The organism is Cobetia sp. MMG027, assembly GCF_027947415.1.
GTDB lineage: Bacteria > Pseudomonadota > Gammaproteobacteria > Pseudomonadales > Halomonadaceae > Cobetia > Cobetia marina.
Map to the genome: position 1 here is coordinate 1 of NZ_JAQJIO010000010.1, position 57,148 is coordinate 57,148.

The window sequence follows — 57,148 nt, forward strand, 5'->3', positions numbered from 1 at the left end:
ATACTGAACCGCCCCTGCAGCCCAGCTGCAGGGGCGGTCTGCGTTGGGGTATCGAGGTGGGCAGAGTACGGTAAAGCGGGAGGCGCTTCGTCGAGGTAGTGACGCACTGATATGCAGAACCGCCGGGAGAGCGGGTGTGGACAGATGGACGCCAACCAGGAAGACAAGTTGTCCACACCCTCTGGCGGCGCGAGAGGGTCCCGACTTACGGGGCAACTGTCGCTGTTACATGGCGCTGTCCCGGAAGAGCGGCAGGGTCTTGGCGGACATCGGACCCGCTAGAGGCTGACGCGAAGACGCCCTGCCACAAAGTGCGTGGCAGGGCGTCTTGAGCTGCCTTCACTGATCAAATGAAGGCGCTACGGATCAGTGGTAGAGCCGTGATTTATGACCTGGCCAGCCAGAACCACCAGACGATGGCAGCGATCAGGCCAAGCCCTATCAGATTGACGAGTATGCAGATCATGCTGACTCTCCTTGTGGCATGGTGGAAGAATTTCCTGTGCTGTCCGTACGTGACCGAGCTGCCCCCGGGGGAGTGAATCCCCGCAGGCGGTTGGCGTTCGTCACGACCGTCACGGAAGACAGTGACATGGCCAGCCCGGCGATCACCGGCGACAACAGCATGCCGGTGAAGGGATAGAGAATGCCTGCCGCAATCGGAATGCCGATCAGGTTGTAGCCGAAGGCACCCACCAGGTTCTGCTTGATGTTGCGCAGCGTGGCCTGGCTGATCGCGATCGCGTCCGCGACCCCTGCCAGGGAGGGCTGCATCAGCGTGATGCCGGCCGTCTCGATGGCGACATCAGTACCTTCACCCATCGCGAAGCCGACATCGGCCAGCGCCAGCGCCGGCGCATCATTGATGCCGTCGCCGACCATTCCCACCACATGGCCTTCCTGTTGGAGGCGGGCGATCTCATCGTGCTTGTCATCCGGTGAGACGCCGGCACGATAGTCATCGATCCCGGTCTCACGGGCCACGGCAGCGGCCGTGTGCTGATTGTCACCGGTCAGCATGATCACCTTGAGGCCAACGGCATGCAGGCGAGCGATGGCGTCGCGGCTATCGTCACGCAGCGGGTCGGCCAGCCCGAAGACGGCGATCAATGCATTGTCACGTGCCATCAGGATCACGGTGCGGGCATTGTCTTCCAGCGACGTGATCTGCTCACTCAGCGGTGCAAGGCTGATACCTGCATCCTCCAGCATGGCAGCGTTGCCCATGCGCCAGGTGCGGCCTGCATCGTCCTGAGCCTGAATGCCGCGCCCGCTGATGGTCTGGTAGTCATTGAAGGCCTTGCTGCGCGAGGCCTCGGGACGCTGTGCTTCGATATGTGCCAGCAGCGCGGTGGCCAGGGGGTGCTCGGAGCCCCGCTCCAGGGCATGGGCGGCACCCAGCACCTCCTGCTCGCTTTCCCCCGAGACCAGATGCGTTTCAGTGACTTCCGGCTTGCCGCGCGTCAGGGTACCGGTCTTGTCGACCACGAGTGCGGTCAAGCGACTGGCGGTCTGCAGTGCCTCACCGCTGCGGACCAGCACGCCATGTTCCGCTGCCTTGCCGACCCCGATCATGGTCGAGATGGGCGTCGCCAGACCCAGTGCACAGGGGCAGGCGATGACGAGAACCGCCGTCGCGACCACCAGCATATGCACGCCAGTCGGGGCGGGCCCGACGTTGAACCAGAGAAGCGCCGCGACAATGGCGATGATCATCACGTTGGGCACGAATACGCCGGAGATGGTATCGGCCAGCCGTCCGATCGGGGGGCGCGAGTTCTGCGCCTGACGCACCTGACTGATGATGCGGCCCAGGCGTGTCTCGCTGCCGATGCGCTCGACCTCGAAGACCAGACTGCCACGCGTGTTGAGCGTGCCGGCAGCCACGTCATCGCCGACACCACGTGAGACAGCCAGCGGCTCACCGCTCAACATCGATTCATCGATGTGGCTCTGTCCTTCGATCACCTTGCCATCCACCGGGATGCGCTCACCGGGGCGAATGCGCACGTGGTCACCGCTGCGTACGTCGTTGACATCGATCTCGCGCTCTTCGCCCTCGCGAATGACCCGAGCGGTACGGGTCTGCAGATCCAGCAGCGCGCGCAGTGCTTTCTGTGTACGCCCGCGGGCTCTGACCTCCAGTGCCTGACCAAGACTGATCAGGCCGATGATCATGGTCGAGGCTTCGAAGTAGAGGCCTCGCGCCGCCTGGGGCACCGTCTCGGGGAAGATCAGCACGCCCATGGAATAGAGCCATGCCGCCCCGGTACCGAGTGCCACCAGCGTGTCCATGTTGGCCTGATGATGGGTGAAGGCCTTCCAGGCGCTGGTGAAGAAGCTGCGTCCTGCGGTGGCGAGCACACCCAGCACCGCGACCCCGATGGCCAGCCACACTCCACGTTCGAGACCTTCGAAGCCGGGATGATGGAAGAACATGCTGATCATCAGCGGGATACCGATGCCCAGTGACAGCACGCTGTCACGGATGCGAGAGCGATATTCCTGGTCAGCCTCTTCCTGCTGTTGCGCGTCATTGGCGCCCGGGTCTTTCACCACGCTTGCCCCATATCCCACGTCTTCGATGGCCGCGATGATCTCGGTGGTCGCAAGCTGGCTTTTGACCTGTGCCGTGCGCGAAGCGAAGTTGACCTCGGCATGTTCCACGCCATCCAGCCCATCCAGTGTCTTCTGGATAGTGGCGACACAGCTGGCGCAGGTAATGCCGGACAGCGAGAGCTCAAGACTTTCGCTATCCGTCGGGCTGGCCGGAGAGGGTTCTGCTGCCGTTGGAGCCGCCGTTGCGTGATCCTCCGTGGTGTCGTCGGACTCAGTGAGATCCGCTGATGTGTCGCCCTCGGCAGGAGGTTCCAATGCATAGCCCGCCTCGACGACAAGACGTTCAAGCAAGGCTTCCGGCAGCCAGCTGGAGACCTGCAGGACGTTGTCTGCCGGCGTACCGCTGACGGTCGCGGACGAATCCCAGTGCTGAATGGCATTGCGCAGCTTGGCGACGCATTTCTGGCAGTGCATGCCGTAGACGTTGATCTCGAGGTTCGCAGGGGTGGCCGGTGCTGCCGGGGTGAGCGGATAGCCGCTGTCCTGCGCCACCTTCGCCACTCCTTCCTCACCCAGCCTCGTGTGTACCAGCAGCAGCTGGGCCTGAGGAGCGCCGACCAGTTCGGCCTGATCATCCTGTGCCAGCAAGGCCTTGCGAATCCTGGTGACACACCCCTGGCAGCTGATGCCGTCAGTGTTCATCACGCTGATCGTGGCAATGGGGTCGTGGCTCATGAGGTCCTCCCGGTGTCAGGGGTGTACGTTCCGCTCTCTTCTGAGGGGGGCGGGAATGATTGCCCCTCGATCAGGCAGCACACGCTGTTGCCATCCGGCACGCCGTCCGGCATGTCCTGCCAGCTCTCCATGGCATGCTCCATGCGCTCTGCCAGGGCTTCCAGCTCGCGGATGCGCTCACGCACTCGGGGCAGATGTTCCTTGAGCAGGTCTCTCACCATGGGGCAGGGGGAGTCATGCTGGTCAGCCTGCTGCAGAATCTGCTTGATATCGGCAAGGCTGAAGCCCAACTGGCGTGCCTGACTGATGAACTTGAGACGTACCAGCGCCTGCTCATCGAAGCGCTGGTAGTTGTTGACGGGATCGCGCCGGGCCGTGATCAGCCCCTGGCGCGTGTAATGGCGAACGGTTTCGGCGGTGACGTTTCCTTCGCGGGCCAGTTCAGCGACTTTCATTGCATCATCTCCTCGTGATCAAGAGTGGCGGAGAGAGCATTCGGCTGCCCTGAAGGTCTGTCGGCAGCCAATGTTCCGTGAATGATCCTCAGTGTAAGACCTATGTGCAGGACATAGGTCAAGCGACCCACTACATACGAAAAACCTGATGTTCGACCAATAGGCTAGAGAGGAAGGCGAGAGCCCCGCCATGTTTTAAACGCTGGCGAACAGACGCTAAATGATCGCCAGGACATGGGGTTAGCAACACGATGACAGTGCAGACATGAATGAAAGTTCCCCAAATACTAGAAATCTCCCTATTCAAACAAACGTTCGCCCTTGACTTGAACGGGCGACTCGCCCAAAACGTAGGTGTCAGGGCTATGCATCAACGAACGATAACAACAACATGCAGCTCTCCAAGCCACCTGCAATGGGACGCCATCCATAATGAAAAACAAGATGAACAAACTCACCCTCGGGGTCGCGCTGGCAGCGGCTGCCACGGCTTATGCCGGTGGCGTTCACGCGGGGGCCTTCCAGCTCAACGAGCAGAGCGTCAGCACTCAGGGGACGTCCTTCGCCGGGCGCGCCTCGAATGCCAACGATGCTTCCACCGTCTTCGGCAACCCGGCTGGCATGTCCTTCCTGGATCGCGCCCAGATCACCGGTGGGGTGACCTATCTGGACGTCAATACCGATATCGATGTCGCCAGCGCGAATGATGCACTCGGTCGGCCAGTCTCTGGCGGAGATGACGGCGACATGGTGCCGGGGGCGGCAGTGCCTTCCTTCTATTATGTGCAACCGATGAACGATCAGGTCGCGCTGGGCTTCGGGGTCTATGCGCCCTTTGGTGTGATCACCGATTATGGCTCTGATTTCCGTGGCCGTTATTTCGCCAATTACAGTGAAGTCGAGGTGGTCACCGCCCAGCCGACCATCTCCTACCGCATCAATGACAAGTGGGCCATCGGTGCCGGTGTGACCTACAACAGCATCAAGGGTGAGTTGACGTCGAATACTGTCGATGTCGGCGCAGGGGATGGCAAGGTCAAGATCAAGGGCGACGATGCCGCCTGGGGCTACAACGTCGGGGTCATCTTCCAGCCGGTGGAAAGTACCCGTCTCGGTCTGTCCTATCGCTCCAAGGTCGACTACAGCCTGGAAGGCGAGGCCAAGTACAACAATGTCTTCACTGGCACGGGCTTCGCGAATACCGAGCAGGATGCGTCGCTGGACGTGACCCTGCCGGAAAGCATCGACTTCTCCGTGACGCACAAGCTGGATGATCGCTGGACGCTGATGGCGGGCGTGACCTGGGTGCACTGGAGCCGCTTCGACGAGATCGCGGTGGAAGTCGACAACATGAACGACATCGTCGAGGAGCAGGGCTACGAGGACAGCTGGCAGTATGCGGTCGGTCTGAGCTATCAGCTCAATCCGCAGTGGGTGCTGCGTACCGGCATGGCCTTCGATGACAGCCCGACCGTGGATGAGCATCGCAGCGCGCGTATCCCGTCCGGGGATCGCACCATCTTCTCGCTGGGGGCCGGCTGGACGCCGATGCCGGAGCTGACCATCGACATGGCCTACACCTACCTGTGGGAAGAGACGGCCACCGTCAGCCTGAGCGAGCCCAACCGTGGGACCTATGAAGCTGATTACGAGAATGAAGCGCATGGCTTCGGTCTCGGCGCGACCTATCGCTTCTGAGTACGTAAGCGGCTGAAACGCTGAGCGGATCTCAGGACAACCAATACAGAAACGCCCGGTCACATGACCGGGCGTTTTTTGTTGCCCCTGCCGGAGGCCATCCGGCAGGGGCGGGACCATCGCCTCAGCGCGAGCATCGGCGGTCCGTCACCAGCGTCTGACATGACGATCAGAAGTCGTAGCGTGCCAGGAACATCAGCTGGTCGCGGTCAGCGCTGTACTCGCTGCCGTCTGACTGGCGGCTGTTGTCGAAGCGGTACTCGGTGGCCAGCGTCAGGTCCTTGACTCGCCAGGCCGCGCCCAGGATCTGATAGGCGTAGCGGGCTTCGCTGTCGGTGTCTTCCAGGTGGTTCAGGCCGCCATAGAGCTCGACGCTGTCATCGCCCCAGATGACCTCCTTGAACTTGTAATTGACCACGAATTCCGCGCCGCGCGCCTTGTCGACGAAGGCTTCCGAGGAGTCCAGGGTGCTGCCGGCGATGTGGTTGCGATATTCCCCGCCGACGAGCGCGATGTACCAGTTGCCCGGCGACCAGTGGCCGCCGAGCAACCAGGCATCGACATCGCCGTTCTCGCTGTTGCCGCTCTCGTAGTCGCTCAGCTCCGTATGGTGGAAGACCCCGCCCACCGTGACGTCCTCGTTCGGATGCCAGTTGAGCGCGGCTTCATAGCTGTAGTCGCGCTCATAGCCTGAGTACTCGGTCTCGGTGGTGAAGACGCCGTCCTCGAAGAGCGAGGTCTCGTTGCTGTGCTGGCCATCATGACTGAGCTGGTAGAGCAGGCCGATGGTGAACTCTCCGAAACCCTTCTTCCAGTACAGCGAGTTGTCCGGGCGTCCCGTGCCATGCAGGCCGCCGTCACCGCTGCGGCCTTCGAAGGTACCGGACGCCTCGCCACCATTGATCCAGAACCAGTCGGTGTTGACGGCCACCATGTCGTACCAGGGACCATACTGCTTGCCGACCGTGAAGCTGCCCCATTTCTCGTGTGCCGCCCCAGCGTAGAGCATGCGCTTGTAGTGAGCATCGGTACCATCCTTGAACCAGGGGTCGAAGCCCCATTCGGCCCGGATGATCGAGCTCCAGCCTTGCTGGAACTGATGCTCGTGGATCAGGCGAATCCGCGAGCCACCGTTGTAGATCTCATCGTGTGCGCCATCCTGGATCACGGCAAACGCCGCCAGGCGGCCACTGAACTCGACGCGGTCGGTATCCGTCTTGTAGACCTCGATGGCCTGAGCCATGGGGCTCATGCTCAGCAGTCCCGTGCCGAGCAGGGCTGCGCCAATCGCGTGACGCAGACGAGGGTGAGTGAGAAGGGGGATGCTGGCTGTTGTTGTAGGTTGCATCGTCATCCTGTGCATGTCTTTCCATCGGTGTGGGGAATGCCGGAGCATCCTGCTCCGGCCTCGGTCGGGTGCACGCACCCGGTTGGCAGCCAATGTCGATTCGCGTGACCGACTCGGCTGCCCTCGCCTGAGCCTTTTCTCAGGCAAAGCGGGGTCTTGATGGGCGCCGAAGCGCCCATCAGGCATGTCGTCGTGTTCAGGGTGTCAGTGGTGCGCCTGGCCCAGGTCCGGTGCGAAGGCAGCCTGCATCAATTCACGGGTGTAACGCTCACGGGGCGCCTCGAAGATGGCGTGGGTACTGCCGCTTTCCACCACCTCGCCTTCCTTCATCACGATGAGGTGGTCTGACAGTGCACGCACGACCGCCAGGTCATGGCTGATGAACAGGTACGTCAGGCCATGACGCGCCTGCAGGTCGCGCAGCAGGTCGATCACCGTGACCTGTACCGAGCGATCCAGCGCCGAGGTCGGCTCATCCAGCAGCAGGAATTCCGGCTTGAGCACCAGGGCGCGAGCGATGGCGATACGCTGGCGCTGGCCGCCGGAGAATTCATGCGGATAGCGATTGCGCATGCCGGGGTCGAGGCTGACCTCACAGAGTGCCTCACAGACCTGTGCGTCGCGTTGGGCGCGATTGAGCTCTGGATGATGCACGCGCAGGCCTTCGCTGATGATCTCGCCCACGGTCAGGCGCGGCGACAGGGAGCCGAAGGGGTCCTGGAAGACGACCTGCATGCGCGAGCGCAGCGGTCGCATGCCGGACTTGTCCAGCGCGGCGATGTCCACGCCATCGAAGTCGATGTTGCCCTGGCTCTTGAGCAGGCGCAGCAGGGCACGACCCAGCGTGGACTTGCCGGAACCGGACTCGCCGACGATGCCGATGGTCTGGCCACGACGGACCTCGAGATCGATGCCGCGCACCGCCTCGAAGGCGACCTTGGGGCCGAACAGCGGGCGCTTGATGGTGAAGCTGACGCGCACATCGCGTGCCGAGAGCAGCACCGGCGCATCCGCCGCCACCGCGGCCTTCTCGCCGGCCGGTTCGGCATCGATCAGCATGCGGGTGTAGGCGTGCTGCGGGTTGTCGAAGACCTCGTGGGTGGTGCCGGTCTCCAGCAGCTCGCCGTGGCGCATCACGCAGACGCGGTCCGCGAAGTGGCGCACGATGCTCAGGTCGTGGGTGATGAACAGGATCGCCATGCCGTAGCGTTGCTGCAGCGACTTGAGCAGCCGCAGGATCTGCGCCTGCACCGTGACGTCCAGCGCGGTGGTCGGCTCATCGGCGATCAGCAGGTCCGGCTCGCAGGCCAGCGCGATGGCGATCATCACGCGCTGACGCTGGCCACCGGACAGCTCATGGGGATAGCTGTCGATACGCCGCGCCGGCTCCGGGATGCCGACCTGCTCCAGCAGCTCCAGCGCCTTGTGACGGGCCGCGCGGCCCTTGAGATCACGATGCAGTGCCAGTACCTCGATGATCTGCCGTCCGATGCGATGCAGCGGGTTGAGCGAGGTCATCGGCTCCTGGAAGACGGTGGCGATGCGGTTGCCGCGCAGCTCGCGCATGCGGCGCGTCGAGGCACTCAGCAGGTCTTCGCCGCGCAGGCGGATGGCGCCCTTGATCTCGGCGAGTTCCGGCAGCAGGCGCAGGATGGCGGTGGACGTGACCGACTTGCCGGAACCGGACTCGCCGACCAGCGCCAGCGTCTCGCCCTTGTTGAGGGTGAAGCTGACGCCCTTGACGGCGGGTACCGCGCCGTCCGGCAGCTGGAAGTCGACCTTGAGATCATCGATCTCCATCAGCGGCGGCGTGCCCGGCGCCTCGGCCGCCAACCCCAGGCGAGTCAGGGTGTCGGCGCGGGCCTGGTCGGCGGCGTTGCGTGCTGGCGGCAGGCTGGAGGCGGTGCCGGAGGGTGAAGGTGAAGAGGTCATGATCAGCGCTCCGGTTCAGCGAGTCTTGGGGTCGAGGGCGTCACGCAGGCCATCGCCGAGGAAGTTGAGGCAGAACAGGGTCGCGGCGAGGAAGGCCGAGGGCACCAGCAGCATCCAGGGCGCGGTCTCCATCATGTCCTTGCCTTCGGAGATCAACACGCCCCAGGAGGTCAGCGGTTCCTGCACGCCAAGCCCGAGGAATGACAGGAAGCTCTCCAGCAGGATGACCTTGGGCACCGTCAGCGTGACGTAGACGATCACCGGGCCCAGCGCGTTCGGAATCAGGTGACGCGTCACGACCTGCAGATCACGCACGCCGAGTGCATGCGCCGCCTCGACGAATTCGCGCTTCTTGAGTGCCAGCACCTGGCCGCGCACGATGCGCGACATGTCCAGCCACTCCACCGCACCGATGGCGGCGTAGATCAGGAAGATGTTGCGACCGAACACCACCATCAGCAGGATCACCAGGAACATGAACGGCAGCGAATACATGATGTCGACGAAGCGCATCATCAGGTTGTCGGTGCGTCCGCCGAAGTAGCCGGAGACGGCGCCGTAGAGCACGCCGATCACCAGACTGACGAAGGTGGCGACCAGCGCCACCGACAGCGAGATCTGACCGCCATGCAGGGTACGGGTCAGCAGGTCACGGCCGTTGACGTCGGTGCCGAAGATGTGGCCGGAGGCCAGGTCCGGGCCGGTGCCGATGGCGTTCCAGTCGACCTCGTCGAGTTCGAAGGGCGTCAGCCATGGGCCGATCAGGCAGGCCAGCACGACGAGGGTCATCACCACCAGACTGCACATGGCGGCGCGGTTCTGCTTGAGACGACGCCAGGCATCGCGGGTCAGGCTGTCGCCTGCCGGTGCCGCAGGGGGCTGGCCGTCGAAGGCACTGGCAGCGCCGGTGCCGTGGGGGGCGGGAGTTGTCTGTGACATGTCAGGGCCTCGGGTCAGTCGTCGTAGCGGATCTGCGGGTCGAGCATGCTGTAGAGCAGATCGACGATCAGGTTGAGCAGCAGGATCAAGGCGCCATAGAAGACCACCGTGCCCATCACCAGGGTGTAGTCACGATTGAGCGCACCCTGCACGAAATAGCGCCCGATGCCGGGAATGCCGAAGATCTGCTCGATTACCACGGAGCCGGTGATGATCCCGGCGATGGCCGGGCCGAGGTAGGAGACCACCGGCAGCATCGCCGGTCGCAAGGCATGGCGCAGAATCACCTTCCACTCGCTCAGCCCCTTGGCGCGGGCGGTGCGGATGTAGTGACTGCCCAGTACCTCGATCATGCTGGCGCGCATCATGCGGGCGATGTAGGCGATCTGCTGGATGGAGAGTGCCACCACCGGCAGCAGCAGGTTCTGCCAGGCGCCGCCGTTCCAGCCGCCGGCCGGCAGCCAGCCGAGCAGCACGCCGAACACCAGCGCCAGCAGCGGAGCGATCACGAAGTTGGGCACCGCGATCCCCGCCAGTGCGGTACTCATCACCACGTAATCCGCCGTCGAGTTGCGCCGGATGGCCGCGATCACCCCCAGCGGCACGCCGATCAGCAACGCGGCCAGAATCGCCCACATGCCCAGTTCCAGACTGGCCGGGAAGCCCTGGCTGATCAGCTCGCTGACGTCGAAGTCCTTGTACTTGAAGGACGGGCCGAGATCGCCCTGTACCAGATCACCCAGATAGCGGATGTACTGCATCGGCAGCGGTTCATCCAGGTGATAGGCCGCGCGCAGGTTCTGCTCGATTTCCGGCGGCAGGCGGCGTTCGCCATCGAAGGGGCCGCCCGGGGCGACCCGCATCAGGAAGAACGACAGGGTGATCACGATCAGCAGGGTGGGAATCGCCTGCAGCAACCGTTTGAGGGTGTAGCTCAGCATCCAGTGCTCCGTTCGGGCCGCTGCCCGGGTGTGTCGTTGTTATGGGTGGCTGTCATCGGTCAGTGCGAGGTGTCGATATGCAGATAGCGACTCGGGTGAACGTCCAGCGCGTTGGGGGCCCAGCCGCTGATGGCGGGGGTCACGAGGCTGGAGGTGACGTAGTCGTAGAGCGGCAGCACCACATCGTGGTCGAGCAGATACTGCTCGGCATCGTGCAGTTGTTGCCGGCGAGCATCGTCATCGCCCTCGCGCGCCGCCGCCTCGATCAGCGCATCGTAGGCCGGTGAGCTGAGCCCGGGTGCGTTGGAGGTGTTGTCGCTGCTGAAGGCGTTCAGGAAGTCGTAGGCATCGGCGATGGTCGCGATCATGCCGTAACGGCCGACCTCGAAATCACCCAGCGCCAGATCCCGGTAATGCACCGCGGCCTCGGTATTGGTCAGCGTCACTTGCACGCCCAGCGGCTTCCACATCGCTCCGAGCGCCACGGCGATCTTCTTGTGGTCTTCCAGGGTGTTGTAGCGCAGGGTCAGCTCAAGCGGGTGGTCTGGCCCGTAGCCCGCGTCTGCCATCAGCTCGCGGGCCTTTGCCATGCGCCGGTCCATCGACCAGTCAGCGAAGTCGAAGCGCGCGCCCTGATGTTCACTCAACGCCTCGGGCACGAAATGCCAGGAGGGGATCTGGCCCATGCCGAGAATGCGCTCGGTGATCACCTCACGACGCGTGGCCAGATTCAGCGCACGACGAATGCGCCGGTCCGCCACGGGCGAGCCCTCGCGCAGATTGAAGACATAGAAGTACTCGCCGAGGATCGGGTAGGTGTGCAGGGCCTCGGTCAGATTGTCCTGAATCCAGGCGTAGTGGCTGGCGGGTACGCCGTAGGCGATCTCGACTTCACCCGCACGGAAGCGATTGAGCGCGGCATGGCTCTCCTCGATGGGCAGGTAGACCACCTCGTCGAGAGTGACGTTCTGTGCGCCGTGATAGCGCGCGTTGGGTGTCAGCGTGATATGCGACTGCGGCGCCCATTCCTTGAGCACGAAGGCGCCCGAGGTGACCATGTTGGCCGGCCGCGTCCAGTCAGCGCCATTGGCCACGATCACATGGCGTGGCAGCGGGGCGGCTTCGCTCATCGCCAGCGTCTGCGCCAGTGTTGCCGACGGATGACTGAGCGTGATGGTAAGTGTCTGCGCATCGGGCGCGGCCACGCCGAGCTGATCCGGGGGCAGCGCGCCGGTATTCACCGCGCGGGCATTGACGATCGGGTAGTAGAGGGTGGCGTTGTGGGCCGCGGTAGCCGGTGTCAGCAGGCGGCGCAGCGCAAAGACTGCATCCTCGGCGGTCAACGGCGTGCCGTCTGACCACTCAAGCCCCGCGCGCAGATGGAAGGTCCAGATCCGTCCATCGGCGGACGACTCCCAGCGCTCTGCCAGCCCGGGAATCAGCTCGCCGTCGGCGGAGTAGGCGATCAGCGGCTCGAACAGATCACGCACGATGCGTGTCTCCCAGGTGCCGCTGGTCTGTTGCGGGTCCAGCGAGCCGGGTTCGGCGCCATTGGCGATGCGCAGGATCTGTTCGTCCTGGCTTGCGGGGCTTATGGGGCTTGTGGGGCTTGTAGATTGTGCGGCCATGGCGCTGCTGGAAGCGCTCATGGACACGGAGAGAACGGACAGCAGCAGGCCTGCGCCGAGGCTTGCCGCGCATTGCATCGAGGAAGTGGGGGACATGCGTCGACTCCTTGTCACGCCGGTGGGGCGCGACGGCATCTTCTGGTGCCATCCTTGGCAGATGCCACGCGGCTGCCCTGGTGGACAGCCGCGTGAACCCATGACATTCGAGAGAGCGGCGAGCCTGGTCAGAGGCTCAGCTGGCTCGCCTCACTCGGAGAACGAGACCCAGCGCGAGCGGTGGATATCCTCGATGTTGCCCTGCCAGCCGCTGAGCTTGGGATTCACTAGGTTGCGTGACACGTAGTAGTAGATCGGCAACACGGCGTAGTCATCCAGCGCCTTGCGCTCGGCGTCCTGCATCAGGGCCTCTCGGTCATCCATGTCGAGGGTATCGGCGGCCTTTTGCATGTCGTCATCCAGCGCCTTGTTGGAATAGGCGCCGTAATTGTTGGGCACGCCGGTTTCCAGCAGGTTGAGGAAGTTCTGGGCGTCGTTGTAATCGCCGATCCAGCCGGCGCGACCGACATCGAACTTGCCCTGGCGCATGTCCTCGTAGTGCACCGCGACCTCGGCATTCAGCAGATTGACCTTCACGCCCAGCGGCTTCCACATCGCGGCGGCGGCAATGGCCACCTTCTTGTGGTCTTCGCTGGTGTTGTAGCGCAGGGTCAGCTCCAGCGGGTTGTCCGGGCCGTAGCCGGCGTCTTCCATCAGAGACCTGGCCTTCTGCATGCGTTCATCCATCGACATGTCCTTGAAGGGCATCTCCTGGATGTCGTAGTGGTTCACGCCGGTGGGCACGAAGCTGTAGGCCGGCACTTCGCCGGTGCCGAGAATCTTGTCGGTGATGATGCTGCGGCGGATTGAGAGGTTGAGCGCCTCGCGCACCCGCGGGTCTGCCGTGGCATGGCCGTCGCGTGAATTGAGCACGTAGTAGTAGATGCCCAGGTAGGGCGCGACGTGGGTGGCGTCCGGCAGGTTATCCTTCAGCCAGCCGTATTGCTGGGTCGGGAATTCGCGTGCGATGTCGATCTCGCCGGCACGGAAGCGCTTCAGGGCGCTGTTGCGCTCCTCGATGGGGTAGTAGATCACCTCATCCAGCGCGACCTCCTTGGCATCGTGGAATTCAGGATTCTTGACCGCGACGATGCGGGTCTGCGGCTGCCACTCGCTCAGCTCGAAGGCGCCGTTGGAGACCATCTTGCCGGGGTCGGTCCAGTCCTTGCCGTACTTCTCCACCACATGTTTCGGCAGCGGGTAGGCGGTGTAATGCGAGAGCTGGTCCAGGAAGTAGGGCGTCGGGCGCTCGAGGGTGATCTCGAGAGTGTGGGCATCCACGGCTCGCACGCCGAGGGTATCCGGCTCGGCCTCGCCGCTGTTGATGGCCTTGGCATTCTTGATCGGATACAGGATGTAGGCGTAATCCGAGGCATTCTCGGGTGTCATGATGCGCTTGAGCGCGTACACGAAGTCCTCGGCGGTCACCGGCTCACCGTCGGACCACTTGCCGTCCTGGCGCAGCGTGAAGGTATAGGTCTTGCCGTCATCGGAAATCTGCCATGACTCGGCCGCGCCGGGGATGCGCTCGCCATCGGCGGCCTCGGTGACCAGCCCCTCGAAGAGATCGCCCACCACGTCATTTTCCCAGGTGCCGGAGATCTGCTGCGGGTCCAGCGAGGCCGGTTCCCCCATGATCGCCAGCTTGAGCGTATCGGCCATGAGGCCCGGGGAAGCGGCGATGCTCCCGGCCAGCAGCAGGGAGCTTGCCAGTCGCTTGAGCGCGAAGCGCTTGGGGAGGGCCGGCGCATGAGACGAGGAGTGCAGTAGTGCCATGGTAGGGAGGCTCGCTATTGTTGTTAGGGGGAATACGAGTGATGCCTTCTACCATCGAGTCTTTTCCTGCCTGCTGTCCATGTTAAAAAATGGATAGCTCATGCATGCATTCGATGATCGCCATGCAAGGCACGGAAAATCGGGCGTTCCGGGGCTGACAGCCGTTTGAATGACTTTGGTCGCAGTCGCATGGAAGGCAGGCAGCTGCCGGCTGGCGGGCAGCGTGACGGATACCCGAGAGCGTCCTTCGGCTACCTGGCCACGGATGATGGGGCGGGCATGGTCGCCACGCCGGGAAATGGCTACAATATCGGGCTTCGCGCGCTGTCGATCTGCGCAGGTGTCCAGTGGACAACGTCTCGCAGGCTGTCCCCTTCGACAGGGCTGTCGCGCCCCATTCACGCATCATCGCCTCAAGACAGGACGACCATGCAAGAGATCAATCCGATCACCAACCTCATCAAGGACCTGTCCGAAAGGGCAGAAGTCCTGAGGGGGTATCTTTGACTATGCCGAAAAGCAGGATCGGCTAGAGGAAGTCACTCGCGAACTCGAGAATCCGGATGTCTGGAATGACCCGGAATACGCGCAGAAACTCGGCAAGGAGCGTGCGTCGCTGGAGCTGGTCGTCAAGACCCTCGACGACATGAGCAACGGCCTGTCCGACTGCGCTGACCTGCTGGAGATGGCGGTCGAGGAAGAGGATGAAGGCACCGTGGACGAAGTCGTCCGCGAGCTGGATCAGCTCAAGACCAGCCTCGAGAAGCTCGAGTTCCGCCGGATGTTCTCCGGTGACATGGATGCCAACAACGCCTACCTCGATATCCAGGCCGGCTCCGGTGGTACCGAAGCTCAGGACTGGGGCAACATGCTGCTGCGCATGTACCTGCGCTGGGCCGAGCATCACGGCTTCAAGACCGAGATCGTCGAGGCGAGTGCCGGTGAAGTCGCGGGCATCAAGTCCGCCACCATTCACATCGAGGGCGACTATGCCTTCGGTTGGCTGCGCACCGAGCTGGGTGTGCACCGTCTGGTGCGCAAGAGTCCCTTCGACTCCGGCGGCCGTCGTCACACCTCGTTCGCGTCCGTGTTCGTGTCGCCGGAAATCGATGACAACATCGAGATCGACATCAATCCGGCCGATCTGCGCACCGATACCTATCGCTCCTCCGGTGCCGGTGGTCAGCACGTCAACACCACCGACTCCGCGGTACGTATCACCCACATCCCGACAGGGATCGTGGCGGCCTGCCAGACCGAGCGCAGCCAGCACTCCAACCGTGACCGCGCCATGAAGATGCTGAAGGCGCGTATCTACGAAGCCGAGATGCAGAAGCGCAACGCCGCCAAGCAGGAACTCGAGGACTCCAAGTCCGACATCGGTTGGGGCAGCCAGATCCGCTCCTACGTCCTCGATGACCAGCGCATCAAGGACCTGCGGACCGGTGTCCAGTCGAGCAACTGTGACAAGGTGCTCGACGGCGATCTCGATGACTTCATCGTCGCCAGCCTCAAGATGGGGCTCTGATCGCGAGGAGACTCGCGAACCAGCGCCCATTCGCCTCCGCCGGTATCGCCGGCGGAGGCCACGAATTCCCGAATCGCGATCAGTCCTGATGCGCTATCCCCAGGCTGATCTTGATCTGTCGTGGCTTTGGCCATGACCCTTTGATACGAGACAGGCCCCTCCATGTCGACAGAGCAGACCCCCGCCATTGATGAGCAGCAGGCCGCCGAACAGGCTCAGGAAGAGAATCGCCTGATCGCCGAACGTCGCGCCAAGCTGAGTGCCCGCCGTGAGCAGGCCGCCGCCGAAGGCAAGAGCGCCTTCCCGAATGACTTCCGTCGTGACAGCCTCGCCGCTGACCTGCAGGCGGAGCTGGGCGAGAAGGACAAGGCCGAGCTGGAGACGCTGGACCGCAAGGCCGCCGTCGCCGGGCGCATCATGCGCAAGCGTGGCCCCTTCATCGTGCTGCAGGAAGTCTCCGGCCAGATTCAGCTCTATGTCGACAAGAAGGGCCTGCCGGAAGCGCTGCTCGAGGACATCAAGGGCTGGGACATCGGCGACATCGTCGGTGCCAGTGGCCCGGTGCACAAGTCCGGCAAGGGCGATCTGTACGTCATGATCGAAAGCGCCCAGCTGATGACCAAGAACCTGCGTCCGCTGCCGGACAAGTTCCACGGTCTGTCCGACCAGGAAATGCGCTATCGCCAGCGTTACGTCGACCTGATCATGAACGAGCAGTCACGCCGCACCTTCGCGCTGCGTGCCGGCATCGTCGCCTCCATCCGTCGCTTCCTCAGTGACCGCGGCTTCATGGAAGTCGAGACCCCGATGCTGCAGCAGATTCCGGGCGGCGCGACTGCGCGTCCGTTCATCACCCATCACAACGCGCTGGACATGGAAATGTACCTGCGCATCGCCCCGGAGCTGTACCTGAAGCGTCTGGTGGTGGGTGGCTTCGAGCGCGTGTTCGAGATCAACCGCAACTTCCGCAACGAAGGGCTGTCGACGCGTCACAATCCCGAGTTCACCATGCTCGAGTTCTACTGGGCCTATGCGGACTACCGTGACCTGATCGCGCTGACCGAAGACATGATCCGCACCGCAGCCCAGGAAGTGCTCGGCACTACGCAGATCACCTGTCAGGGCAGCGAGTACGACCTGAGCCAGCCGTTCATCCAGATGACCATGCGCGAGTCGATCATCAAGTATGGCGATGGCATCACCGCAGCCGACCTGGCCGATTACGACGCCGCACGCGCCACGGCGGAGCGTCTCGGTATCCAGGTCAAGCCGATCTGGGGGCTGGGCAAGCTCGAGACCGAGATCTTCGAAGCCGTCGCCGAGCACCGTCTCGACCAGCCGACCTTCATCACCGAGTACCCGGCCGAAGTCAGCCCGCTGGCGCGTCGCAACGATGCCAACCCGCACGTGACCGATCGCTTCGAGTTCTTCGTCGGTGGCCGCGAGATCGCCAATGGCTTCTCGGAGCTCAACGACGCCGAAGATCAGGCCGAGCGCTTCCAGGCTCAGGTGGCCGAGAAGGATGCCGGGGATGACGAAGCCATGTTCTACGACGCCGACTACGTGCGCGCGCTGGAATACGGCATGCCGCCGACGGCGGGTGAAGGCATCGGCATCGACCGTTTGGTGATGCTGCTGACCGACAGCGCCTCCATCCGCGATGTGCTGCTGTTCCCGGCGATGCGTCCGCAGCAGGGCTGATCGCGCTGCTCGCCTCCCGTGGTGAGTCATCGTGACGAACCGCGCTGATGGCACTTGCGACGCCTCCGATCCTCGATCGGGGGCGTCGTGGTCTCTGCAGGGCGACATTGGCTGACGACGAGCGGTGGTCGAGGCGCAATCGTCACGGATGAGGCGAGGCGGTGCTTGGCTTTGTTGCCTGCGAGCGGCCATAATGGTCGGCGTCCTGTCAGTCAGCCGTTTCATGGTGCCGAAGCTGATGACAGTATCGTCGAGGTCTACCGTGCGAGAGCGTGTGCCGGCTGTGTCGAGCCACCCACGATGGCGGTGTCCTGCCTTGGGAATTGTCCCCTGAATGTCCTGGAGAGTGCAGAATGAAGCTGCTTAACCGTTCCGCCCTGAGCGTCAAGCCGACCCAGGCGTTTGTCGACTGGATCAACTCGCTGGAATCCGAAGGTGAGGGAGGTGAGGATCTGGCGCTGGAGGATGTCAATCAGGAGAGTACCGTCTACCTGATTCCCGAGATGGACACTCGCGAAGCGCTGGATGGCTTCGTGTCCGAGCGCTGGCTGGACGTGCTGGAAAGCGAGCTGCGCGCCTGGGAGGAAGACACCCGCCATTGGCCGGAGCCGATGGACAAGGCGCTGTTCGAGCGCTTCCTGACCGTCGAGCACAGCTACCTGGCCGTTGACCTGGATGACGAGGCGCCGTTGGAAGTCTGCGAAGTGGACGACGAGCTGCTGGCGGATCTCGATTGAGTCCGTCGCGCGCCGTCTGTTGACGTGACGGCGCTGTCAGTCAGCGCGACAGGCGTTACAATGGCCTCGGGCAATGTGCTCGGGGCCATTTGCGTTCTGTGGCGGCTTTCCCCGTGGCGGCTTTCCCCTTGGTGTCTGTCACCCGGTATCTGCCACGCGGTACCTGTCACGTGGAGCGCCCTTTTCCCGACATGTCGTTTCATTTCACCTGCCGTCCATCCGCTCGGCGGCTGCCCCATTCAAGGAGATCGCGCATGAGCGTCCAGGCCCGGATAGAAAGCAAGCTAGCGACGCTCGACCCGCTGATGGTCGAGGTCGTCAACGAGAGCCACATGCATAGCGTGCCGGCCAATTCCGAGACGCACTTCAAGGTCACGCTGGTCAGCGAGCGCTTTGACGGCCTGATGCCGGTCAAGCGTCACCAGCTGTTGTACGCCCTGCTGGATGAAGAGCTCGCCGGCCCCGTCCACGCGCTGGCATTGCATCTGTATACCCCGCAGCAATGGACGGCGCGCGGCGGTGAGATTCCCGAATCCCCCAACTGCCTGGGCGGTGGCAAGCACTGACCATGACCTCTGAACCGCAACGCCTGCAATACCTGGACGCCATGGGCCTGACCGCCTGGGTCGGTCGCTATCAGCTGCCCAATGCGCTGCCCACCGAGGCCTGTGAATGGCCAGAGCCGGTGGTGGCTGAGCCGGTGGCACCTCAGGCACGTCTGCATGCGCTGATTGAAGAGGCGCCGCAACCGACGGTGAGCTCGCCGCAGGCGGAGCCGGCTCCTGCGCGAGCACCGGGACCGTCGCCCGCCGCCAGTGCGCGCGCCCTCCTGGGCATGGCGCCGGCCGAGGTCTCCGTGGCCACGGCCGTGCAGACCCGCGAGGCGACGGGGGACGAGTCAAGCAGCACGGCCTCCTGGGGAACGCCACCTGCTCAGGCGACGACGGAGACAGTGGTCGAGGCGCAGGCCACGCCTCCGGCCGACCAGCCGCCGCTGCGATTCAGCGTACAGCTGGCAGCACTCGACGGACGCTGGTTGGTCATGTTGCCCGGTGATGAGGCACCGCATCTGGAAGGCGAGGCGTTGCTGAAGGCATTGTGGCGGGCGGCAGGCATCACGCCGACGACAGACCTGACGTTCAGTCACTTCCGCTGGCCATTGCTCGCGAACCTCAAGGCCAGTGCACCGCTGGATGAGGCACGGGAGGGATTGCGGGCCTTCCTGAATGGCCCCGCACGCCGTGATTGGCAGCCCGAGCGGGTCCTGATCTTCGGCAATCGCGAAGACTGCGCGACCCTGCGTGAGGTGCTGGGCATCACCTCCTCCTCGGGAGACGCCGAAACCTCAAGTCTGCTGGACATTCCCGTCTGGCAGGGGCCCGAGCTTGCCACGCTGGCGCGCTCCAGTGATGCCAAGCGCCAGCTGTGGCCGCTGCTGATTCGCTGGGGAAAGGCGTGGTCTCGCGGGATGACGGAAGGCACGTCGTCATGAGCGGGGCTGACGGCGAGACGGGCGCGGTGCGCAAGCTGGTGCTGGACGATGCGACGCTGGCGGCATTGCAGGCCATCGAGAGCACCCAGGCGCATGGGCTCTCCAGATGCCAGCTGGCGGATGTGCTCAGCGATGCCTCACGCTGCATTCTTGGCTGGCATGCGCCAGCCACGCCTGAGCGGTTGGCGGGATTCGTGGTACTGGCGCGCGGCCCTTTCGAGGCCGAGATCGAGGCGATCACCGTGCATGCTGACCTGCGCGGTCAGGGTATCGGGCGGGCCTTGTTGCAGGCGGCGATCGAGTGCGCCAGACAATGGCATCATGCCACGGGGCTGGAGCGCCTGTTGCTGGAGGTGCGCGCAGGCAATGACGCGGCGCGTGCGCTCTATGCGCATGCCGGGTTCCATGTGGATGGCGTGCGGCGCGGCTACTACCCGGCCTTGCCTCCTGCGCCCTCGGGAACTCGCGAAGATGCGCTGCTGATGTCGCTGTCACTGGAGTGAGGTGCCGGCAGGACAGCTCTTCAGAGGCTGGCCTTTTGGGGCACATCGCAAGCGACTGCTGACAGAGACGACAACGCCGCCGACAGGAGACTGTCGGCGGCGTTGTCGTGCAAGGCCAGAGTGATCAGGCGCTCTGGGTCTCGCTCTCGTTCTCGCTGAAGCGGGCGATCAGGCCTTCCAGACGGCTTGCCCACTGGTCGCGCTCTTCCTGCAGGCGCGCATTGGCCTGACGCAGCTGCTCCAGTTCCTCGCCCTGGCCTTGCTTGGCGTCGCTCAGACGCTGGTTTTCTTCCTTCAGCTCATCGACTTCCATCTTCAGCATCTCGATGGAGTCGATCGCCTGGCCGACTTTCTGCTCAAGCTGGGTAAAGAGTTCAGTGCTCATGCTATCTCCTTGTCGGGCCCCAAGGGCTCGAGGGTGTTCGTTGAGGGCGGTAAAAGTATGCGGTGAATGCTGGTGCGATGAAGATCGGCCACCCCGGCAGTCCCTGCCGGAACGGCGCAGCGATACCCGCCTGCAGGCAGACTACGATGCTGCCTTTATTGACACAAGCGCGAAAGGTGCTCAGGCCGGTTGCTGGCGTCGATAGAGGCGTCCGTGACTGTCGCCGGCGCGACTCTCGCGATGCAGCTGCCAGTTGGCGGGGACCTGAGGCGTCAGCTCCGCCTCGACTTCCAGATAGATCATGGCGCCATCCTTCAACCAGCCCCGCGACTCGAGCAGCTCGCAGCTCTCGGCGGCGAGTCCGAGCCGGAAGGGCGGGTCGAGCAGGACCAGATCCACGCCTTCCTCGGGCGGGGTGCCGCTCTGTAGCCAGTGGATCACGTCGGCGGTGATGACCGTCGCCGGCAGCGGGCCTTCATTGCTCAGGATCGTGATGTTGTCGGCCAGCGCCCGAGCGACACGGCTCTCGCGTTCCACGAAGGTGACATGGGCTGCCTCCCGTGACAGCGCCTCGAGTCCCAGTGCGCCGCTGCCGGCGAACAGATCCAGTACTCTGGCGCCACCGACATGAAAGCCGAGCCAGTTGTAGAGTGTCTCGCGAACGCGGTCTGGCGTCGGCCGCAGGCCGGGCGCCTCGATCACGGTCAGCAGGCGGCGCTTGAAACGTCCGCCGATGATTCGCAGACGCCCCGCTGGCCCTGCCTTGCCAGAGCGCGAGGGGGCTGAGGATTTGCCCCGTGCGGGGCCTTTGTGAGGTGCGCGTTTTTTCATGCCGCGAGTCTAGCATGTGCGACGCCGGATGCCGCGTGGTGCGTACCTTAAGGCCTGAAGGGATGGTAGGATGACGCCACTTTCACGAGTTCAGGACTGTCTCGCCATGTTCGGTTTTTTCAAGCGCAAGAAACACAAGGCTCAGGAGCAGCAAGCCTCCGAGCAGCAGGCCCTCGAGCAACAGGCTCTTGAACAGACACAAGATGCCACGCCCCACGAGCAGGACTCCGGCAAGCAGGACACTGCCGAGCAGGCAGCCCAGCTAGAGGCCGAAAAGGCGGAAGCCGAGCGCCTGGCCGCCGAGGAAGCTGCCCGTGTCGAGGCTGAAAAGGTTGCAGCTGAAAAGGCGGCAGCCGAAAAGGCCGAAGCCGAGCGCCTGGCCGCCGAGGAAGCCGCCCGTGTCGAGGCTGAAAAGGCGGCAGCTGAGAAAGCCGAAGCCGAGCGTCTCGCCGCCAAGGAAGCCGCCCGTGTCGAGGCTGAGAAGGCGGCAGCTGAGAAGGCCGAAGCCGAGCGTCTCGCCGCCGAGGAAGCTGCCCGAGTTGAAGCTGAGAAGGCTGAAGCTGAGCGCCTCGCCGCCCGCGAAGAAGAAGAGCGCCTGGCTGCCGCGCAGCTGGCCGCCATCGAGGCCGAAGAACAGGCCGCGCTGGAGCAGGCTCGCCTGGAAGAAGAGGCCCGTGCTTCCGAAGTCGCCGTGGCGGAGGCTGATGCCACGGTGGACGATGAGGATGCCCGCGATACGGCGCGCGATGGACGTGAGAAGCCGCGTCGTGGCTTCTTCGCGCGCATCAAGGCAGGTCTAGGCAAGACGCGCGCTAACCTGACCGAGGGTGTCGCCAGTCTGTTCCTCGGCAAGAAGCAGATCGACGATGAGCTGATGGAAGACCTCGAGACCCAGCTGCTGATGGCAGATGTGGGCATCGAGGCCACCACCGAGATCATCGACAACCTGACCGCGCGTATCTCGCGCAAGGAATTGAAGGAACCGCAGGCGCTCTACGAAGCGCTGCAGGAAGAGCTGCGCGTGATGCTGGCGCCGGTCGCGAAGGATCTCGAGCTGCCGGCCAAGGGCGATGGCCCCTTCGTGATCCTGATGATCGGGGTCAACGGGGTCGGCAAGACCACCACCATCGGCAAGCTGGCCAAGCGCTACCAGAGCCAGGGCCGCAGCGTGATGCTGGCGGCGGGCGATACCTTCCGTGCCGCAGCGGTGGAACAGCTCAAGGTCTGGGGCGAGCGCAACAAGGTGCCGGTCATCGCGCAGCACACCGGTGCTGACAGCGCCTCGGTCATCTATGACGCCCTGGAAGCCGCCAAGGCGCGTAACGTCGACATCCTGATCGCCGATACCGCGGGCCGTCTGCACAACAAGAGCCACCTGATGGAAGAGCTCAAGAAGGTGCAGCGCGTGATGGCCAAGCTGGACGTCGCCGCGCCCCATGAAGTGATGCTGGTGCTGGATGCCGGTACCGGTCAGAACGCGCTGTCACAGGCCTCCACCTTCCATGAAGCGGTCAACATCACCGGCCTGACGCTGACCAAGCTGGATGGTACCGCCAAGGGTGGCATCATCTTCGCGCTGGCCAAGCAGCTCAATCTGCCGATTCGCTACATCGGTGTCGGGGAGGGAGTGGATGATCTGCGGCCCTTCGCGGCGGACGATTTCGTCAACGCCCTGTTCGCGCGTGCCGGAGAGGAAGAGGATGCACGTCCGGCGGATGGCGCGGAGACACGCGAGGCATGATTGCCTTCGAGCATGTGGGCAAGCGCTATGGAGGGCGCTTCGATGCACTCGCCGGGCTCGATTTTCGCATCGAGCGTGGCGAGATGGCGTTCCTGACCGGGCATTCCGGGGCAGGGAAGAGCTCATTGCTCAAGCTGATCATGCTCCTCGAGCGTCCCTCGCGTGGCCGTATCCTGGTGGCCGGGCACGATATCGGACGCCTGCATGCCTCGCAGGTGCCTTACTACCGCCGCCAGATCGGCGTGGTCTTTCAGGACCATCAGCTGCTGAGCGATCGCAACATCTTCCACAACGTGGCGCTGCCCCTGATGATCCAAGGGGTCACGCCGCGCGAGCAGGCGCGTCGCGTGCGTGCCGCTCTCGACAAGGTGGGCCTGCTGCATCGTGAGAAGGCGCTGCCCATCGAACTCTCCGGGGGGGAGCAGCAGCGCGTGGGCATCGCGCGTGCGGTGGTCAACAAGCCAGCCTTGCTGCTGGCGGATGAGCCGACCGGCAACCTGGACCCGAAACTCTCGACCGATATCATGCGTCTGTTCGAGGACTTCAATCGCATCGGTACCACGGTGATGATCGCCAGTCATGATCTGGCGCTGATCGCGCGTCTGCACCATCGCACGCTGGAGCTTTCCGACGGTCGCCTGATTGCCGACAAGGAGGCCCGATGAGCCCTCCCCGCACTCACCACGAGTCCTCGTCCGACAAGCGCCAGGCGGGAAGAGGTCGTGCCGCCAAGGCCGCCTCGGACGCTGTCGAATCCACGGAGTCTGTCGAGCGTCAGGCGCGCAAGGGCGCGCGCTCCAGCCGGATTTCCGTCGAGAGTCGCTATCGCAGCTGGCTGCGTCATCATGGCGCCATGGCGCGTGACAGCGCACACCGTCTGCTTGTCACTCCGGTCGCCAGCCTGCTGACCATGCTGGCGATCGCCATCGCGCTGACACTGCCTGCCGCGCTGTGGCTAGCGCTGGACAGCGCGCGCCTGCTGGACAATGAGCTCAATGACAGCGCTCAGCTCACCCTCTATCTCGAGACGTCGGTCGACGAGAGCCAGGCACTGACGCTGTCGGACTCGCTGCGCGGCGCCCCGGGCGTCGGAGGCGTACGTCTGATCACTGCCGCCGAGGGCATGCAGGAATTCGCCCAGGCACTCGATCTCAAGCGCTCACTGAGCCTGCTTGACGACAACCCCTTGCCGGCCAGCATCGTCATCACGCCGCTGGATACCTCGCCGGAATCCGTCCGCGATCTTGCCGCACGCCTCGAGGGCGAGCCGGGCGTCGAGAGTGCACGACTGGATCTGGCATGGCTGGAGCGTCTGCGTCAATTGAGTGAGCTGGGTCAGAAAGTGACGCTGGGACTTGCGCTACTCTTCGGACTGGGAGTGCTGCTGGTGGTAGGCAATACCATCCGGCTGTCGGTGGAGAGCCGCCGGCAGGAGATCGAGGTCGTGACCCTGATCGGTGCGACCCACGCCTTCGTGCGGCGTCCCTTCCTTTATAGCGGTGCCTGGTATGGCCTGGGCGGCGGGTTGCTGGCGTGTGGCATTCTGGCGCTTGGCGGTAACTGGTTGGCGGCACCCGTGACGGCTCTTGTACAAAGTTATGGCGGCAACTATGTGTTGCCCGCACTGGGCATCACAGGGGGTACCACGCTGCTGTTTTCGAGTACAATACTGGGTTGGTTGGGGGCCTGGATCGCGGTCGGACGTCATCTGGCGAGTATTTCTCCGCGCTGATGCCGATCTTTTTTCGCGGTTTTCCGCCAGTGTTCCTCTCCAGAAAGGTCATCAGTTACGCTCCGGCAACAATTGCGCCGGGCGTCAGTGAAGGGGCTGGTGGGTGGTTAAACGTACCGCACACCCGCTGGCGTTACGAAGCGCTACTCGTCATGACAATTGTACACGTCATGTACAGCTATTGACGGGAACCTGTCGCAACCTTCACAGTCTCACTACTTGCATGCGTGTTAGGCAACCATGGAGACATCTGCATTATGAGCACCAGTCTTCAGCCACTTGGCCACCTGTCACCGGGTCAAGATCTAAACGGCTATATCCAGTCGGTGAACCGTATCGCTGTGCTTACTGCTGAAGAAGAGCATGAGCTTGCCCTGCGGTTGCATGAAGAGAATCATCTGGAGTCGGCCCGTCGACTCGTCATGTCGCACCTGCGCTTCGTGGTACATATCGCGCGCAGCTACAGCGGCTATGGCTTGCAGCAGGCGGACCTGATCCAGGAAGGCAATGTCGGCCTGATGAAAGCGGTCAAGCGCTTTGACCCCCATCAGGGCGTTCGCCTCGTGTCCTTTGCCGTGCATTGGATCAAGGCCGAGATTCACGAGTTCGTGCTGCGCAACTGGCGCATCGTGAAAGTCGCGACCACCAAGGCCCAGCGCAAGCTGTTCTTCAATCTTCGCGGTGCCAAGAAGCGTCTGGCATGGCTGAACAATGAAGAAGTGGACGCCATCGCAGGCGACCTGGACGTCAAGCCATCGGTGGTGCGCGAGATGGAAAGTCGTCTCTCGGCACACGATGCCGGCTTCGATGCGGGTCCCAGTGATGACGAGAGCTCCGCTTACCAGGCGCCGGTCAATTATCTCGAGGACCACAGTCTCGATCCGGCGGCTCAGGTCGAGCAGCAGGATCTGGAAGATGACTCCCACGGGCGTCTGCTCAAGGCACTGGCAGCACTGGATGAGCGTTCGCGCGATATCCTCCAGCAGCGCTGGTTGAGCGACAACAAGGCGACGTTGCACGAGCTGGCAGACATCTACAGTGTCTCGGCAGAACGTATCCGTCAGCTGGAAAAGAACGCCATGAAGAAGCTGCGTGAATCGATGGGTGACATGAGCGAAGGGTTCGCTGCCTGACACTCCCTCGCTGACTTCCCGCAGTAGATGAAGCCCCGCCGGTGTTCCGGCGGGGCTTCTGTCGTTGAGGGACAGTGAAACGACCGGCTATGGCAGTAGACAGTTGTATCGTGCAACAGAATGTTTCATTCTGTTGCACTACGCTAAGCGGTCATTTCCCTTCCTCATTGGTGGCTATGTGGACCCGATTACCTCGCGTCAACCAGGCACACATTCACTGTGGCGCATCCTTGGCATCAATGTCGCTTTGCTGGTGGTGTTGGGCGGGCTGTTTCTGGCGGGACAATGGTTTGATGTCCGCGAACAGGAGATGCAACGCCTCGAAGCGCTCGATACGCAACTGCACATCTCGACTGAACAGCTCGTGGCGGATGTCGCCCGCGAGATGATGGTGCTCGAGCGTGTGTTGCACGAGGAGACACCAAGGCAGTGGAGAGGCTCGCTCGAGAGTGCGCTGGGGCGTCATCCGGCGCTGGTCTCCCTGATGATGGTGCCGTTCGCCGATTATCGTGGCAGCAGCCTCAATCAGATCGGTGTCGGGCGCAGCTGCAAGTGGCAGCTCTCGCAGGCCGAGGCGCAATCCCTGCCCGGCAGAAGCAATCTGTTGTTCGGTTCGGCACTGCCTCTCGGGTCCGGCCAGCCCGGCTTGCCTTTCTATCGCCATATGCAGCTCGAGGACAAGGCGTGGCTGCTGATCGGGTGCCTGGATTTCTCGGAGTCCAGAAGTCTGCTGGCCAATCCGGGGGCGGATGACGGGCAGCGCCTGCGCCTGTTCTCGACCAACGGTCTGCTGCTGTTTTCCAGCCCTCAGGAGCACGCGCTGGGGGTGACGGGAAAGTTGCCGTTGCCGACGCTGGCCAACATGGGCAAGTACATCTCCGAGCGTGGCGTGCGGCGCTATCACGTGGACGGCTTTGATGGCCGTCCGCGCATGGCGGCGGGCAGTTTTATCGCACCACTCAAGCTGTTCAGCGTCGTCAGTCAGCCCGTCTCGAGCCTGTGGTGGGTCTGGTGGCAGCGTATCTGGTTCGGTCTGCTGCTGGGAGGCATCTTCCTGGTGGTGCTTGGCGTGATGATCGCGCGTGCCGAGCGGCAACGCAGTGAGCGCCACGATGAGCTGGAGGGCGAGCTCGAATCGATGGCGGCGCGCTCGCGTACTCTGGTGACCTTGATGGATAACCTGCCCGGTGTGGTGTATCGCATCGAGGTCAACACCGGCACGCTGACCTTCATCAGCAGTGGCGCCGCGGAATTGTTCGGACGTTCGGCCGAGTCTCTGGTCGGGGCCGGTATCACCCTCAATGAGCTGATCCATCCCGAGGATCGCCCGTCCGTCGCGTCGGCGCGTCACTGGGCGATGTGCGCTCAGATGCGTCATGAACAGGTGTTCAGAATCGTCGCGGATCACGAGCGCTGGGTGCTGGACCGCAGCGTGATGATCGAGGGGGAGGAGGGTGTACGTTACTGGGAAGGCCTGCTGCTGGACATCAGCGCCCACAAGGAGTCGGAGCGTCAGCTCGACTACCTGGCGCGCCACGATGCCTTGACGGGGCTCTACAACCGCAAGGCCTTCATGGCGGCGGCGGATGAGCGGGTCGCGATCGGAGGCGTGATGATCTATGCCGACATCGATCGCTTCTCGACGGTGAATGATGGCCTGGGGCATGAGGCGGGGGATCAGCTGCTGGTCTCGATCGGTGAGCGCCTGCGGCGCATCCTGCCGCCCGGTGGCCTGGTCGCGCGTCTCGGGGCGGATGAGTTCGGCCTCTACTTCCCTCAGGTCGGCGAGCAAGCCGAGCAGATCGTGGCCGATGTCCAGCAGAAGCTGGAGCGCCCCTTCACGATTCTCGGGCGTCCCTTGATCATCAGCCTGACGGCCGGTTACTCCCTGGCCGAGGCAGATGGTGATGCCCAGGCGTTGATGCTCAATGCGGACGTGGCGCTCTATCATGCCAAGTCGCGTGGCGATCATGCCCTGCGCTGGGAATCCTCGCTGGACAAGCATGTCGCCTCGCGCATGACGCTGGAGCAGGACCTGCGTCAAGCCATCGAGCGCCAGCAGCTCTTCCTGCACTACCAGCCGCAGCTGAACGCAGCGGGAGAGCTGCTGGGGGTCGAGGCGTTGCTGCGCTGGCAGCATCCTGAGCTGGGCATGATCTCTCCGGCCCAGTTCATTCCGCTCGCGGAAGAGACGGGACTCATCTTCCGGCTGGGGCGTTTCGTGCTGGAAGAGGCCTGCGCCCAGATGGTGCGCTGGCAGGAAAGCGGCCTTTACATGCCGCGCATGGCCGTCAACCTCTCGGCGCGCCAGCTGACCTCGGGCTATGAGCATGAAGTGATCAGCGTGCTCGAGAGTCAGAATCTCGCGCCGACGCGCCTGGAGGTCGAGGTCACGGAGACCCTGTTGATCCAGGACATGGAGGGTGGGCTCAGCGTGCTGAGAGCACTGCGGGAGCTCGGTGTGCGTGTGGCGCTGGATGACTTCGGGCAGGGATACTCGTCACTGTCCTATCTGTCTTCCCTGCCGCTGGATGTGCTCAAGGTCGACCGCAGCTTCGTGATGAAGATGGACGCCCTGGCGGAAGATGCGTCCGAGCAAGGGCGCGGCGGTCAGGTGGCCAGCGAGCAGGGAGCCAATGAGCAGGCCATCCAGCTGGTAGGTGCCATCATCAGTCTGGGGCATTCGATGGGGCACGAGATCGTGGCGGAAGGTGTCGAGACACAGGCCCAGTTCGAGGGGCTCAAGCGATTGCGCTGCGACAGTTATCAGGGCTACCTGCTGGCGCGCCCGATGACGGCGACGGCCATCGTCGAGCGTTATGGGCCTGGCAACTGAGTCTGCACGTGAAGGTGGCATGAAAAAGCCCCCGTCTCTTCGAGGCGGGGGCTTTTCTTTTGCTCATGCGGAGGGCCGTCAGACGGCAATCCGCTCCTGGCTGCTCAGCAGCAGGTCGCGACTCAACAGTCTCCACTGTTCTTCCCAGTGCTCGGTGGGTCGCTTGCGATAGTCGCTGCGGACATACTGTCCGATGCGGCCTTCGGCACTGGCCAGCAGGAGATTGGCTGCGGCTGTCACGGTAATGGCAGGCCGCAGGCCTTCACGAGGCTCGGCCTCGCGCAGTACCTGCTTGAGCTGGGTCTCGAGACGTTCGAACAGCTGCGCCATGCGCACGCGCAGACGAGCCGTCTCCCCGGTCAGGGCATCGCCGTTGAGCAGGCGGCACAGTCCGGGATTCTTCTCGGCAAAGCCAAGCAGCAGGCTCAGGATATGGTGCACCCTGGCATGAGCCGTATCGTTGTCCTGCAGAATCAGCGCGATGCGCTCGAACAGGGTGCTCTCGATGAACTCGATCAGCCCTTCGAACATGCGCGCCTTGCTGGGGAAGTGACGATAGAGTGCAGCCTCGGAGACGCCGACCTGACGTGCCAATGCCGCGGTGGTGATACGTTTGCCGCTGTCCTCTTCCAGCATCAAGGCAAGTGCCTGGAGGATCTGTTCGCGACGTGATTGTTTTGGATTCGCCTGCGTCATGGAATCTTGTCATTTCTCGCGGCCTGCAGCGATGTGCTGCGGGCGGGTCCGTGTCCTGAGGCGTGTCGCTGGCCTCGCGCGAATCACCGGAAGTCTGGCCCCGGCTTTATGCTCTTCATGCCTTGGAGGTGTCCGGATCAGCATTGCTGATCAAGGTGCCGACACCGGCATTGGTGAAGATTTCCAGCAGGGTGGCATGCGGTACGCGACCATCGATGATGTGTGCACTGCGCACGCCCTGCTTGACGGCATCCAGCGCGCAGCTGATCTTGGGCAGCATGCCGCCATAGATGGTGCCATCCTCGATGAGTCCATCCACCGCTTCGGTGGTCAGCCCCGTCATGACTTCGCCCTCGGCGTTCAGAAGGCCGGCGACGTTGGTCAGCAGCATCAGCTTCTCCGCCCCCAGCGCTTCTGCGACCTTGCCGGCGACCAGGTCGGCATTGATATTGTAGCTGCGTCCCTCATCGTCGACGCCGATCGGCGCGATCACCGGAATGAAGTCGTTGCGGGTCAGCAGCTCGATCAGATCCGTCGAGACATGCTCGACTTCACCGACGTGACCGATATCGATGATTTCCGAGGCATTCATGCCCGGCATGTGGCGGGTGACCTTGAGCTGGCGCGCGCGAATCTGGCCGCTGTCCTTGCCGGTGACGCCGATGGCCTTGCCGCCGCACTGGTTGATCAGATTGACGATGCCCTTGTTGACCAGGCCGCCCAGTACCATCTCGACCACATCCATGGTCTCTGAGTCGGTCACGCGCATGCCGTCAACGAAGCGTGATTCGATGTTCAGCTTCTTGAGCAGGGCGCCGATCTGAGGGCCGCCGCCGTGCACGACCACCGGATTGATGCCGACTTCCTTCATCAGCACCATGTCGCGGGCAAAGGAGTCGATCAGGGTATCTTCGGTCATGGCGTTGCCGCCGTATTTGACCACCACGGTCTTGCCCGAGAACTGCTGGATATAGGGCAGGGCTTCGGACAGGACCTCGACCACCTGGTGCGGGTCGCGGTTGGCGTGGCTCATCAACGTATCACTCCACAGAAATTGGGTCCGAAAGGAGAGTTCGGACACTGTCACTCGAGACTATCACTTGCGTTACGCCTGCGCGCACCACGTCATGGAAAGAGGTGATGGCAACCGGCGCTGCCATGGGAAAGAGTCACCCGGGCCGGGGAGTCAGCGGACCGGCACGGCGATCATCCTGCTGCCGCGCCGGTCGTTGATCGCCTGCCCGGGCCGATCAGAACGCCTCGATCAGAATGGGGCGGTGATGCTTGGCTCGGCCTGCTTCAGTGCGGCACGGAAGCTGTCCTTGATGCGCTCCAGCGCCGCCTCTGACTTGCCTTCGAAGCGCAGTACCAGCACCGGTGTGGTGTTGGAGGCGCGGCACAGGCCCCAGCCGTCGGCATAGTCGACGCGAATGCCATCCAGCGTGGTCTTCACGCCGTCGTCACCGAAGTCACCTTCGCTGGCCAGTCGCTCGACGATAGCGAACTTGGTCTCATCGGTCACTTCCACGTTGATCTCGGGGGTGCCCAGATCCTGCGGATAGCGTGCGAAGAAGGTGTCGGCATCGACATCCTGCTTGGCGAGGATTTCCAGCAGGCGCGCCGCGCCGTAGAGGCCGTCGTCGAAGCCGAACCAGCGCTCCTTGAAGAAGATATGGCCGCTCATCTCGCCGGCCAGGGCCGCGCCGGTTTCCTTCATGCGCGCCTTGATCAGGGAGTGGCCGGTGCGCCACATTTCCGGTGTGCCCCCCGCCTTCTCGATCACGGTGGCCAGGTTGCCGGTGCACTTGACGTCGAAGATGATGCGCGCGCCCGGTACACGTTCGATGAGGTCTTCCGACAGTGCCATCATCAGACGGTCGGGATACAGGATCTCGCCCTTGGGCGTGACGACGCCGAGGCGATCGCCGTCGCCATCGAAGGCCAGACCGATATCCGCGCCGGTTTCCTGCATGGTTCTGATCAGGTCCTGCAGGTTTTCCGGCTTGCCCGGGTCCGGGTGATGGTTCGGGAAGTTGCCATCGATCTCCTCGAACAGCGGGATGGTCTCGACACCGAGGCGACGGATCAGCTCCGGGCCCAGCTCACCGGCCACGCCATTGCCGCAATCGACCACTGCCTTGAGCGGACGCTTGACGACCACGTCGCCGGTAATCTGATCCAGGTAGCGTTCGCGCACGTCTTCTTCACGCAGGCTACCTTCGCCTTGCGCCAGATCGCCTTCCTGCAGGCGGCGATAAAGGTCGGTGATGGTGTCGCCGGACAGGGTCTCACCCGCCAGCACGATCTTCAGACCGTTGTAATTGGCCGGGTTGTGGCTGCCGGTCAGCATAACGCCGGAGCGGGTGCCTTCCAGGATATTGGTGGCGTAGTAGAGCACCGGGGTCGGCACCATGCCGATGTCGATGACATCACGGCCGGCATCGCGCAGGCCGGCAATCAGCGCCTTGGACAGGCGCGGGCCGGAGAGGCGACCATCGCGGGCGACCACGACGGTGGACTCACCGCGTGCCGCGGCTTCGCTACCGATGGATTGGCCGATGGCGCGCACGCCGTCTTCGGTGAGGGTCTCATCCACGATGCCACGGATGTCGTAGGCGCGAAAAATTGAAGCGGGTACCTGACTCATGGTGCATCCCTGTCGGTTGAATCAATCGTGAGAAGTCATGGTCGGCATGCCGTGCGAACACTATCGCGGCATGCCGACGAGTGCGGCTAGCAAGCGGTTCCGTCTGTCACGGAGCGCTGTCGGGTTTCGGTGGCGAGTCGTGACGGCGAGTCGTCTGCAATGAGCTGTCAGTGACGATTCGTCAATGACGACCAGAATGGCCAAAGCCGCCTTCACCGCGCTGGCTGGCTTCGAATTCCGTGACCTCGACCAGTTCGGCCTGTACTACCGGGACTAGCACGTACTGTGCCAGTCGCTCACCGGGTTCCAGCACGAACTCGCTGTCGCCGCGGTTCCAGACCGAGATCATCAGCTCGCCCTGGTAGTCTGAATCGATCAGGCCGACCAGATTGCCCAGCACGATGCCGTGTTTATGCCCCAGACCGGAGCGCGGCAGGATCATGCCGGCCAGTGCGGGGACGGCGATGTGGATCGCCAGGCCGGTGCGCACCAGCTCACAGGCGCCCGGGGCCAGTGTCAGCGGGGCATCCAGCAGTGCGCGCAGGTCCATGCCGGCACTGCCGGGAGTCGCATGGTGGGGTAGCGGGTAATCGCGAACGCGCTCGTCGAGGATCTTGAGTTCGAGCCGGGGGCGGGTCATCTAAGGTGTTTCCTGGTCATCGATGGCGGAGGTCGCCATGTTCAAATTGGCGGCACCATGGAGGGCGCCGTCTTGATGCAGTGCCAGTGCGCGCTCGAGAATCGCACGCGCCAGCGCAATCTTGGGGCAGGCTGCGATGGCCTGTTCATGCAGTCTGTCATTTGCCTGGCCGGGGCGTCGCCACACCAGGGTGGCGGCATTGCTGTCACTGCCGAACCCCAGTCCCGGGGTGCTGACGTCATTGGCCACGATCATGTCGAGACGCTTGCGGGTCAGCTTGTCGCGGGCATAGCGAAGGACATCGCGAGTCTCGGCGGCGAAGCCGACCACCAGCGGAGCGGGCTGTCCGTTGGCGCGCCGCGCCTGACTCTGCTCGGCAATGCCGGCAATGATATCGGGATTGCGGATCAGATGGACCTGCATCTGTTCTTCGCCGACCTGCTTCTTGAGCTTGTGCTCGGCGACAGCGGCAGGTCGGAAGTCGGCGACGGCGGCGCAGCCGATGAAGACCTGGCTATCCTGCAGCGCCGCTTCGGCAGCGCCTTGCATCTGCAAGGCTGACTCGACATCGATGCGCTCGACGCCAGGCGGTGTGGGCAGGGCGACAGGCCCACTGATCAGGCGAACTCTTGCGCCCAGTGCCGCGGCTTCGCTGGCCAGGGCATACCCCATCTTTCCGGAGCTGTGATTGCTCAGATAGCGCACCGGATCCAGCGCTTCCCGGGTCGGACCGGCGGTGATGGTGATGGTCAGGCCCGCTGCCGGCAATGGTGCCGGCTCGCCCTCGTCGAGCAGCGCGCTCAGACCGGCGACGATCTCCTCTGGCTCGAGCATGCGCCCGGCTCCCACGTCGCCGCACGCCTGTTCGCCGCTGGCCGGGCCGAGCAGCGTCCAGCCATCGGCACTGAGCTGCCGGGCGTTGCGCTGGGTGGCGGGGTGCGCCCACATCGCCTGATTCATCGCCGGGGCCACGAACCAGCGTGCGCTGTTGGCCAGACACAGGGTAGTGATCAGATCATCGGCACGGCCATGGGCCAGGCGGGCCATGAGGTCGGCAGTGGCGGGGGCGATGAGAATGACCTCCGCCCAGCGCGCCAGCTCGATATGTCCCATGCCGGCCTCTGCCTCAGGATCGAGCAGCGAGGTATGCACGGGATTGCCCGACAGCGCCTGCAGGGTCAACGGCGTGATGAAGGCCTGGGCACCTTCGGTCATGGCGACGCGTACCTCGCCCCCGGCCTTTTTCAGCAGACGAGTGATGAGCGCCGCCTTGTACGCTGCGATACCGCCGCTGATGCCCAGCAGAATGCGCCGTCCGGCGAGTGAGTGCATGGTGTCCTGCATCCCTGATCCGTCAATGTCAAAGCTCTCGCGTTCGCCTCTACCATATCACCGTGATGCAACCTTGCGTAGCGTCGCTGGCCGGGCACGCCGTCTGTCGCGGGTGCGGACACTGACCTGTCGCGGTACGACGAGCCGCGAGCCAGGAAGGCTCAGCCAGCCAGAAAGCGCGCCAGGCATGCAAGCGTTGAGAGTGACGCTGGCGGCAGTGACGGGCGAAGACCACGCTTCTCAGTCCAAATGCTGATGTCGCGTCATGCTCCTTGGCGTGTCGGTGGGCCTGCCCTGAGGCAGGCATGGCCACTCTCGTGGCGCGCCGGATGTCAGCATCACTGTCACGAGAGGAGAATGTGCATGGGCATCAGGGAGTGGCCAATCGGGGAGCGGCCCCGTGAGAAGCTTCTGTCATCGGGGGCTGCTGCGCTGTCAGATGCCGAGTTGCTGGCAATCTTCCTGCGAGTGGGAATCAAGGGACGTTCGGCGGTGGACCTGGCGCGCGACCTGTTGACCACCTTCGGCGGGCTGCGCCCACTGCTGGAAGCCAGTCAGCAGGATTTCTGTGCCGCGCTAGGCCTGGGAGATGCCAAGTACGTACAGTTGCAGGCGTCGCTGGAGCTGTCCCGTCGACATCTGGAAAGCCTGTTGATGCGCGGGGCGGCATTGACCTCACCGCTGCTGGTACGGCGCTACCTCTCCTCTCATCTGCGTGATCTGCCACATGAGGTCTTCGCCGCACTCTTCCTGGATAGTCAGCATCGCGTCATTCGCTTCGAGACACTCTTCACCGGCACGCTGGATGCTGCTGCCGTCTATCCGCGTGAAGTGGTCAAGCGGGCGCTGGCGCTCAACGCGGGTGCCTTGATACTCGCCCACAACCATCCCTCCGGAGTGGCGGAGCCCAGTGATGCCGATCGTCGTATCACCCAGCGCCTGGAAGAGGCGTTGGGACTTTTCGATATCCGGGTGCTGGATCACTTCGTGGTGGGGGACGGCGAGGTGATCTCCTTCGCCGAGCGTGGCTGGTTGTGAGCCAGGCATCGCCTCGGTCTTGTGCGACCTCTTTCGACAAGGCGCTGAGACGAGAGCAGGGGGAAGAGAAGGAAGAAGAAGGAGCGGATGGGAAGGAGGCGCCCTGCGGATGTCCGGTCTGGTCAATTGTCGGGCCTGCCAGGTGACAGGGATTGCAAAACAGGGCGTCGATTGTGGTAATGTTGCGCCTCCCGTACCACCCACCACAGAATTCGCGACCACTCTGGCCGACATTGGCTGAGTGAAGCGTCTGGCTAAGCAAGCGTCTGTACCGATGTGACAGCTCGGGCGAAGCGTGTTGGCGAAAAAAATCCGTCTTGGGCGTGCTTTCGCGTTCCTCTTCGGGTAAAATGCTGCGCCTGCACGTTCCAGTACCCTGAAGCTTGTCTTCCGGAATGGACGTAACACACTTTGAAATCAGGGCATGAGGCGGCGCCTGCCACTTCCGGTTTGCCCGACAGGTTTTGAACAACTTAGCCAACGCAGCGGTTGGAGGCTCCAATGTCCAAAGTATGTCAGGTTACCGGCAAGCGCCCGGTGACTGGTAACAACGTTTCTCACTCCCAGCGCAAGACTCGTCGCCGGTTCCTGCCGAACCTGCACACCCACCGTTTCTGGGTTGAATCCCAGCAGCGCTTCGTCAAGCTGCGCGTCTCTACCAAGGGCATGCGCATCATCGACAAGAAGGGTATCGACGAAGTCCTCAAGGACCTCACTGCACGTGGCGAGCGCTTCTAAACACTAGAAGACAGCCCCTGTAGCAATGGCAACCGAGCTGAGGGCAACGCTCTCAATCGTTCGGTGAATGCGACTGTGGAAGGAAACTGAAAATGCGTGACAAGATCAAGTTGGTGTCAAGTGCCGGTACTGGCCACTTCTACACCACCGACAAGAACAAGCGTAACACTCCGGACAAGCTTGAATTCAAGAAGTACGATCCGGTCGTTCGCAAGCACGTGATGTACAAGGAAGCCAAGATCAAGTGATCTTGTCTCCCGCCAGCGTGCTGTCGGAACCCTCGAAAACCCGGTCCTGACCGGGTTTTCGAGTATCTGGATGTCGGAGTTCCGGCATCCTGCAACAGGGTGGCGGCTTCTGTCGTCACCCTGTTGTGCGTCTGGCGGTCAGTCGAGGAGGAAGCATGCCCGAATTACCGGAAGTCGAGACGACTCGCCGTGGTATCGCACCATTGGTCGAGGGCCAGGAGGTCACCGAGGTGATCGTGCGTCAGCCACGGCTGCGCACGCCAGTACCGAGTGAGCTGGCGGAGTGGCTGGTGGGGCAGCGTTTCGGTGAGCTCTCGCGCCGTGCCAAGTACCTGCTGTTGCCGATCGCCGATGGCCACCTGCTCTGGCATCTGGGCATGTCCGGCAGTCTGAGGCTGGTACCCATCGGCACGCCGCCCCGTACGCATGACCATGTCGATGTAGTGCTGGGCAATGGCCAGGTGTTGCGCTATCACGACCCGCGTCGCTTCGGTTTCGTCGACTTCGTGCGCGGTGACCCGCACGCTGACACACGTCTGGCGAGGCTCGGGCCGGAGCCCTTGTCGGACGCCTTCACCGGTGAGCTTCTCTTCGCGCGCTCGCGCAAGCGACGCGTGGCGATCAAGCCTTTCCTGATGGACAACGCCAATGTGGTCGGCGTGGGCAACATCTACGCCAGTGAGGCGCTCTTCATGGCCGGCATCGACCCGCGTCGTCCGGCGGGGGAGACCTCTCTGGCGGAATATGAGCGCCTCGCCGAGGCCTCGCGCAGCGTGCTGGCGGCTGCCATCGAGCAAGGCGGTACCACCTTGCGTGATTTCGTCGGTGGTGATGGCAAGCCCGGCTACTTCGCCCAGCGCCTCAACGTCTATGGGCGAGGGGGCGAGCCCTGCCGTGAGTGTGGCCATGAGATCATGAGCCTGGTGCTCGGGCAGCGTGCCAGCTGCTTCTGCCCTCATTGCCAGAGCTAGTGCCGTTCGTGCCGGCACGGGTCAGACATGTCTCGCTGGCCCTTGATGATCACTTGACCGGAGGCTCCGTGACCGGGGCCGCCATGACGACTAGAATGGCCCCATTCGGGCGCGCCCTGTCGTCGTCCTGTCCCTTTCCCTGTCTTATGGATGATTCCCGTGACTGAACGTCTGCGCCTGAAGAAGAATGCTGATCGCCGCCTCAAGGCTGGCCATCTGTGGCTGTACTCCAATGAAGTCGATACCGTCGCGACGCCGCTCAAGAACTTCGAACCGGGCGCCCAGGCGATCATCGAGGCCAGCAACGGCCGCGCGATGGGCGTTGCCTACGTCAACCCGAACTCGCTGATCTGCGCGCGTATCGTCTCGCGCAACCCGGAACAGCGTCTGGACCGCTCGCTGCTGGTGCATCGCTTCAACCAGGCGCTGTCACTGCGCGAGAGCCTCTATGACAAGCCGTTCTACCGTCTGGTCCACGGCGAGGGCGACCTGCTGCCGGGACTGATCGTCGATCGCTTCGGCGACGTGCTGGTCTGCCAGCTCAACACCTTCGGCATGGAGCGACTGGCGGAAGTGATCGTCGATGCGCTCTTGAAGGTCGTCAAGCCGACCGCCATCGTGTTCAAGAACGATTCCAGCGGTCGCCGTCAGGAACAGCTCGAGCGCAACGTCGAAGTCGTCTATGGCGAGCTGCCGGAAAGCGTGCTGCTGGAAGAGAATGGGGTCCAGTTCAGCGCGCCGGTACTGGATGGCCAGAAGACCGGCTGGTTCTATGATCACCGCGACAACCGTGCCTGGCTGAATCGTCAGGTCGAAGGCAAGCGCGTGCTGGACCTGTTCAGCTATGTCGGCGGCTGGGGGGTGCAGGCGGCTGCCAATGGTGCCAGCGAAGTGCTGTGTGTCGATGCTTCCGGTGCGGCACTTGAGCGTGTCTCGGGCAACGCCGTGCTCAATGGTGTCGAGGATCGCGTCTCCATCGCGGAGTCGGATGTCTTCGAGGCACTGACGGCCCTGCGCGCGGAAGGCGAGCAGTTCGACGTCATCATCGCGGATCCGCCCGCCTTCATCCGCAAGCGCAAGGACATCACCAATGGTGAGCGTGCCTATGCACGCCTCAACCGTGAAGCCATGCGCCTGCTGGGCCGCGACGGTCTGCTGATGTCCGGCTCCTGCTCCATGCATCTGGCGCCGGAGCGCCTGATGGATGTGGTGCGCGGCGCCGTGCGTCACCAGGACCGCCACGGTCAGGTCATCTTCCAGGGTCATCAGGCCAGCGACCACCCGGTGCACCCGTCCATCCCCGAGACCTCCTACCTCAAGGCGCTCGGTGTGCGGGTCTATCGCGACTGAGATCGAGTCTCGGGTCGCGATCGGGATCGCGAGCGATGAACGCGTCCTTTGGCACGAACGACAACGCCGCCCTTCGGGGCGGCGTTGTCGTTGATGGCTTCCGTAGCGCCCGGACTCTGATAGTCTGACGGCATGTATCGACGACTGACATCCCATCACAATCTCGTGCTGCTGGATCACTGGCGCAACCTTCTGGAAAGCGAAGGTATCCCGTGCGAGCTGCGCAACCGTCTGCTGGGTTCGGCAGCCGGGGAGTTGCCCGTCAACGATTGCGAGCCGCAATTGTGGGTTGCCGAGCACAACCTCGCCCGCGCTCGCCAGCTGCTGGCGCATATCGAGGCCGCGCCTGCGCAGCCGGATTGGCAGTGCGCCTGCGGGGAGCGCCTCGAAGGCAGCTTCAGTGAATGCTGGTCCTGCGGTGCCAGTGCGCCCATGCGTGATGATGCAGGGCCCCGCGAGCAGGATGATGACACGGAGTTCGTGGCATGACGGACGTACAGGCATCGGAGACCGTCATCGGCAACACGGCCCCCTTGCGGGAAACCTGTGAAGGGTGGGCGCTGCCGTCTCCCTTCCTGCTGCCGATCGCGGTAAGTGTCGAGGCGCTGGATGGCTATGGCCATGTCAACAATGCCGAATACGTGCGCTGGCTGGAGAGAATCAGCTGGGCGCATTCCGAAGCGTTGGGGCTGGGCCTTGAACACTATCGTGCCCAGGATCGTGGCATGGCGGTGCATCGTCACGAGATCGACTATCTGGCCAGCGCACGGCTTGGCGATTCGCTGATGCTGGCCACCTGGCTGGTGGCGTGCGATGGCCGCCTGAGCCTGACGCGCCGCTTTCAGCTGCGTCGTTGCTCGGATGGTCTGACGCTGTTGGAGGCACGCACGCGCTTCGTCTGCATCGAACTCTCGAGTGGGCGAGCCAGACGCATGCCTGAGGCTTACCGTGAATGCTATTCGGCGGCGCTGGTGAGCGAGGATGCTGCCAGCCAACGATGATTCCCTGCATTCCACTGCATTGCTGTCGTGTTTTGGTGAATCTTGCTGGCATCTGATTGGCGCGACACTCACGAGTCTGCTGTGCTTGTAGGAGGTGTCGAGGTGACATCGCCATATTCCGCCAGCAGTGCAAGGAGCTCGTCATGCAGATCGCCGTGCCGAAGGAAATCAAGAACCACGAATATCGTGTCGCTCTGACGCCCGCCGGGGTGCGAGAGCTGATTGCCCATGGCCATGACGTCATCGTCGAGCGTGGTGCGGGTGAGGGCAGTGGGTTCAGTGACGCCGAGTACCAGGGGGTCGGGGCTCGTCTTGAATCGGATGTCGAGCAGGTCTTTCGTGAGGCCGAGCTGATACTCAAGGTCAAGGAGCCTCAGCCGGCTGAGGTGGCGCGTCTCACCAGCGGCCAGACATTGTTCACCTACCTGCATCTGGCCGCCGCCCGTGAGCTGACCGAAAGCCTGCTGGATAGCGGGGTGACCGCGATTGCCTACGAGACCATCACCGACACCGCCGGTGGTCTGCCGCTGCTGGCACCCATGAGTCGCGTTGCCGGGCGCATGGCGATCCAGGCCGGCGCGCATGCGCTGGAGAAGGCGCAAGGCGGGATGGGGGTGCTGTTGCCCGGTGTGCCTGGCGTGCCACCGGCGCGGGTCACGGTGATCGGCGGCGGCGTGGTGGGGGAGAATGCGGCGCGCATGGCGCTGGGGCTGGGCGCCGAGGTGGTGATTCTCGATACGTCATTGAACCGCCTCGAGACGCTGGATCACCGCTATCAGGGACAGATTCGTACGGTCTATTCGACATCCGAGGCGCTGGATGAGGCGGTACGCCATTCGGCATTGATCATCGGGGCCGTGCTCGTGCCCGGTGCCGCGGCTCCCAAGCTGATCCGTCGCGAGCATCTGCGCAACATGATGCCCGGTGCGGTACTGGTGGATGTCGCGATCGATCAGGGCGGATGTTTCGAGACCAGTCGCGCCACGACCCATGCGGAACCGACCTATCTCGTCGATGGTGTCGTGCATTATTGCGTGGCCAACATGCCGGGGGCCGTGGCACGTACCTCGACCCAGGCACTCACCAGCGCGACGCTGCCTTATGTGGTGAAGCTCGCCAATGGCGGCTATCGCAAGGTATTGCGGGAAGATCGTCACTTTGCGGCAGGCCTCAACGTGCATGCCGGCCAGCTGACGATTGCGGAAGTCGGCGCTGCCTTCGGCATGCCGGTGATCTCGCTGGAAGATGCCCTGGCAAAGGGCTGACGCCTGCCGGCGGGTACATGGCGTGCATGGGGCGCTGGTCGTCTGTCCGGCCCTTACGAAGGCCATGCCCCTCAGGGTAAGATGAGCGCAATGCAGCGGCAGGACATGGCGGGTTCATCGCATCGTGATGCGCGCCGTCGTGCCCTGTCGTGATTCATTGTGAGCAGGTCCCGCCAAGTGGCACGCTCCCCGACTCAGACGCCCAAGAAGTGCATCCATGACCAAGACCCGCGTTCTTACCGGCATCACGACCACCGGCACCCCTCACCTCGGCAACTATGTCGGCGCCATCAAGCCCGCCATCGAGGCCAGCCAGGACCCGACGGTCCAGTCCTTCTATTTCCTCGCCGATTTCCATGCTCTGATCAAGTGTCAGGACCCGAAGCGCGTGCAGGAATCCCGCCGTGAGATCGCCGCCACCTGGCTGGCGCTGGGGCTGGACACCGACAACGCCATCTTCTATCGCCAGTCGGATGTGCCGGAGATTCCGGAGCTGATGTGGTTGCTCAACTGTGTCTGCGCCAAGGGCCTGATGAACCGTGCGCATGCCTACAAGGGCGCCGTGGCCGAGAACGAGGAAGCGGGCATCGAGGACGTGGATCGTGGCATCAGCATGGGGCTGTTCAGCTATCCGGTGCTGATGGCGGCGGACATCCTGATGTTCAATGCCCACAAGGTGCCGGTGGGGCGTGACCAGATCCAGCATATCGAGATGGCGCGTGACATGGCCGGGCGCTTCAACCACCTCTTCAAGGGCAACTACTTCACCATGCCCGAGGCGGTGACCGACGAGAAATCCCAGCTGCTGCTGGGCCTCGATGGCCGCAAGATGTCCAAGAGCTACAACAACACCATTCCGCTGTTCGGCACCGAGAAGCAGCTGCTCAAGAGCGTGCGCAAGATCAAGACCAATTCGCTGGAGCCGGGGGAGCCGAAGGACCCGGATACCTGTTCCCTGTTCCAGATCTATTCCGCCTTCGCCACCGAGGCGGAAGTCGCCGCCATGCGTGAGCAGTACGCCGCCGGCATTGGCTGGGGCGATGCCAAGAATCAGCTGTTCGAATACCTGAACGACCATCTCAAGGCGCCGCGTGAGCGTTACGTCGAGCTGATGGAAGATCCGGCACATGTCGAAGCCATCCTCAAGCGTGGTGCCGAGCGTGCGCGCGATGAGGCCGCGCCGATGATGGAGCGCCTGCGTCGTGCCGTCGGTCTGGGCAACTTCGTGTAATCTCGAGGACACCCCGCACAGCCCGGCACCAGACGCCCGCCATCGCTTTCGATGGCGGGCGTCGTCGTCTGGGAGGTGAGCTGACGGGGGTGACTTATATTCCATGGCGGAATGGATGGCGTGCTGAAAATTCGTTCACAGCTATAAGGCAACGCGTTAGGCTTGCCGCATTGATGAACGCGACATGACGACTTCGTTCAAGGAGCAAGACATGAGTCACGATGCGATACCCGGCAAGGCCAGCCAGTCCGGCCTGCCGACGACCGCCATCAACCCGAAGGCCATTCTGGCCGGAGGCTTGCTGGTAGTGGCTGCCATCCTGCTGGGGATGGTGTCCGGCTGGCGCCAGGGCTTGCTGCTGCTGGTGGGGGGCGCGCTGGGCGTGGTGCTCTACCACGCGGCCTTCGGCTTCACCTCCGCCTGGCGAGTCTTCATCACCGAGCGCCGAGGACGCGGCCTGCGTGCCCAGATGCTGATGCTGGCGATCGCCGTGGTGCTGTTCTTCCCGGTGCTGGCCTCGGGCAGCCTGTGGGGGCAGGAGGTCTCCGGCTTCGTCTCGCCGCTGGGTATCTCGGTGGTGGTCGGTGCCTTCCTGTTCGGGCTCGGCATGCAGCTGGGCGGCGGCTGCGCCTCGGGCACGCTGTTCACCGTCGGTGGCGGCAATGCGCGCATGGTGATCACCCTGATCTTCTTCTGCGTCGGCTCGGTGATCGGCACCGCGCACTTCAGCTGGTGGCAGAGCCTGCCGTCGCTGCCCGCCGTCTCGCTGGTGGACAGCTTCGGCGCGCTGGGTGGCATCATCGTCAGCCTGGTGCTGTTCGCCATCATCGTGGTGGTGACACGCACGCTGGAGAAGCGCCGTCACGGTGAGCTCGAGAAGGCCGCCGTGACCGACAGTCAGCCGCGTGGTCTGTCACGCTTTCTGCGCGGCCCCTGGCCGCTGCTGGCGGGTGCCGTGGCGCTGGCGCTGCTCAACTTCGTGACGCTGGCGCTGGCCGGTCGCCCGTGGGGCATCACCTCGGCCTTCGCGCTGTGGGGCACCAAGGCCTATACCGCGCTGGGCTTCGATGTCAGTGACTGGGGCTACTGGCAGGCGGCGGGCAATGCCAAGGCGCTGGCCGCACCGCTCTATCAAGACATCACCACGGTGATGAACATCGGTATCGTGGTGGGGGCGCTGGCGGCGGCGCTGCTGGCCGGCAAGTTCGCGCCGAAGTGGAACATTCCGCTGCGCTCGGTGGTGGCTGCCGTGCTGGGTGGTCTGCTGTTGGGCTACGGCGCGCGCCTGGCCTTCGGCTGCAACATCGGTGCCTACTTCGGCGGCATCTCCTCCGGCAGCCTGCATGGCTGGCTGTGGCTGGTGATGGCCTTCGCCGGCAACATGCTGGGCGTGAAGCTGCGCCCGTTCTTCGCGCTTGCGCCGCGCAAGCCGGCATCGCGTGCCGATCTGGCCTGAGCCATTCTCAGTACGTGACCTCGAACGCCTCGCTCCTTCCCCGTCAGGGGGATGTGCGGGGCGTTTCTCGTCATGCAGCACCCTTGTCTGCGCAACGCACGCCGACCCTGCACAGGCTGCCGGAGATAGCACTGCGCGTGCTATCATCATGCCTTGTTCGCACGTGGAAACTGCACGTCGAAAGGTCCCTCGGACGCCCGGTTGCCAGCAGGTCTTCTGCGGTGCTTCAGCGGGCATGCTGCGCGTGTCTGCCGGCATGCCGAGAAGCTTGCCGAGCGTGAGGTCGTCCCCACTGATTCAAGAGTCTCGCCATGACGGATACTTCCAAGCGCGCCCTGTACGTTCCCTATGCCGGCCCGAGCCTGCTCGAGATGCCGCTGCTCAACAAGGGCAGCGCCTTCAGCCTCGAGGAGCGTGTCAGCTTCAATCTGATGGGCCTGCTGCCGCAGAATGTCGAGAGCATCGAAGAGCAGGTCGCGCGCGTCTACAGCCAGTATCAGCAGTGCGCCACCGACCTCGACAAGCACATCCTGTTGCGCTCGGTGCAGGACGACAACGAGACCCTGTTCTTCCGCGTGATCGAGGAGCACCTCGAGGAGATGATGCCCATCATCTACACCCCGACCGTCGGTCAGGCGTGCGAGGAGTTCTCCAACATCTATCGCAACCACCGCGGCCTGTTCATCTCCTACCCGGACCGCGAGCACATGGATGACATCCTGCGCTCCGCGACCAAGGACAACGTCAAGGTCATCGTCGTCACCGATGGTGAGCGTATCCTGGGCCTGGGCGATCAGGGCATCGGCGGTATGGGCATCCCCATCGGCAAGCTGTCGCTGTACACCGCCTGTGGCGGCATCAGCCCGGCCTACACCCTGCCGATCTCGCTGGATCTGGGCACCAACAACCAGAAGCTGCTCGACGACCCGCGCTACATGGGCTGGCGTCACGAGCGCGTCACCGGTGATGACTACAACGCCTTCGTGGCCGAGTTCATCACTGCCGTGAAGCGTCGCTGGCCGAAGGCCATGATCCAGTTCGAGGACTTCGCGCAGGCCAACGCCATGCCGTTGCTCGAGCGTTACCGCGATGAAGTCTGTTGCTTCAATGACGACATCCAGGGCACCGCCTCCGTCGTGGTCGCGACCCTGATGGCGGCCTGCAAGGCCAAGGGCGAGAAGCTCTCCGACCAGCGCGTGACCTTCCTGGGTGCCGGCAGTGCCGGTTGTGGCATCGCCGAGATGATCGTGGTGGCGATGGTCAAGGAAGGCATGGACGAGGCCGAGGCCCGCAAGCGTGTCTTCATGGTCGATCGCTTCGGCCTGCTGACCAGCGACATGGAAGGCCTCTACGACTTCCAGAGCCGTCTGGCTCACGACGTCGAGAGCGTGGCCGACTTCGGTGACCGCGGCCTGCTGGATGTGGTCAAGGCCGCCAGGCCGAGCGTGCTGATCGGTGTCTCCGGCCAGCGTGGCCTGTTCAGCGAAGACGTGATCCGTGCCGTGCAGGCCGGTTGCGAGAGCCCGCTGGTGATGCCGCTGTCCAACCCGACCTCACGCGTCGAAGCGACCCCGGCGGAAGTCATCGAGTGGACCGACGGCAAGGCACTGGTCGCCACCGGCAGCCCGTTCGCGCCGGTCGAGCACAACGGCCACACCCACGCGATTGCCCAGTGCAACAATGCCTACATCTTCCCGGGCATCGGTCTGGGTGTGCTGGCATCCAGCGCCTCACGCATCACCGACAACATGCTGATGGCCGCGGCCAATGCGCTGGCCAACAACGCCCCGATCGTCCTGAAGGGCGAGGGCGCGCTGCTGCCGTCGCTGGGCGACATCCAGGACATCAGCCGTCAGATCGCCTTCGATGTAGCACGTCAGGCTCAGGCCGACGGCGTGGCGCTGACCTCCAGCGATGAGATCATCCAGGCCAACATCGAGAAGAACTTCTGGCAGCCGCGTTACCGCGCCTACCGTCGCAAGGCGTTCTGATCGCGCCTGCGCCGTCAGTGAGCGCATGAAGCAGATTGCCTGAAACAGGTTGCCTGAAACAGAGTGTGCAAATGAAGAAGCCCCCGCAGGCCATGCCTGCGGGGGCTTTTGTATTGCGGTCAGCGGCTGGCGGGTTACAGCATGCCGCGCAGCACGTAGTGGAGGATGCCGCCGTGGCGGTAGTACTCCAGCTCGTTGTCGGTATCGATGCGGCACAGCGCCTCGATCTTCTGCTCACCCTTGTCGCTCTTGAAGGTGACCTGGACCTTGCCGCCGGCCGTCAGGTCATTCAGACCGCTGATGCTGATTTCCTCATCACCGGTCAGGCCGAGAGACTGGCGGCTTTCGCCTTCGGGGAACTGCAGCGGCACCACACCCATGCCGATCAGGTTGGAGCGGTGGATGCGCTCATAGGACTCGGCAATCACCGCACGGACGCCCAGCAGCAGGGTGCCCTTGGCGGCCCAGTCACGTGAGGAGCCGGTGCCGTACTCCTTGCCCGCGACCACCACCAGTGGCGTGCCTTCCTCGGCATACTTCATGGCGGCATCGTAGATGGCCATCTGCTCGTCGGAGGGCACGTGGCGTGTCTCGCCGCCCTCGACGCCATCGAGCATCTCGTTGCGGATGCGCACGTTGGCGAAGGTGCCGCGCATCATCACCTCATGGTTGCCGCGACGTGAGCCATAGGAGTTGAAGTCCTTGACCTCGACGCCGTTCTCCTTGAGGTAGCGACCCGCCGGGCTGTCCGGCTTGATGGCACCGGCCGGTGAGATGTGGTCAGTGGTCACCGAATCGCCGAGCATGGCCAGCACGCGAGCGTTCTCGACGTCCTGCACGGCCTTCGGCTCGCGCTCCATGCCTTCGAAGAACGGCGGATGCTGGATGTAGGTGGAATCCTTCCACTCATACACCTCGGCTTCCGGTACCTCGATGGCCTGCCAGGTCTCGTCGCCGTCGAAGACTTCAGCGTACTCCTTGCGGTACATCTCGGTGCGTACCTGTTCGACGGCCGTGGCGATTTCCGCCTGGGTGGGCCAGATGTCCTTGAGGAAGACATCGTTGCCGTCGTTGTCCTTGCCCAGCGGCTCCTTGGAGAGGTCGGTGCGCACGGTGCCGGCGAGGGCGTAGGCCACCACCAGGGGCGGTGACGCCAGCCAGTTGGTGCGCACGTTGGGATGCACGCGACCCTCGAAGTTGCGGTTGCCCGACAGCACCGAGGCGACCGTCAGGTCACGCTCGTTGATGGCGGCTTCGACAGGGTCCGGCAGCGGGCCGGAGTTGCCGATGCAGGTCGTGCAGCCATAACCGACCAGATTGAAGCCCAGCTCGTTGAGGTCATCCTGAACCCCCGCCGAGGCGAGATAGTCGGTGACGACCTTGGAGCCCGGTGCCAGAGAGGTCTTGACCCATGGCTTGGTGCGCAGGCCTTTCTCGCGCGCCTTGCGGGCCACCAGACCTGCCGCCAGCATCACGCTGGGGTTGGAGGTGTTGGTGCAGGACGTGATGGCGGCGATGACCACGTCCCCGTGATCGAGACGGAAGGTCTCGCCGTCCAGCTCGCTGTAGTCGGTATCCTTCTCGTAGCTCTGCTCGACATCGACGGCGGTCTGGCCACCCTCGGACAGCCACTTGCCGTCCTCGACCGCGGGAATCTGACCCAGCTGGTCATCGAGGATCTTCTCGAAGGTCTGCTTGATGTCGGTGAGCGCGACGCGATCCTGCGGACGCTTGGGGCCGGCCAGAGAGGCGACGACCTCACCCATGTCCAGCTCCAGGGTGTCGGAGAAGATCGGCTCGTGGCCCGGCTCACGCCACAGACCCTGCTCCTTGGCATAGGCTTCGACCAGCGCGACCTGTTCATCGGAGCGGCCGGACAGACGCATGTAGTTGAGCGTCTCGTCATCCAGCGGGAAGAAGCCGCAGGTGGCACCATATTCCGGCGCCATGTTGGCGATGGTCGCGCGGTCCGCCAGTGGCAGGTCGTCCAGGCCATCACCGTAGAACTCGACGAACTTGCCGACCACGCCACGGCTTCTCAGCATCTGGGTGACGGTCAGCACCAGGTCCGTCGCGGTGATGCCTTCGTTGAGCTTGCCGGTCAGCTTGAAGCCGACCACTTCCGGAATCAGCATCGAGACCGGCTGGCCGAGCATCGCGGCTTCCGCCTCGATCCCGCCGACACCCCAGCCCAGCACGCCCAGGCCATTGATCATGGTGGTGTGGGAGTCGGTGCCGACCAGGGTGTCAGGGTAGGCGAGCGTCTTGCCATCTTCCTCGCGGGTGAAGACGGCGCGACCGAGATATTCCAGATTTACCTGGTGGCAGATGCCGGTACCCGGCGGGACGACGGAGAAGTTGTCGAAGGCCTGCTGGCCCCAGCGCAGAAACTCGTAGCGCTCGCGGTTGCGCTCCATCTCGATGCGCACGTTGTCCTTGAAGGCGCTCGGGTCACCGTAGTGATCCACCATCACCGAGTGGTCGATGACCAGATCCACCGGGGTCAGCGGATTGACCTTCTCGGGGTTCGCGCCCAGTGTCTTGACGGCGTCACGCATGGAGGCCAGGTCGACGACGCCGGGCACACCGGTGAAATCCTGCATCAGCACCCGGGCCGGGCGATAGCCGATCTCATGAGTGCTGGAGGCGGTCTTCTGCCAGTCGGCCAGCGCCTTGATGTCGTCCTTGGTGGCAGTGTCACCATCCTCGAAGCGCAGCTGGTTCTCCAGCAACACCTTGAGCGTGAAGGGCAGTCGCGTCAGGTCGCCAAGCGACTCGGCGGCCTTCTTGAGCGAGTAGTAGTGATATTGCCTGTCTCCGACCTGCAGTTCGGAGAGGGTATTGAGCGAATCCAGTGACTGAGAGCGCTGGGAACCCATGATTCTCCTCCTTGTCGTTGTCTTCACCGGCCAGACTGCTGATGTGTCATCCAACAGGTGCGTCAGGTGCCTCGGCCGGCTGCGACGCGTCGCCTGAGAGCGACTGCCAAATCGCGGGATACTGCCTATATAAGGCTATGGTCATCATCTGACCGGAATTCAAGCGCCTGCTTGCTTGAGGATAGTGCGCAGGAGGAACCCCGCGTCGCGTTCGCTGCCATAGAGACGGATGAGAGACATCGTGAGGGAGGTGAGCATGGCGCTCATGGCTCGTGGACTGTCAGCCGCTGGCAAGGCTTTCGCCGCGATCAATCGCATCTCTCACATGACATGACGGAGGTTGGCATGAGTGATCAAGGGCGTGAGCCGGGTGAGTTGCCGGAAGATGATGAGGTATTGGATGCTGCCGTCGAGCAGTGGCTGGCGGAGCATTCCTCGGGGCAGTCCGATGAGTGGCCGGGACATGAGCTGCTTGAGGACAAGCATGAGGGCGTGACCAGTGAGGCGCTGCATGAGGCGGAAATCAACTGCCCCTACTGTGACACGCCCTTCACGGTGTTCCTGGATCTGGACGAGGGCAGTCTGACCAACATCATCGACTGCGAGCGCTGCTGTCAGCCGATCCAGGTGCGCCAGCAGGTGGACCCCGTCAGTGGTGAGCTGGACGGCCTGGATATCGGCCAGGACGATGACGTGCTCTGACCTCGGGGGCGATCTCAGACGCGATCTCAGGTGCCCTGATTCAGCGCATCTGCCCCGAATCGCGCCGCAAGAGCGAGAATCCCGAGCAGTGCACAGGAGATACTGTATTCTGTTTCAGAGGTCACTTATGATTCCGGCGCAGCAGGCATCGTCATCGAGCTTTCATAGGCAAACTCTATGATGGTGATTGCGCCAAACATTTGGCATCTGCCACCTGAGGCGATTAGTCTGTGTGGCGATTCATCACGAAGGCGGCTTTGCGCCTTCCATCATCATTTCTCAGGAGATCACCATGAGCGTATTGGTCGGACGTCAGGCCCCGGATTTCGAAGCCGCAGCTGTGCTGGGCGACGGTACCATCGTCGACAACTACAAGCTGTCTGATTCCAACGGCAAGCTGCGTGTGCTGTTCTTCTGGCCGCTGGACTTCACCTTCGTTTGCCCGTCTGAAATCATCGCCCACGACAACCGTCTGGCGAAGTTCAAGGAACTCGGCGTTGAAGTCATCGGTGTTTCCATCGATTCCCAGTTCACTCACCACGCATGGCGCAAGACCTCTCCGGACGCTGGCGGCATCGGTGAAGTCGGCTTCCCGATCGTGGCTGACGTCAAGCACGAAATCGTGCAGGCCTTCGGTGTCGAACACCCGGAAGCTGGCGTCGCACTGCGCGCGTCCTTCCTGATCGACGAAGACGGTGTCGTTCAGCACCAGGTCGTCAACAACCTGCCGCTGGGCCGCAACGTCGACGAGATGGTCCGCATGGTCAAGGCCCTGCAGTTCCACCAGACCAACGGCGAAGTCTGCCCGGCAGGCTGGGAAGAAGGTCAGGAAGGCATGAAGGACACCGCTGAAGGTGTCGCCAAGTACCTGGCAGGTCACTCCAGCAGCCTGTAAGTCGCTGCCTGGTAGCGATCAGCCGCGTCATCGCTGCCTGGTCGAGCGTCCGCCTTTCGACACCCTCCCATGAGTGGCTCGACTGGCAGGCGAACCGGAAGCCGTCGCCCCTGGCGGCGGCTTCCGTGTATCTAAGGCTAGCGTCATAAGCTTCTGCGATGCCGGTCTGAGCGCAGTGCTGAAAGCTCGGCGCGTCTGCGCTAATCTGCGCAGTCCCTGTTCACCATCCACTCCGTGTCCTGAGCCATGCCGATCGCAGGCGCTGTCCGCATCGCTCAGTACATAGATCATCAGTCGTCACCCGGCGTCTGGTGAATTTTCCACCTTCATCTGTCCTGAGGTCATCCATGAGCAATGTCCGTCACGAACGTCTGATCATCCTCGGCTCCGGCCCGGCGGGTTACACCGCTGCCGTCTATGCCGCGCGTGCCAACCTCAAGCCACTGCTGATCACCGGCATGCAGATGGGTGGCCAGCTGACCACCACCACCGATGTCGACAACTGGCCGGGCGATGATGCCGGCGTGCAGGGGCCGGAGTTGATGGAGCGCATGCGCCGTCACGCCGAGCGCTTCGAGACCGAAGTCCTGTTCGATCACATCAACGAAGTGACTCTCGGCGAGCGTCCGTTCCTGCTCAAGGGTGACAACGGCAGCTACAGCTGTGACGCCCTGATCATCGCCACCGGTGCCAGTGCACAGTATCTGGGCCTGCCGAGCGAGCAGCAGTTCATGGGCCAGGGCGTCTCGGCCTGCGCGACCTGTGATGGCTTCTTCTATCGCAATCAGGAAGTCGTGGTGGTCGGGGGCGGCAACACCGCGGTCGAGGAAGCGCTGTACCTGTCCAACATCGCCTCCAAGGTCACCCTGGTGCACCGTCGCGACAGCCTGCGCGCCGAGAAGATTCTGCAGGACAAGCTGTTCGACAAGGTCGAGAACGGCAACATGGCGGTGGAATGGCATCACACGCTGGATGAGGTGCTGGGTGACAACTCCGGCGTCACTGGCGTGCGTCTGCGTCATGTCGAGAGTGGCGCCACCAAGGAGCTGAGCTCGATGGGGGTATTCATCGCCATCGGCCATCGTCCGAATACCAGCCTGTTCGAAGGCCAGCTGGAGATGCAGGGCGGCTATCTCAAGGTCCAGTCCGGCCTGGAAGGCAATGCCACCCAGACCAGCATCCCCGGTGTCTATGCCTGTGGTGACGTGATGGATCACGTCTATCGCCAGGCGATCACCTCTGCCGGTACTGGCTGCATGGCGGCGCTGGACGCCGAGCGCTATCTGGATGGCCTGACTGCCTGAATGGCCTGACCCTCCGCGCTCGCGTCTCCTGACAAGCCGTCAGGGAGGCACGCACAAGAACGGCCCCGTGGCATGCGCTGCGGGGCCGTTCTGCGTTTTGATCACAGGTGCCAGTGCTCGCTTCAGTAGTGAGGAGGAAGCTCGTCGGCAGGCGACAGTGAGTCGGTCTGTGTCCGTTCACTGCCAGATTCGCGCAATTGGCGCAGCTGCGCGCTCATCAGCGCGGTGAGGCGCTCGAGCGTCTCTATCTGGCGTTGCTGGGCAATCACGGTGCGATCCAGCGTCTCCAGCCAGTCATCCTGGTGGGCCAGGCGGCTTTCGAGCGCCTCCAGGCGTGCTTCCAGCCGAGCATCGCCGGGAAGATCGGTCGGGGTCGGCATGCGCTATGAACTCCTGAAGAGAGGTGTCAGTCCCGGTGGGTGAGTCAGTGGCGTGAGGATATCACCAGCCACAAGCGGACCGACAAGGGTTGAGGGGAGGCACGTGGTGGCATCAGACGCATTCTGGTGAGGCGTGTTAGACTGATATCGGTGTGTTCTGCCTTCTTTTCGCGCAGTGCACCTGTTGACGGCACCTGCCAGTTTCGCCTCTGGCACTGACATGGCTGCCGGTTCCATCGACTGATGTGGGGAGACTCGCATCACGAGCCACGACGTGGCCAGGCTGACACCGAGTGTCAGTGACAGCCACGGGCATCGCCGTGAGGCGTTGCGTTCAGGCAGAGGTCCGACGACTGACGGTCGCATCGCGTGTCGTCATCCTCCCGGATTCTGCCCTTGCTGCGGCGTCTGGCAGAACATTCTGATATGGATCATCTGAAGTACCCCCTTCTGCCTTGTCGCGTTCCACCTTAATCCATTGCTTAGAGAGTTTATCTTGATGAGTTCCAAATCGTTCTTCCGTTGTTTCATCATCAGTCTGTTGCTGGCATTGCCGGCACCGTTGCTGATTGCCGTCTTCATCACCCTGACCGGCGGCGAGCTGGCCGACACGCTGTCCACTGCACTCAGCGTCGAGGGCTTTGAACTGGCCTACGCCGCTGCTGCCGTCGCCGTCTTCATTCTGCTGCTGGTCGCCACCCTGGCCATTCCGGTGCTGACACCGCGTTCCGCGGCGCTGGCCGAAGTCGAGGACGACGATCGTGAGATCGGCGAGGTCAAGTGGTTCAACGTCAACAAGGGCTATGGCTTCGTGACCCGCGAGAGCGGTGAAGATGTCTTCGTGCACTTCCGTGCCATCCGTGGCAAGGGCCATCGCACGCTGGCCGAAGGTCAGAAGGTGCGTTACCACGTCATCAGCAATGAGCGTGGCCTGCAGGCGGATGACGTGACGGTCATCACCTGATCGCTGACTCGCTCAGTGAAAGACGACAACGCCCCGCAGGCTAGCCTGCGGGGCGTTGTCGTTCATGGCCTGCACATTGGGGTGACGAGCGTCGCGTCACTCAGCCCTGGTCTGGCCAGGTGAAGGCCTCTTCGCTGCCATCGGCCATGACGCGGAAGAAGCGGTCCGGCTCATCACCTGGCTGCCAGCTGCCCAGCGAGCAGCGCGCCTCGACCTGCAGCCCTCGGGCGGCGGCGCGAGCACAGTCGACATCACGTGCCCAGGGAGTGCTGGCGCTGTCGAACCACAGGCTGGCGAACCCGTCAGCGACCTTCTCCACGACCAGTACCGCGATCTCGGCGCCGTCACGCGTGAGGCGGGTCCGGTGCTGCAGCTTGCCGGCCGGCTGGAAGACGACGACCTGCCCGAACTGCTCGCCCAGCCAGGCACCGAGCGCTTCCAGGCTCAAGGGCTTGAGGTAGATCTCGATGTCCGGGTATTGCTCATCGGCGTCAGTGTGCGGGGTGTCGCTCATGCCGTGGTCTCTCGGGTCGCGGGGACAAACAGGTATTCCAGGATGTGTTCATAGGCACTGGAGAGCTGGTCCAGATCGCTGGCCATGACGCGTTCATCGATCTTGTGGATGGTCGCGTTGACCGGCCCCAGTTCTACCACCTGGGTGCCGAGCGTGGCGATGAAGCGCCCGTCCGAGGTGCCGCCGGAGGTGGACAGTACCGGCTTGCGTCCCAGCGCGCGTTCCACGCCGTGCACGGCGGCATCGACCAGCGCGCCTTCCGGTGTCAGGAAGGGCTCGCCGCTCAGGTTCCACTCGATCTCGACGTCCAGACCGTGCTTCTCGAGGATCTCGTAGGTGCGACGCTTGAGATCATCGGCGGTCAACTCGGTGGAATAGCGGAAGTTGAACACCACTTCCAGCTCGCCGGGGATGACGTTGGTCGCGCCGGTACCGCCACGGATGTTGGAAATCTGGAAGCTGGTCGCCGGGAAGAAGTCGTTGCCGTCGTCCCAGTGTTCAGCGGCCATGGCGGCCAGTGCCGGGGCGGCCTCGTGGATCGGGTTGCGTGCCAGGTGCGGATAGGCCACGTGGCCCTGCACGCCCTTCACGTGCATGACGGCACCCAGCGAGCCGCGACGGCCATTCTTGATCACGTCACCGGCATAGTCGGTGGAGGACGGCTCGCCGACGATGCAGTAATCCAGGCGTTCGTGGTGCTCGCGCAGATACTCGACCACCGCGCGGGTGCCGTGAACCGCCGGGCCTTCCTCATCGGAGGTGATCAGGAAGGCGATGCGGCCTTCGTGGTCCGGGTTGGCGGTCACGAAGCGCTCGGTGGCGGTCAGCATCGCGGCCAGCGAGCCCTTCATGTCGGCGGCACCACGGCCACACAGGAAGCCGGCGTCATCGATGCACGGTGAGAACGGCGGATACTGCCAGTTGGCTTCCGGGCCGGTGGGCACGACATCGGTGTGGCCGGCGAAGGCCAGTACCGGACCATGATGACCGCGTACTGCCCAGAAATTCTCGACATCACCGAAGGGCAGGCGGGTGATCGTGAAGCCAAGCGCCTCGAGACGGTCGATCATCAGGGCCTGGCAATCCAGATCATCCGGTGTGACGGAAGGGCGTTCGATCAGGTCGAAGGCCAGTTCCAGCGTCGGCGAGAGATTGCTGGGGCGTGACGGAAGCGGTGCGTGTGAATCAGTCATCATGGGCCATCGCTGCAGGCGTCGCCGCGAGGAGCGGCAACGCGAAATTCGGGGGAGACGAAATGTCTTCGTGCCGGCTCGAGCATCGCTGCCCGAGCCGGAAGATGCCGCGGCTACCTGTCTGGCTCACTTGCCTGACAGGCAGCCGTCACGCGCCTCAGTTGTGGGCGTGCAGGGCATCATTGAGCGCGATGGCGCTCTTGTTGGTGAGGCATTCCACGCGACCGGTGATGGAGTTGCGACGCAGCAGCAGGTCATCCTGGTTCGCCAGCTCACGTGCCGCGACGGTCTCGACTTCCTTGCCTTCATTGTCGAAGACCATGACCTTGGTGCCGGCGGTGATGTAGAGGCCAGCTTCCACGGTGCAGCGATCGCCCAGCGGGATGCCGATGCCGGCATTGGCGCCGATCAGGCAGCCTTCGCCGACCTTGATGATGATGTTGCCGCCACCGGACAGGGTGCCCATGGTGGAGCAGCCACCGCCCAGGTCAGAGCCCTTGCCGACGAAGACGCCCGCAGCGATACGGCCTTCGACCATGCCCGGGCCTTCGGTGCCGGCATTGAAGTTGCAGAAGCCTTCGTGCATCACGGTGGTGCCTTCGCCCAGGTAGGCACCCAGACGCACACGTGAGGTATCGGCGACACGGATGCCGGTCGGCACCACGTAGTCGGTCATCTTCGGGAACTTGTCGACGCAGTCCACGGACAGCGTGCGACCTTCCAGGCGGGCCTTGAGACGACGCGCCGGCAGCTCCTCGATGTCGATGGCGCCTTCGCTGGTCCAGGCGACATTCTTGAGCAGACCGAACATGCCGGTCAGGTCGATGCCATGCGGACGCACCATTCGGTGGGACAGCAGGTGCAGCTTGAGGTAGACCTCCGGCACGCTCTGCGGGGCGGCATCTTCCTCGAGGAACATGGCGACCAGCGGGCGCTGGGAGCCGGCCAGGCTTTCGGCCAGTTCGGCCTGGGCGCTGTCGCCGGCGTCGCGCAGGGCGCTGGCCAGGGCGGCACAGTGCTCCGGCAGGAAGCTGGTGGCAGTGGTGCCGGCCGGTGCGTCCAGTGCCTTGCGAGCGGCGTCAGCAACGGCAGCGGTCGGCTTGAACAGCGGGGCAGGATAGTAGACTTCCAGCCAGTCGCCGGTGGTGTTCTGGGTGCCGATTCCGAGGGCAAGGCTCAACATCGTGTCAATCTCCGGGGTGTCCAGTGGTGTAAGAGGTAACTCAGTCCTGCGGTTCGTAGACCGCCTTGTCATAGCCGATCACCAGATCCACCTCGTCCTCGGCCGGATGGCGTTCGAGGATGGGGCGCTTGATCAGGGTCGGGTGCTCCAGCATCAGTGCGCGTGCCGAGTTGGCATCGAGGCTGTCACGTTGTTCATCGCTCAGGTTGCGCCAGCTGGTGCTGCGCTTGTTGAGCAGGTTGCTCCAGGCGGTCTGCTCCAGCCAGGATTCCAGCAGGCTGGCGGAGAGGCCATCCTCACGCAGGTCATGCCAGCGGTAGGGCACGCCCCGGCCATCGAGGGCGCGGCGCGCCTTGCGGCAGGTATCGCAGGTCTTGATGCCGTAGAGCACGTGCATGGCGGTCTCCTTGAGCCAATCCGCCTCGCCGGGCGGGGCTGTCATCCAGTGTTGGGCTGCTGTCAGCCCGTGCAGGCCTGGCGCTCAGCGCAGGCGTTCGACGAAGCGACGCAGGCGCCGGGCGGCTTCGACGGTCTGTTCCAGTTCGGCCACCAGCGCCAGACGAATGCGTCCGGCGCCCGGATTCACGCCGTCCACCTCACGCGCCATGTAGCTTGCCGGCAGCACGCCGACGGCCTCTTCACGCAGCAGCTCGCGGGTGAAGGCGGCGTCATCCCCGCCCGGCACGGCCGGGTAGAGATAGAAGCTGGCTTCCGGGGTCGGGAAGTCCATCACCGGCGCGAGGATCTCGGTCACGGCGGCAAACTTCTCGCGGTAGGCGTCGCGATTGGCCAGCACGTGGGCTTCATCGTTCCAGGCGGCGATGGAGGCGTGCTGGTGGTGCAGCGGCATCGCGCAGCCGTGATAGGTGCGGTAGTGACGGAAGCGACGGATCACCTCGCCATCGCCGGCCACGAAGCCGGAGCGCAGGCCCGGCAGGTTGGAGCGCTTGGACAGCGAGTGGAAGACCACGCAGCGCGCGTAGTCATCGCGGCCCATGGCGGCACAGGCTTGCAGCAGGCCCGGCGGCGGTGTGGCTTCGTCGAGGTAAAGCTCTGAATAGCACTCGTCGGAGGCGATCAGGAAGTCGTGCTCGTCAGCGAGGCGAATCAGCTGCTGGAAGTCGGCCAGCGGCGTCACCGCGCCAGTGGGGTTGCCCGGCGAGCAGACGAAGACGATCTGGGTGTCACGCCATACCTCGGCCGGCACCGCGGCGTAGTCGGGGCGGAAGCCGTTCTCGGCGGGGCAGGGCAGGTAGGTGACCTCGCCGCCGGCCAGCAGCGTCGCGCCTTCGTAGATCTGATAGAAGGGGTTCGGCACCAGCACGCGCGCCGGACGCGTGCTGTCCAGCGAGGCCTGGATGAAGGCGAACAGTGCCTCGCGGGTGCCGGTGACCGGCAGGACCTGCTGGTCGATATCCGGGGTGGCGTTGAGCGAGAAGCGCTTCTCCAGCCAGCTGGCGATCGCGGAGCGCAATTCCGGCAGGCCGCCGGTGGCGGGATACTTGGCCACGCCCATGATGTTCTCGCGCAGGGTGTCGAGCACGAACTCGGGGGGGGCGTGACGCGGCTCGCCGATGGTCAGCGCAATCGGGTCCAGAGCGGGGTTGGGGACGACGCCCTCGCGCAGCTTGGCCAGGGTTTCAAACGGGTAGGGCTTGAGCTGGTCGAGATCCGGGTTCATGCACGTTCCATGGGTGATGGCCGTTGCCGGCCGAGCAGGAAGGAAGGCGTCCGCGAGTCCGCCGGACTGCCATGCAGGTCGACTCGCGATTATAGGGAAGGCGGCCGGTCCCCTCAATCGCGG

At 63.5% G+C, this 57,148-nt stretch carries 49 protein-coding genes; 27 read left to right on the forward strand and 22 right to left on the reverse strand.

Features of this window, described 5'->3' with window-relative positions; genetic code table 11:
• Positions 1–462: 462 nt before the first annotated feature.
• Both PJK54_RS14055 and PJK54_RS14060 read right to left on the reverse strand, forming a co-directional pair.
• Positions 463–3,294: a heavy metal translocating P-type ATPase gene (locus PJK54_RS14055; protein ID WP_333781923.1), complete on the reverse strand. Its 2,832-nt coding sequence runs from the start codon at positions 3,292–3,294 to the stop codon at positions 463–465.
• Complete coding sequence (locus PJK54_RS14060) at positions 3,291–3,749, reverse strand: MerR family DNA-binding protein (RefSeq protein ID WP_271303201.1); 459 nt, start codon at positions 3,747–3,749, stop codon at positions 3,291–3,293. The genes PJK54_RS14055 and PJK54_RS14060 overlap by 4 nt, the downstream gene beginning before the upstream one ends.
• 444 nt (positions 3,750–4,193) lie before the next feature.
• On the opposite strand from PJK54_RS14060, the gene PJK54_RS14065 reads away from it, so the two are divergent.
• Positions 4,194–5,447, forward strand: coding sequence for an OmpP1/FadL family transporter (locus PJK54_RS14065; protein ID WP_240499638.1), 1,254 nt, complete (start codon positions 4,194–4,196; stop codon positions 5,445–5,447).
• A gap of 169 nt (positions 5,448–5,616) precedes the next feature.
• On the opposite strand, the gene PJK54_RS14070 is transcribed toward PJK54_RS14065, so the two are convergent.
• The 6 genes from PJK54_RS14070 to PJK54_RS14095 all read right to left on the reverse strand — a co-directional run bounded on the left by PJK54_RS14070 (position 5,617) and on the right by PJK54_RS14095 (position 14,107).
• The gene (locus PJK54_RS14070) at positions 5,617–6,699 is read right to left on the reverse strand and encodes a porin (protein ID WP_271303202.1); all 1,083 of its coding nucleotides are present in this window, start codon (positions 6,697–6,699) and stop codon (positions 5,617–5,619) included.
• A gap of 300 nt (positions 6,700–6,999) precedes the next feature.
• Complete coding sequence (locus PJK54_RS14075) at positions 7,000–8,595, reverse strand: ABC transporter ATP-binding protein (RefSeq protein ID WP_271303258.1); 1,596 nt, start codon at positions 8,593–8,595, stop codon at positions 7,000–7,002.
• Positions 8,596–8,742: 147 nt separating this feature from the next.
• A complete protein-coding gene (locus PJK54_RS14080; protein WP_084207794.1) occupies positions 8,743–9,666 on the reverse strand; it encodes an ABC transporter permease in 924 nt (307 codons plus the stop codon).
• 14 nt (positions 9,667–9,680) lie between these two features.
• Positions 9,681–10,607: an oligopeptide ABC transporter permease OppB gene (gene oppB / locus PJK54_RS14085; protein ID WP_077377715.1), complete on the reverse strand. Its 927-nt coding sequence runs from the start codon at positions 10,605–10,607 to the stop codon at positions 9,681–9,683.
• A gap of 59 nt (positions 10,608–10,666) precedes the next feature.
• Positions 10,667–12,331, reverse strand: a complete 1,665-nt coding sequence (locus PJK54_RS14090) for a peptide ABC transporter substrate-binding protein (RefSeq protein ID WP_271303203.1) — start codon at positions 12,329–12,331, stop codon at positions 10,667–10,669.
• A gap of 150 nt (positions 12,332–12,481) precedes the next feature.
• A complete protein-coding gene (locus tag PJK54_RS14095; RefSeq protein WP_271303204.1) occupies positions 12,482–14,107 on the reverse strand; it encodes a peptide ABC transporter substrate-binding protein in 1,626 nt (541 codons plus the stop codon).
• A gap of 429 nt (positions 14,108–14,536) precedes the next feature.
• Here PJK54_RS14095 and prfB point away from each other — a divergent pair.
• The 6 genes from prfB to PJK54_RS14125 all read left to right on the forward strand — a co-directional run bounded on the left by prfB (position 14,537) and on the right by PJK54_RS14125 (position 20,068).
• Positions 14,537–15,635, forward strand: a protein-coding gene (prfB, locus tag PJK54_RS14100) for a peptide chain release factor 2 (protein ID WP_136939628.1) whose coding sequence is annotated in 2 segments (ribosomal slippage) — positions 14,537–14,611 and positions 14,613–15,635 — 1,098 coding nt in all. Because the reading frame shifts where the segments join, the coding sequence is not laid out codon by codon here.
• A 162-nt stretch (positions 15,636–15,797) separates the two neighbouring features.
• Entirely contained in the window at positions 15,798–17,336 is a 1,539-nt protein-coding gene (lysS, locus tag PJK54_RS14105) for a lysine--tRNA ligase (RefSeq protein ID WP_077377722.1), read from the forward strand.
• A gap of 353 nt (positions 17,337–17,689) precedes the next feature.
• The gene (locus tag PJK54_RS14110) at positions 17,690–18,073 is read left to right on the forward strand and encodes a hypothetical protein (protein ID WP_084207797.1); all 384 of its coding nucleotides are present in this window, start codon (positions 17,690–17,692) and stop codon (positions 18,071–18,073) included.
• Positions 18,074–18,327: 254 nt separating this feature from the next.
• On the forward strand, positions 18,328–18,639 hold the full coding sequence (locus tag PJK54_RS14115; RefSeq protein WP_077377728.1) for a BolA family protein: 312 nt from the start codon (positions 18,328–18,330) through the stop codon (positions 18,637–18,639).
• 2 nt (positions 18,640–18,641) lie between these two features.
• Complete coding sequence (locus PJK54_RS14120) at positions 18,642–19,565, forward strand: hypothetical protein (protein WP_271303205.1); 924 nt, start codon at positions 18,642–18,644, stop codon at positions 19,563–19,565.
• Positions 19,562–20,068: a GNAT family N-acetyltransferase gene (locus PJK54_RS14125; protein WP_271303206.1), complete on the forward strand. Its 507-nt coding sequence runs from the start codon at positions 19,562–19,564 to the stop codon at positions 20,066–20,068. Before PJK54_RS14120 ends, PJK54_RS14125 begins: the two co-directional genes overlap by 4 nt.
• Positions 20,069–20,192: 124 nt before the next feature.
• Here PJK54_RS14125 and zapB read toward each other — a convergent pair whose 3' ends face one another.
• Together zapB and rsmD are read right to left on the reverse strand one after the other, a co-directional pair.
• Positions 20,193–20,453 carry a cell division protein ZapB gene (gene zapB, locus PJK54_RS14130; protein ID WP_077377738.1) on the reverse strand — a complete coding sequence of 87 codons (261 nt, stop codon included), beginning with the start codon at positions 20,451–20,453 and terminating at the stop codon, positions 20,193–20,195.
• Positions 20,454–20,633: 180 nt separating this feature from the next.
• Positions 20,634–21,284, reverse strand: a complete 651-nt coding sequence (gene rsmD / locus PJK54_RS14135) for a 16S rRNA (guanine(966)-N(2))-methyltransferase RsmD (RefSeq protein ID WP_271303207.1) — start codon at positions 21,282–21,284, stop codon at positions 20,634–20,636.
• Positions 21,285–21,390: 106 nt separating this feature from the next.
• On the opposite strand from rsmD, the gene ftsY reads away from it, so the two are divergent.
• The 5 genes from ftsY to PJK54_RS14160 all read left to right on the forward strand — a co-directional run bounded on the left by ftsY (position 21,391) and on the right by PJK54_RS14160 (position 28,726).
• Positions 21,391–23,025 carry a signal recognition particle-docking protein FtsY gene (gene ftsY / locus PJK54_RS14140; protein WP_271303208.1) on the forward strand — a complete coding sequence of 545 codons (1,635 nt, stop codon included), beginning with the start codon at positions 21,391–21,393 and terminating at the stop codon, positions 23,023–23,025.
• Positions 23,022–23,690 carry a cell division ATP-binding protein FtsE gene (gene ftsE / locus PJK54_RS14145; RefSeq protein WP_077377747.1) on the forward strand — a complete coding sequence of 223 codons (669 nt, stop codon included), beginning with the start codon at positions 23,022–23,024 and terminating at the stop codon, positions 23,688–23,690. Before ftsY ends, ftsE begins: the two co-directional genes overlap by 4 nt.
• Positions 23,687–24,757: a permease-like cell division protein FtsX gene (gene ftsX, locus PJK54_RS14150; RefSeq protein ID WP_271303209.1), complete on the forward strand. Its 1,071-nt coding sequence runs from the start codon at positions 23,687–23,689 to the stop codon at positions 24,755–24,757. The genes ftsE and ftsX overlap by 4 nt, the downstream gene beginning before the upstream one ends.
• 257 nt (positions 24,758–25,014) lie before the next feature.
• On the forward strand, positions 25,015–25,890 hold the full coding sequence (gene rpoH / locus PJK54_RS14155; RefSeq protein WP_084207803.1) for an RNA polymerase sigma factor RpoH: 876 nt from the start codon (positions 25,015–25,017) through the stop codon (positions 25,888–25,890).
• A gap of 178 nt (positions 25,891–26,068) precedes the next feature.
• Positions 26,069–28,726: a putative bifunctional diguanylate cyclase/phosphodiesterase gene (locus PJK54_RS14160; RefSeq protein WP_139345486.1), complete on the forward strand. Its 2,658-nt coding sequence runs from the start codon at positions 26,069–26,071 to the stop codon at positions 28,724–28,726.
• A gap of 78 nt (positions 28,727–28,804) precedes the next feature.
• On the opposite strand, the gene slmA is transcribed toward PJK54_RS14160, so the two are convergent.
• The 5 genes from slmA to coaBC all read right to left on the reverse strand — a co-directional run bounded on the left by slmA (position 28,805) and on the right by coaBC (position 34,041).
• The gene (slmA, locus tag PJK54_RS14165; protein ID WP_077377757.1) at positions 28,805–29,422 is read right to left on the reverse strand and encodes a nucleoid occlusion factor SlmA; all 618 of its coding nucleotides are present in this window, start codon (positions 29,420–29,422) and stop codon (positions 28,805–28,807) included.
• Between the two features lie 115 nt (positions 29,423–29,537).
• Positions 29,538–30,455, reverse strand: a complete 918-nt coding sequence (gene argB / locus PJK54_RS14170) for an acetylglutamate kinase (protein WP_084207805.1) — start codon at positions 30,453–30,455, stop codon at positions 29,538–29,540.
• 231 nt (positions 30,456–30,686) lie between these two features.
• Positions 30,687–32,069, reverse strand: a complete 1,383-nt coding sequence (locus tag PJK54_RS14175) for a phosphomannomutase/phosphoglucomutase (protein ID WP_084207806.1) — start codon at positions 32,067–32,069, stop codon at positions 30,687–30,689.
• 181 nt (positions 32,070–32,250) lie between these two features.
• Positions 32,251–32,709 (reverse strand): dUTP diphosphatase, encoded by a 459-nt coding sequence (gene dut / locus PJK54_RS14180; RefSeq protein ID WP_271303210.1) that lies wholly within the window; start codon positions 32,707–32,709, stop codon positions 32,251–32,253.
• Complete coding sequence (gene coaBC, locus PJK54_RS14185) at positions 32,710–34,041, reverse strand: bifunctional phosphopantothenoylcysteine decarboxylase/phosphopantothenate--cysteine ligase CoaBC (RefSeq protein WP_271303211.1); 1,332 nt, start codon at positions 34,039–34,041, stop codon at positions 32,710–32,712.
• A 363-nt stretch (positions 34,042–34,404) separates the two neighbouring features.
• Between coaBC and radC the strand changes: the two genes are divergently transcribed.
• The 11 genes from radC to PJK54_RS14240 all read left to right on the forward strand — a co-directional run bounded on the left by radC (position 34,405) and on the right by PJK54_RS14240 (position 45,330).
• Entirely contained in the window at positions 34,405–35,079 is a 675-nt protein-coding gene (radC, locus tag PJK54_RS14190; protein WP_271303212.1) for a RadC family protein, read from the forward strand.
• 501 nt (positions 35,080–35,580) lie between these two features.
• Positions 35,581–35,817, forward strand: coding sequence for a 50S ribosomal protein L28 (rpmB, locus tag PJK54_RS14195; protein ID WP_043336270.1), 237 nt, complete (start codon positions 35,581–35,583; stop codon positions 35,815–35,817).
• Between the two features lie 92 nt (positions 35,818–35,909).
• Entirely contained in the window at positions 35,910–36,065 is a 156-nt protein-coding gene (rpmG, locus tag PJK54_RS14200) for a 50S ribosomal protein L33 (protein ID WP_016417370.1), read from the forward strand.
• A 155-nt stretch (positions 36,066–36,220) separates the two neighbouring features.
• Complete coding sequence (gene mutM / locus PJK54_RS14205) at positions 36,221–37,036, forward strand: bifunctional DNA-formamidopyrimidine glycosylase/DNA-(apurinic or apyrimidinic site) lyase (RefSeq protein WP_271303213.1); 816 nt, start codon at positions 36,221–36,223, stop codon at positions 37,034–37,036.
• 159 nt (positions 37,037–37,195) lie between these two features.
• Positions 37,196–38,386, forward strand: a complete 1,191-nt coding sequence (locus PJK54_RS14210; protein ID WP_271303214.1) for a class I SAM-dependent rRNA methyltransferase — start codon at positions 37,196–37,198, stop codon at positions 38,384–38,386.
• A gap of 132 nt (positions 38,387–38,518) precedes the next feature.
• Positions 38,519–38,875 (forward strand): putative signal transducing protein, encoded by a 357-nt coding sequence (locus tag PJK54_RS14215; RefSeq protein ID WP_077377775.1) that lies wholly within the window; start codon positions 38,519–38,521, stop codon positions 38,873–38,875.
• On the forward strand, positions 38,872–39,387 hold the full coding sequence (locus PJK54_RS14220; protein ID WP_271303215.1) for an acyl-CoA thioesterase: 516 nt from the start codon (positions 38,872–38,874) through the stop codon (positions 39,385–39,387). Before PJK54_RS14215 ends, PJK54_RS14220 begins: the two co-directional genes overlap by 4 nt.
• Positions 39,388–39,530: 143 nt before the next feature.
• Positions 39,531–40,652, forward strand: coding sequence for an alanine dehydrogenase (gene ald / locus PJK54_RS14225; RefSeq protein ID WP_077377781.1), 1,122 nt, complete (start codon positions 39,531–39,533; stop codon positions 40,650–40,652).
• 217 nt (positions 40,653–40,869) lie between these two features.
• Positions 40,870–41,883, forward strand: coding sequence for a tryptophan--tRNA ligase (locus PJK54_RS14230; RefSeq protein WP_084207810.1), 1,014 nt, complete (start codon positions 40,870–40,872; stop codon positions 41,881–41,883).
• 211 nt (positions 41,884–42,094) lie between these two features.
• Positions 42,095–43,339, forward strand: a complete 1,245-nt coding sequence (locus PJK54_RS14235; protein WP_176494238.1) for a YeeE/YedE family protein — start codon at positions 42,095–42,097, stop codon at positions 43,337–43,339.
• A 311-nt stretch (positions 43,340–43,650) separates the two neighbouring features.
• Positions 43,651–45,330 (forward strand): NAD-dependent malic enzyme, encoded by a 1,680-nt coding sequence (locus PJK54_RS14240; RefSeq protein WP_077377790.1) that lies wholly within the window; start codon positions 43,651–43,653, stop codon positions 45,328–45,330.
• A 134-nt stretch (positions 45,331–45,464) separates the two neighbouring features.
• Here the strand turns inward: PJK54_RS14240 and acnA are convergent, their stop codons facing one another.
• Positions 45,465–48,209, reverse strand: a complete 2,745-nt coding sequence (gene acnA / locus PJK54_RS14245; protein WP_271303216.1) for an aconitate hydratase AcnA — start codon at positions 48,207–48,209, stop codon at positions 45,465–45,467.
• 345 nt (positions 48,210–48,554) lie between these two features.
• On the opposite strand from acnA, the gene PJK54_RS14250 reads away from it, so the two are divergent.
• The 3 genes from PJK54_RS14250 (at position 48,555) to trxB (ending at position 51,110) form a co-directional block, all read left to right on the forward strand.
• A complete protein-coding gene (locus PJK54_RS14250) occupies positions 48,555–48,911 on the forward strand; it encodes a CPXCG motif-containing cysteine-rich protein (protein ID WP_084207812.1) in 357 nt (118 codons plus the stop codon).
• Between the two features lie 292 nt (positions 48,912–49,203).
• Positions 49,204–49,806 carry a peroxiredoxin gene (locus tag PJK54_RS14255; RefSeq protein ID WP_065392448.1) on the forward strand — a complete coding sequence of 201 codons (603 nt, stop codon included), beginning with the start codon at positions 49,204–49,206 and terminating at the stop codon, positions 49,804–49,806.
• A 347-nt stretch (positions 49,807–50,153) separates the two neighbouring features.
• Positions 50,154–51,110 (forward strand): thioredoxin-disulfide reductase, encoded by a 957-nt coding sequence (trxB, locus tag PJK54_RS14260; protein ID WP_077377802.1) that lies wholly within the window; start codon positions 50,154–50,156, stop codon positions 51,108–51,110.
• A 122-nt stretch (positions 51,111–51,232) separates the two neighbouring features.
• On the opposite strand, the gene PJK54_RS14265 is transcribed toward trxB, so the two are convergent.
• Positions 51,233–51,490, reverse strand: a complete 258-nt coding sequence (locus PJK54_RS14265) for a SlyX family protein (protein ID WP_271303217.1) — start codon at positions 51,488–51,490, stop codon at positions 51,233–51,235.
• A gap of 499 nt (positions 51,491–51,989) precedes the next feature.
• Between PJK54_RS14265 and PJK54_RS14270 the strand changes: the two genes are divergently transcribed.
• Positions 51,990–52,454 carry a cold-shock protein gene (locus tag PJK54_RS14270; protein WP_077377808.1) on the forward strand — a complete coding sequence of 155 codons (465 nt, stop codon included), beginning with the start codon at positions 51,990–51,992 and terminating at the stop codon, positions 52,452–52,454.
• A gap of 100 nt (positions 52,455–52,554) precedes the next feature.
• Here PJK54_RS14270 and PJK54_RS14275 read toward each other — a convergent pair whose 3' ends face one another.
• From PJK54_RS14275 to dapC, 5 genes are all read right to left on the reverse strand, one after another.
• Positions 52,555–52,968, reverse strand: a complete 414-nt coding sequence (locus PJK54_RS14275) for a hypothetical protein (protein WP_084207814.1) — start codon at positions 52,966–52,968, stop codon at positions 52,555–52,557.
• A complete protein-coding gene (dapE, locus tag PJK54_RS14280) occupies positions 52,965–54,161 on the reverse strand; it encodes a succinyl-diaminopimelate desuccinylase (RefSeq protein ID WP_084209577.1) in 1,197 nt (398 codons plus the stop codon). The genes PJK54_RS14275 and dapE overlap by 4 nt, the downstream gene beginning before the upstream one ends.
• A 157-nt stretch (positions 54,162–54,318) precedes the next feature.
• Positions 54,319–55,344, reverse strand: coding sequence for a 2,3,4,5-tetrahydropyridine-2,6-dicarboxylate N-succinyltransferase (gene dapD / locus PJK54_RS14285; RefSeq protein ID WP_271303218.1), 1,026 nt, complete (start codon positions 55,342–55,344; stop codon positions 54,319–54,321).
• Between the two features lie 40 nt (positions 55,345–55,384).
• A complete protein-coding gene (locus PJK54_RS14290) occupies positions 55,385–55,786 on the reverse strand; it encodes an arsenate reductase (protein ID WP_333781925.1) in 402 nt (133 codons plus the stop codon).
• Between the two features lie 39 nt (positions 55,787–55,825).
• Positions 55,826–57,025 carry a succinyldiaminopimelate transaminase gene (gene dapC, locus PJK54_RS14295; protein ID WP_271303219.1) on the reverse strand — a complete coding sequence of 400 codons (1,200 nt, stop codon included), beginning with the start codon at positions 57,023–57,025 and terminating at the stop codon, positions 55,826–55,828.
• Positions 57,026–57,148: the final 123 nt, after the last annotated feature.

What these genes read in the sequence shown, in the direction of transcription:
- PJK54_RS14055 (WP_333781923.1), bottom strand. Translation starts at nt 3,294, where the DNA reads ATGAGCCACGACCCCATTGCCACGATCAGCGTGATGAACACTGACGGC.
- PJK54_RS14060 (WP_271303201.1), bottom strand. Translation starts at nt 3,749, where the DNA reads ATGAAAGTCGCTGAACTGGCCCGCGAAGGAAACGTCACCGCCGAAACC.
- PJK54_RS14065 (WP_240499638.1), top strand. Translation starts at nt 4,194, where the DNA reads ATGAACAAACTCACCCTCGGGGTCGCGCTGGCAGCGGCTGCCACGGCT.
- PJK54_RS14070 (WP_271303202.1), bottom strand. Translation starts at nt 6,699, where the DNA reads ATGAGCCCCATGGCTCAGGCCATCGAGGTCTACAAGACGGATACCGAC.
- PJK54_RS14075 (WP_271303258.1), bottom strand. Translation starts at nt 8,595, where the DNA reads ATGGAGATCGATGATCTCAAGGTCGACTTCCAGCTGCCGGACGGCGCG.
- PJK54_RS14080 (WP_084207794.1), bottom strand. Translation starts at nt 9,666, where the DNA reads ATGTCACAGACAACTCCCGCCCCCCACGGCACCGGCGCTGCCAGTGCC.
- oppB (WP_077377715.1), bottom strand. Translation starts at nt 10,607, where the DNA reads ATGCTGAGCTACACCCTCAAACGGTTGCTGCAGGCGATTCCCACCCTG.
- PJK54_RS14090 (WP_271303203.1), bottom strand. Translation starts at nt 12,331, where the DNA reads ATGTCCCCCACTTCCTCGATGCAATGCGCGGCAAGCCTCGGCGCAGGC.
- PJK54_RS14095 (WP_271303204.1), bottom strand. Translation starts at nt 14,107, where the DNA reads ATGGCACTACTGCACTCCTCGTCTCATGCGCCGGCCCTCCCCAAGCGC.
- lysS (WP_077377722.1), top strand. Translation starts at nt 15,798, where the DNA reads ATGTCGACAGAGCAGACCCCCGCCATTGATGAGCAGCAGGCCGCCGAA.
- PJK54_RS14110 (WP_084207797.1), top strand. Translation starts at nt 17,690, where the DNA reads ATGAAGCTGCTTAACCGTTCCGCCCTGAGCGTCAAGCCGACCCAGGCG.
- PJK54_RS14115 (WP_077377728.1), top strand. Translation starts at nt 18,328, where the DNA reads ATGAGCGTCCAGGCCCGGATAGAAAGCAAGCTAGCGACGCTCGACCCG.
- PJK54_RS14120 (WP_271303205.1), top strand. Translation starts at nt 18,642, where the DNA reads ATGACCTCTGAACCGCAACGCCTGCAATACCTGGACGCCATGGGCCTG.
- PJK54_RS14125 (WP_271303206.1), top strand. Translation starts at nt 19,562, where the DNA reads ATGAGCGGGGCTGACGGCGAGACGGGCGCGGTGCGCAAGCTGGTGCTG.
- zapB (WP_077377738.1), bottom strand. Translation starts at nt 20,453, where the DNA reads ATGAGCACTGAACTCTTTACCCAGCTTGAGCAGAAAGTCGGCCAGGCG.
- rsmD (WP_271303207.1), bottom strand. Translation starts at nt 21,284, where the DNA reads ATGAAAAAACGCGCACCTCACAAAGGCCCCGCACGGGGCAAATCCTCA.
- ftsY (WP_271303208.1), top strand. Translation starts at nt 21,391, where the DNA reads ATGTTCGGTTTTTTCAAGCGCAAGAAACACAAGGCTCAGGAGCAGCAA.
- ftsE (WP_077377747.1), top strand. Translation starts at nt 23,022, where the DNA reads ATGATTGCCTTCGAGCATGTGGGCAAGCGCTATGGAGGGCGCTTCGAT.
- ftsX (WP_271303209.1), top strand. Translation starts at nt 23,687, where the DNA reads ATGAGCCCTCCCCGCACTCACCACGAGTCCTCGTCCGACAAGCGCCAG.
- rpoH (WP_084207803.1), top strand. Translation starts at nt 25,015, where the DNA reads ATGAGCACCAGTCTTCAGCCACTTGGCCACCTGTCACCGGGTCAAGAT.
- slmA (WP_077377757.1), bottom strand. Translation starts at nt 29,422, where the DNA reads ATGACGCAGGCGAATCCAAAACAATCACGTCGCGAACAGATCCTCCAG.
- argB (WP_084207805.1), bottom strand. Translation starts at nt 30,455, where the DNA reads ATGAGCCACGCCAACCGCGACCCGCACCAGGTGGTCGAGGTCCTGTCC.
- PJK54_RS14175 (WP_084207806.1), bottom strand. Translation starts at nt 32,069, where the DNA reads ATGAGTCAGGTACCCGCTTCAATTTTTCGCGCCTACGACATCCGTGGC.
- dut (WP_271303210.1), bottom strand. Translation starts at nt 32,709, where the DNA reads ATGACCCGCCCCCGGCTCGAACTCAAGATCCTCGACGAGCGCGTTCGC.
- coaBC (WP_271303211.1), bottom strand. Translation starts at nt 34,041, where the DNA reads ATGCACTCACTCGCCGGACGGCGCATTCTGCTGGGCATCAGCGGCGGT.
- radC (WP_271303212.1), top strand. Translation starts at nt 34,405, where the DNA reads ATGGGCATCAGGGAGTGGCCAATCGGGGAGCGGCCCCGTGAGAAGCTT.
- rpmB (WP_043336270.1), top strand. Translation starts at nt 35,581, where the DNA reads ATGTCCAAAGTATGTCAGGTTACCGGCAAGCGCCCGGTGACTGGTAAC.
- rpmG (WP_016417370.1), top strand. Translation starts at nt 35,910, where the DNA reads ATGCGTGACAAGATCAAGTTGGTGTCAAGTGCCGGTACTGGCCACTTC.
- mutM (WP_271303213.1), top strand. Translation starts at nt 36,221, where the DNA reads ATGCCCGAATTACCGGAAGTCGAGACGACTCGCCGTGGTATCGCACCA.
- PJK54_RS14215 (WP_077377775.1), top strand. Translation starts at nt 38,519, where the DNA reads ATGTATCGACGACTGACATCCCATCACAATCTCGTGCTGCTGGATCAC.
- PJK54_RS14220 (WP_271303215.1), top strand. Translation starts at nt 38,872, where the DNA reads ATGACGGACGTACAGGCATCGGAGACCGTCATCGGCAACACGGCCCCC.
- ald (WP_077377781.1), top strand. Translation starts at nt 39,531, where the DNA reads ATGCAGATCGCCGTGCCGAAGGAAATCAAGAACCACGAATATCGTGTC.
- PJK54_RS14230 (WP_084207810.1), top strand. Translation starts at nt 40,870, where the DNA reads ATGACCAAGACCCGCGTTCTTACCGGCATCACGACCACCGGCACCCCT.
- PJK54_RS14235 (WP_176494238.1), top strand. Translation starts at nt 42,095, where the DNA reads ATGAGTCACGATGCGATACCCGGCAAGGCCAGCCAGTCCGGCCTGCCG.
- PJK54_RS14240 (WP_077377790.1), top strand. Translation starts at nt 43,651, where the DNA reads ATGACGGATACTTCCAAGCGCGCCCTGTACGTTCCCTATGCCGGCCCG.
- acnA (WP_271303216.1), bottom strand. Translation starts at nt 48,209, where the DNA reads ATGGGTTCCCAGCGCTCTCAGTCACTGGATTCGCTCAATACCCTCTCC.
- PJK54_RS14250 (WP_084207812.1), top strand. Translation starts at nt 48,555, where the DNA reads ATGAGTGATCAAGGGCGTGAGCCGGGTGAGTTGCCGGAAGATGATGAG.
- PJK54_RS14255 (WP_065392448.1), top strand. Translation starts at nt 49,204, where the DNA reads ATGAGCGTATTGGTCGGACGTCAGGCCCCGGATTTCGAAGCCGCAGCT.
- trxB (WP_077377802.1), top strand. Translation starts at nt 50,154, where the DNA reads ATGAGCAATGTCCGTCACGAACGTCTGATCATCCTCGGCTCCGGCCCG.
- PJK54_RS14265 (WP_271303217.1), bottom strand. Translation starts at nt 51,490, where the DNA reads ATGCCGACCCCGACCGATCTTCCCGGCGATGCTCGGCTGGAAGCACGC.
- PJK54_RS14270 (WP_077377808.1), top strand. Translation starts at nt 51,990, where the DNA reads ATGAGTTCCAAATCGTTCTTCCGTTGTTTCATCATCAGTCTGTTGCTG.
- PJK54_RS14275 (WP_084207814.1), bottom strand. Translation starts at nt 52,968, where the DNA reads ATGAGCGACACCCCGCACACTGACGCCGATGAGCAATACCCGGACATC.
- dapE (WP_084209577.1), bottom strand. Translation starts at nt 54,161, where the DNA reads ATGACTGATTCACACGCACCGCTTCCGTCACGCCCCAGCAATCTCTCG.
- dapD (WP_271303218.1), bottom strand. Translation starts at nt 55,344, where the DNA reads ATGTTGAGCCTTGCCCTCGGAATCGGCACCCAGAACACCACCGGCGAC.
- PJK54_RS14290 (WP_333781925.1), bottom strand. Translation starts at nt 55,786, where the DNA reads ATGACAGCCCCGCCCGGCGAGGCGGATTGGCTCAAGGAGACCGCCATG.
- dapC (WP_271303219.1), bottom strand. Translation starts at nt 57,025, where the DNA reads ATGAACCCGGATCTCGACCAGCTCAAGCCCTACCCGTTTGAAACCCTG.